Origin of the sequence: Micromonospora sp. WMMD967, assembly GCF_029626165.1 — a bacterium.
Lineage (GTDB): Bacteria > Actinomycetota > Actinomycetes > Mycobacteriales > Micromonosporaceae > Micromonospora > Micromonospora taraxaci.
Genome location: NZ_JARUBK010000001.1, coordinates 745,019 through 802,689, shown reverse-complemented (window position 1 = coordinate 802,689; position 57,671 = coordinate 745,019). Strand labels below are relative to the sequence as shown.

Below are 57,671 nucleotides of genomic sequence, written 5' to 3'. Positions count from 1 at the left end.
TAGCCGCCGGCCGGCGGCTCGTCGACGCCCCGAGGGTTGCCGAGTCGGTGGCCCACGCCGGGCAGGGTGAGCAGGATCAGTGCCGGCAGCAGGTAGGTCACCGCGTCCAGCAGGTAGATCACCTGGAAGGTGCCGAGCCTGCCGGTGTCGACGATCGCGCCGGAGGTCATGCCACCGATGCCGATGCCCAGGTTGAGCAGGGCGAAGTTCAGCCCGAAGACGCGTTGCCGCTCGTCGTCGCCGGTCAGCGACGCGAGGATGGTGTTCTGCCCGGACCAGATCGCCGAGCTGCCAACCGCGATCACCGTCATCACCGCGAACGCGGAGGCGCTCGAATCAACCAGGGCCAGCGAGCCGGTGCCCACCGCCTCGATCAGCAGGCACGGCAGCACCACCCGGCGGGCCCCGAACCGGTCGATCAGAGTCCCGCCCAGTGGCGACAGGGCCAGGGTGACCGCGCCGTACCAGCCGATCACCAGCCCGGCCCGGGTGTCGGTGAGGCCGCGTACGTCGGTGAGGTAGATGAAGAGGAACGGCAGGGTGAGGCCGCGCCCGATCGCCGACAACAGAGTGCCGACGAGGAGCCGGCGAGCTTCTGGGCGGCGAGGGAGGGCGCGACGCAACATGACCGACATTCTGTTCGCCGGGTGCGACATCGTGCGAACCGTTTACCCAGGCGGCGGCTGTCGGGGCGCTCTGCCATGCTGGCCCGGTGAGCGTGACCTGGCGACACCTGCCCGCATCCGCCCGCGAGATCGCCGGCGCCGCCACCGACGCGGTCGAGGCCGCCAGAAACCAGGACACCGAGGCGTACGAGGTGGCTTCCGGCCGGCTCGCCGTGGCCGAACGCTCAGGGCTGGTGCTCGGCGCTGTGGTGCGGCTGCTGCTGGAGGCGACCCATCCGGACGGGCTGGACGGTGACGACGTGCGGCAGGTGCTGGAGCGGTGCGTCCGGGCGGCGGCCCCCTGGCGACCGGACGTCGACCCGCACGTCGTGCTGGTCCTGCTGGCCGGGGCGCTCGGCGTGTACGACCCCGGCGAGGACGACTCGCCACCCGGCCCGGCGGCGCTCGCCCGGCACGCCCCACTGCTCGTGGCCGACCTGCTGGCGGTGACGGGCCGGCCGCTCGACGGCTACCTGAGCGCGGCGTTCACCGAGATCGAGCGCACCGAGCGGCACGACTGACACGATGCGGCCGAACGGGCGAGGGCCCCGACCGATCGGAGCTGATCACATCGTTCACCATCGCGGTACTCTCATGCCCGCATGATCGACTTGCACGGGGGTGCGTGATGGACAGACGAATAGTGACAGGGCTTGCGGTCGTACCGCTGCTCGCTGGTGTGGGCCTGGTGGGCCCGGCGGCGCCCGCGGTGGCGGCGGCTCCCGAGCCGGTCGCCCGAGCCGCGGCCAACTCGGCGAACGAGCTCTACGTGAGCGGCAAGGACTGCACGTCGGGCGCCGACGGCACCGAAGCGGCGCCGTACTGCACGATTTCGGCGGCGGCAGCGGTGGCGCAGCCCGGCCAGACGGTGTTGGTGCAGCCCGGAGACTATCCGGAGACGGTCACCTTTACTCGGTCTGGCACGGAGACCGCACCCATCACGTTCCGCGCCGTCGCCACCTGGTCTGGTCGGATCACCGTCGGCAACATCGGTGACACCGTTGTGGGCACCGTCTTCAGGTTCACTGGTGTGCATGACGTTGTTGTCGAGGGCTTCATCGTTGAGGACACCGACACGGTGGTGCCCGTTGTGGTCGACGCCTCGACGAGAGTCACCATCAACGACATCGCGGCGCGCGCCTATCGTGCTCCGGCAACCGTGCACGTCACCGGCAACTCCAGCGACGTCACCATCAGCCGGGCGTTCCTGACTCAATCGACGGCTCCCGCCATCCGGATCGATCCGGGTGTCCGCGGGACGATGGTCGTCAACAACCAGCTGCACTTCGGTGGTCTGCTGGCCACCGATGCTCCGGGCACGATCGTCACCAACAACACGGTGCTCACCAACTGCGTGCGGGGCATCGACGTGGTCGGCAACTCGACCGGGCTCTCGGTTCAGAACAACATCGTGCGCACGAGCCTGTTTCACGTCGCCTGCAAGACGCCGCAGGACGCGATCGCCATCGCGGTCGCCGCGCCGGCCACGGGAACCGTCAGCGACTACAACCTGATCGACCCGATCAGCGGCGGCCCCGTCTATCAGTGGGCGGGCACGGCCTACTCCGACCTGGCGTCGTTCCGGGCCGCGACCGGGCAGGGCGGCCATGACATCACCGCCGATCCGCTGGTCGCCGGGAGTACGAGCGGAGGACCCAAGACCTTCTTCCCTGCCGATCCGACCTCGCCGGCCGTGGACTCGGCGAACGCCCTGGCACCGGGTGTCACGCGCACCGACACGCTCGGTAACCCGCACAGCGACAACCCCGCCGTGGCGAACACCGGCACGGGCAATGGATTCCACGACCGGGGCGCGGTCGAGGCTCAGGGCTCTCCGGGGAAGGGACAGTACGACCTGCGGCAGAAGCCCGGTGACGATTCGTTCGCTGTGACGGCGACGGTGGCACCGCAGTTCGCCTGGCCGGTGGACGGAGAGGGTGGCACGATCTCCTACCGGTTCGACGGTAAGCGCTACCCGATTGTCACGTCGGCCCGCTCGGTGGACTCATCCTTCCGGGAGGCTGGCAAGGGCTGTGCCTACGTCTCGATCAGCTACACCGGGTTCCGGTGGGCCGAGACGACGGATGGAACCGTTTGCACCAGGGTCGGCACGCGGTACACGCCCACCGCCCCGACGCGGCTGTTGGACACCCGGTCGCGGATCGGCACCGCCACCACCGCCCCGGTGCCGGCCAACGGTGAAGTCACAGTGCCGATTCCGGCCGTCAGTGGTGTGTCGGCGGCCGACATCACCGCAGTGGTGCTGAACCTCACCGTCACCGCGCCCACCATGCCCGGCTTCATCAGCATTCGTGGATGGTCCGGCGAACTCGGCTCGTCGAGCGTCAACTTCGTCGCCAACGAGACGGTTCCGAACCTGGTGATGACGAGGGTGAACGGTGGAGTGGTCCGGCTGGTCAACCGCAGCGGCGGCACCGTCCACCTGCTCGCCGACCTGCAGGGCGTCTACAGCCGGCAGGGCTCCGGGTTCAAGACGCTCGACCCGACGCGGGTGCTGGACACCCGTACCGGCACCGGCGGCCCACTGGCCGCGAACGGTGAGCGACGTCTGGACCTCTCCGGAAAGCTGCCGGTGGACGCCACCGCCGCGATCCTCAACGTCACCGTCACCGCACCGACGACGGCTGGTGTCCTCAGCGTCTACCCGGAGGGTTCCCCGGCGCCGCTGGCGTCGAACCTGAACTTCGTGGCCCGACAGACCATCCCGAACCTGGTCGTGGTGCCGGTGGTGGCGGGCAAGGTGATGTTCCGCAACGTCAGTTCGGGGACCACCCACGTGGTTGCCGACCTGGCCGGCTACTTCGGCTCGGCCGCGTCGGGTGCGGACCAGACCTACGTGCCGTCGGAGGGCCGGGTTGCGGACTCCCGTGACGACTCCGGGTGGATCAGGACGTCGCACTCCGGCCCGTTCCCCGCATTCGCCGTCGGTGGTGCCCCGATCTCCATTGACTGGTGCGGAACGGGATGTCCACGGGTGACCGCCGGGGTGTTGAACCTGACCGTCACCGCGCCGGCGGCGGCGGGCGTGTTGACCGCGTACCCCAGCGGGGCGACGAGGCCGACCGCGTCGAACGTGAACTTCGTGGCCGGGGAGACCGCCTCCAACCTGGTCGTGTCGAAGTCCGACGGGTACGTGGATGTCTTCAACAACAGTTCCGGTACGGCTCACCTCATCGCTGACCAGTCCGGATACTTCATCGCCTCGGCCTACTGAGGCGCGGCGTACCGCAGCGGCCGGGCATCGGTTCGATCCGATTCCCGGCCGCTGCGTCGATCGACCCGGAAGTCCAGCCGATCGGCCAGCCCAGCGGCCCAGTCGGAGAGATCCGCATTTGTATTGATCACGGTATTCTCCGCGAGCTTGATTGATCGACTTCGGCACGGGGGCCAGGATGGACATCCGACGTTGGGCGCGGCTTGCGCTCGTACCACTGATTGGCGGCGCGGCCCTGGTGTGTCCCGCGGCGTCCGCCGCGGCAGCGCCAGCGGCCGCACCGCTCACGGCGGCCGCAACCGGCGATGAGCTGCACGTCAGCGAGCAATGGTGTCAGAGCAGCGGCGACGGCAGTGAGGAGCGGCCGTTCTGCACAATCTCCGAGGCGGCGGCGGTGGCCGGCCCGGGCCAGACGGTTCTGGTGCACCCGGGGGAATACCGGGAGAGCGTGCGGTTCACCCGTTCCGGCACCCAATCGGCGCCGATCATCTTCCGTGCGGTGAACGTCAACTGGCAGATGGCGCGGGTCGGCAACTTCGACACCACCTCGGTGACCGGGACAATCCTCGATCTCACCGGCGTACACGACGTGACGGTGGAGGGCTTGGTCGTGTTCGGGGCCAATCTCGCCGACGCCGTGACGGTGCGGAACTCCCAACGGGTACGTCTCGACAAGCTCACCATCCACAACGGCCTCGGTAGCGCCACCGGCGTGCGAATCAGCGGCCAGTCCGACGCGGTGACCCTCAGCCGGAGCGTCATCCGCGACGCCCAAGCCTCGTCCGTGTCGATCGAGCCCGGCGTGACCGGTACGACCGTCACCGCCAACCAGTTCGACAAATCCGGTCTCGTCGCGACGGACGCTGTCGGTCTGGCCATCACCGGCAACACGGTCTACGTCGACTGTCGGCGTGGCATCGACGTGGCCGGCAGTTCACCAGGCACCTCGATCCACAACAACATCGTCGTCACCGCCAGCCAGCGCAAGCGCTGCGCCACCCCGGCGCTCGCCCCCGGCATCCGGGTGTCCGCCGAGTCCGTCCCCGGGACCGGCACCGACTACAACCTGATTGACCCGCTCAGCGGCGGCGCGCTGTACAACTGGGCGGGCATCGACTACCCGGACCTCGCCTCCTTCGTGACGGCGACGGGGCACGCCACGCACGACCTCGCGGCCGACCCGAAGCTCGTGTGGACGAACGCACTGCACCGTGACTACCTCCTCACCCTGGGTGGGTCGCCGGCTCGGGACTCCGCGGACGCCACCGCCGCCGGTGTGCTGGACACCGACCTGCTCGCCGGCTCCTTCGCCGACGATCCGGGCGTGCCCAACACCGGCACCGGCAGCGGGTACCGCGACCGGGGAGCGGTAGAGGCGTTCTCGGCTGTCACCGAGGATCCGCTCCGTGTCGAACGCAAGGTGGGTGGCGGGCCGTTCGACATCGTCGCGCGGACCGGCTGGCATCAGACCTGGCCGGTCGAGCAGGTGCGGGCCAGGTACGCGTACCACCTCGACGGCGAGCACTTCTGGCGGGTGACCGACGCGGCGACGGCGGAGTTCACGCTGCGACGGGCCGGGGATGCCTGCGTCCAGGTGCAGATCAGCGTCTCCGACTTCCGGATGCCCGCTGGGGGCGGGGAGCGGGTCTGCACCCAGGTCGGCGCGCGTTACGTACCGATCCCCCCGACCCGGGTGCTGGACACCCGGGCACCGATCGGTGTGTCCACCGCCGGGCCGGTGGCGGGCTTCGGAACGATCGAACTGCCGATCGGCATCATCGGCGGCGTCCCGGCCGCGGACATCAGCGCTGTCGTGCTCAACGTGACGGTGACCCAGCCGACCTCCGCCGGCTACATCAGTGTCTCCCCGGGCGGCGAATCGAGTGGTGCGTCGAGCGTCAACTTCGTCGCCGGGGAGACGGTGCCGAACCAGGTCACCGTGCCGGTCCGCAACGGGTCGGTGATGTTGCGCAACGCCGGCTCGGGAACCGTCCACCTGGTCGCCGACCTCCAGGGCTTCTACGCCGCGACCGGTTCCGGCTTCGCGTCGGTGCCACCGACGCGGGTTCTGGACACGCGGGACAGCGGGGGAGCCCCGATCCCGGCCAAGGGCACCCGAACCCTCGACTTCTCCGGCCGGGTGCCCGCCTCCGCGACCGCGGTCGTCCTCTCCGTGACGGTCACCGCACCGACCACCAGCGGTGTGCTCACCGTCTACCCGTACGGCTCGGTGGCGCCGGCCGCGTCCAGCCTCAACTTCGTCGCCGGGCAGACCATCCCCAACCTGGTCACCGTTCAGCTGTCGAACGGCGAGATCAACATCTTCAACAACAGCTCCGGCACCACGCACGTGGTCGCGGACCTGGCCGGCTGGTTCAGTCCGCAGGCCACCCAGACCTTCGTACCGATGACACCGAAGCGGATCGTCGACTCCCGGTACAGCGTCGGGCTTCCCGGCCGTACCCCGGCTCCGCTCGCTGCCCGCGAGACCATCCGGTTCGCACCGTTGCGCAGCGAGGCGATCTGCAACCCGGCCTGCCCCGCCCCGACCGCCCTGCTGGGGAACGTGACAGTCACCGCGCCGACCACGCCGGGCGTGCTCACCGTGCACCCGGGCGGCGGGCAGCGCCCCACCGCCTCGAACGTCAACTTCGTCGCCGGCGAGACGGCGTCGAACGCCGCGGTGGTCGCGGTGGGCTCGGGCGTCGACCTCTTCCACAACAGCGGGGGTACGTCCCACGTCATCGTCGACCAGGCGGGCTACTTCATCGCCGCCGCGTCCTGACTCCAACGCACCAGTCTCACGGCCGTCCATCGTCTCGGCGATGGACGGCCGTGCCGTCCGGTCGACGTCACACCCATCGGCGGGACACTTCATCGCCGCCGCGCAGTGACCCGTCGAATACCAGAACGGCCGGCGTCCTTGCCGCACCCAGCGGTGTGGGCGGCCGCTCTCTTCCTGCCGGCGGGTGACGAGACAGCGGCACGGCGGACGTAAATATAGGCTGCGTTGAGAATTGCTCGACTTCCACGGGGGACAGTTGATGAGAAGACACAGTTCACTGCAGCTTGCGGTCGTACCGCTGCTGGCGGGTGTGGGCCTGGTCGGGCCCGCCGGGCCGGCGGTGGCGGCGCCCGCGCCAGCCGCGGCCTGGGCCGCGAGCGCCGGCACCGAGGTGTACGTCAGCCGGTCCAACTGCAAGCCGGCCGGCGACGGCAGCGAGGCCGCGCCCTACTGCACGATCGGCGCCGCTCTGGCGGTCGCCCAGCCGGGTCAGACGGTGCTCGTGCAGGCGGGGGACTACGCGGAGAATGTGACTGTCACGCGGTCCGGCACGGAGTCCGCGCCGATCGTCGTGCGTGCGGTCAACACGCCGTACGGCGCGGTCCGGGTCGGCCACTATTCGCTCAGTGGTACGCCGCTGACGATCTCCGGCGTGCATGACGTCGTCGTCGAGGGCTTCACGCTCACCGGCCGCGGCGACGCGGTGCCGGCTCTGATCAGCGGGGCCCAGCGGGTCACCGTGGACGGTATCGCCGCAGGCGCCGGCACCCTGCCCGCCGTCCGGGTGACGGGCTCGTCCAGTGCCGTCACGGTCAGTCGGGGCTGGTTCTCCGGTTCCGGCACCGGCGTGGCTCTCGAGGCGGGCGTCACCGGCGCGGTGGTCACCGCCAGCACCTTCTTCAAGACCCGGGTCGCCGTGACCGACGCGCCGGGAGCCCGGATCACCGGCAACACCGTGGTGACCGACTGCGCGACCGGGATCGTGCTGGCCGGTGCCTCGACCGGCGCGAGCATCCGGAACAACATCCTGCGTACCGGTTCCGGGCCCGTCCCGGCGCCGGGGGCCTGCGCCGACCCGACGACCGCTCCCGCGATCTCGGTCTCCACCGCCGCCACCACCGGCACGGCGGCCGACTACAACCTGGTCGACCCGGCCAGTGGCGGGGCTGTCTACCGGTGGGGCGACACCGATCACGCCGACCTGGCGTCGTTCCGGGCGGCCACCGGGCAGGGCGACCACGACATCCTGGCTCCAGTGCTGCTGGGCGAGCAGCAGGGCACCCGGCGCGGCTGGATCCCACTGACCGCCGCATCGCCGGCGGTCGACTCCGCCGACGCGACGGCACCCGGGGTCACCCGCACCGACCTGCTCGACAACGCGCACGCCGACGCGCCGACCGTGGCCAACACCGGTACGGGTAACGGGTATCACGACCGGGGCGCTGTCGAACTCCAGGGCCAGTCGACCCTGGACGGCATTGACGAGATCCGTCGCAAGCCCGGCGGCTCCTCGCTCGAGTTCGTGCACCCTCTGACAGTCACCCACTCGTGGACCACCGACGGCCCGGTGGGCAAGGTGATCCGCAAGCTCACCCCGGACCGCTTCTATCGAGTGGGGCCGATCGAACCGGCCGAGCGGCGGCTCTCCCGTGCCGGCACCGCATGCGTCCAGAGCCCCGTCGTCCGGTTCGACAACTTCCGGGAGGTACCGGAGATCGTCTTCGAGCCGAACTTCGGGTACTGCACGGGCCTCGGCGCGATGTTCACCCCGGTGGCGCCGACCCGTCTGCTGGACACCCGCTCCGCCGTCGGGATCAGCACCACAGTTCCCATCGCGGCCAACTCGGAGATCGTCCTGCCGGTCATGTCGATCAATGGTGTCTCGGCCTCGAACATCACGGCGGTGGTCCTCAATGTGACGGCCACCCAGCCGGCCACCGCCGGATACCTCAGCGTCTACCCCGACGGGACGACGACGCCCCAGGGGTCGAGCGTCAACTTCGTTCCCGGCGAGACCGTGCCGAACCAGGTCACGGTGCCCATGTCCAACGGCAACCTGCGCATCCGTAACAACGCCGGTGGAACGGTGCACGTCGTCGTCGACCTGCAGGGCTTCTACTCCGGTCTCGGTGACGGCTTCAAGCCGCTGGCGCCGACCCGCGTGCTGGACACTCGGGCCAACGGAGGCGCGCCGGTCCCCGCCAACAGCTACCGGGTGCTGGATCTCTCCGGGAGGGTGCCGTCGGGTGCCAAGGCCGTCGTGCTGAACGTGACGGCCACCCAGCCGACGGCGAACGGGGTTCTCACCGTGTACCCGGCCGGCTCGTCAGTGCCGACGGCGTCCAACCTGAACTTCGTCACCGGCCAGACCATCCCCAACCTGGTGACGGTGCCGGTGGTGAACGGCCGGCTCGTCATCCAGAACGTCAGCTCCGGCACCACCCACGTGCTCGCGGATCTGGCCGGTTGGTACGGCAGCGGCGCCACCGACGGCTTCGTCCCGTACGGCCCCCGACGGATCCTCGACACCCGGTCCGGGGCCGGCGGGAGCAGGCTGGCGTCGTTCTCGTCGCTCAACCTTCCGGTGCCCTACCTCGACCCGAACGGCAACGACACGGCGCCGAAGCCGACCGCGTTGGTCGCCAACCTGACGGTCACCGGGCCGACCGCAGCGGGTGTCCTCATCGCACAGCCCAGGGGTGAGGCGCCGTCCGCCGTCTCGAACGTCAACTTCGTGGCCGGGGAGACGGCATCTAACGCCGCGGTGGTGCGAGTGGGTGCCAACGGTTCCGTGACGTTGACCAACAACAGCGGTGGCAGCACGGATGTGGTCGTCGACCAGGCGGGCCACTTCATCGCCACCACCCCCTGACCCAACCGATCCGGAGCCGGCACCATGTGATGGTGCCGGCTCCGGCCGTTCCGGCGACGGTGACCGATCGACTGACGTGACCGGCTGGGCAATGCCGGTAATCTCCGGCCTGATCATGATCGACAGAAGACGGGGATGTCCATGGGTGGTCGCTGGTTCGCCGGGTTCCTAGTCGTACCCCTTGTCCTGGGTGCCGGAGGCCTGGCCGGGCCGGCGGCGCATGCCGCGGTGCCTGCTCGTGCCGCAGTGCCCGCTCGTGCCGCGGTGCCCGCTCGTGCCGTGGTGCCCGTGACCATCGAGCCGGCCGCCCGAGCCGTCCTGCCGACCGAGCTGTCCGTGGACCAGAACCGCTGCTCCGCCAGCGGCGGCAGCGGCAGCAGCAACGACCCGTTCTGCACGATCTCCGCGGCGGCGGCCGTGGTCCAACCGGGACAGACCGTCCTCGTCGAGCCGGGGCACTACGAGGAGGTGCTGACGATGACGCGTTCCGGTACGCCCGAGGCACCGATCACGTTCCGCGCCTCGGCGGCCCGGGGAGACGTACGCATCGGCAGGGTCCGATCCATGGCGGGGCCGACCACCGGCAGCGTCGTCATCGTGGCCGGCGTGCACGACGTGGCACTGCGGGACTTCGTGGTGGAGGGCGTGAGCGGAGCGCCGGCGGTGACGGTGGACGGCTCGACCCGGGTCACCATCGACGGCAACGGCATACGGGGTGCGACAGTGTCCGAGGGCGTGCGGATCACCGGTGGATCCCGCGACGTCACGGTCAGCCGTCAATGGTTCCTGATCGGCGGCGGGCCCGTGGTGGCCGTCGGGGCCGACACCGTCAACGCGGTCGTCGTCGGCAACCAGGGCTACAGCCGTGCCGGGATGGTCGTCACCGACGCCCCGGACACCGTGGTCACCGGCAACACCATCATCACCACCTGTGGAAAGGGGATCGACGTGGCCGGCGAATCGCCGGGCGCGAGCATCCGCAACAACATCATCGCGACGGCGGGCAGCGTCAGGCAGGCCTGCGCCGACCCGGCCGCCGCTGCCGCGATCACCGTGGCCGCCGGGTCGACCGCCCGCAGCGTCGTCGACCACAATCTGATCGATCCGGTCAGTGGCGGCCCGTTCTACGTGTGGGGCGGCACCGCCCACACCATCCGGGACAGCTTCGTCGCGGCCACCGGCCAGGGTGTCGACGACCTGACGACAAACCCGGGTATCGACATCGTCGACATCAACTACTGGCGGAGCTGGATCACGCTCCGGCCGGGATCTCCCGCCATCGACTCGGCGGACGGCACCGCCCCGGGTGCCCTGCCCAGTGACATCCTGGGCAACCCGTACAGCGACGACCCGGAGGCCGCTAACACCGGCACGGGCAGTGGCTATCGGGACCGCGGCGCCTGGGAACGCCAGGGGGTGTTGGACCCCGGTGCGATCGATATCCGGCGGGCGGCGGGTGGCGGTCCACTGGACACGGTGGCGACCATCACCCCGAGCCACAGTTGGCCGGTCGAGCGTGAAGAGGGCCGGTACGCGTTCCGATTCAGCGACCAGACCGGCCCGCGCATCAGCGACGTGCCGCGAGCCAGCTACACGTACCGCCGGGCGGGGGTGGCCTGCGTCGACTACTACGTCAGCCCGAACGGATTCCGCCGTGTGAACGGCGGCGTCGGGCGCACTGATCAGGCCTGCACGGTGACCGGCTCGTACTACACGGCGGTCGCGCCGACGCGGCTGCTGGACACCCGCGCCGCCCTCGGCATTCCGACCACGGTGCCGGTCGCCGCCGGCGGCCGGGTGACCCTCGACCTGCCCCAGGTGGGTGGCGTTCCGGCCGCCGACATCAGCTCGATCGTCCTGAACGTCACCGTCACCGGCCCCACCACCGCCGGGTTCGTGAAGGTCTATCCCGACGCCGGCACGCCCACCACCACGTCGAGCGTCAACTTCGTGGCCAAGGAGACCGTGCCGAATCTGGTCACCGTGCCGGTGCGCGACGGCCGGATCTACCTGGAGAACGCCAGCGGGGGCACGGTCCACCTGGTCGCCGATCTCCAGGGCTACTACAGCGCCCACGGCTCGGGCTTCGCGCCACTCGCACCGACGAGGGTGCTGGACACCCGATCGGCAGCTCCGGTCGCCCCGAACGCCGACCTGCACGTCGACCTCTCCGGCGTCCTCCCCGCCGACGCGACCGCTGCGATCCTCAACGTCACGGTCACCCAGCCGACGACCGCCGGGGTCCTCACCGTCTACCCGGACGGTACGCCGGTGCCGGTGGCGTCCAACCTGAACTTCGTGGCGGGACAGACGATCCCCAACCTGGTCACCGTGCGGGTCGTGGGCGGCAAGGTCGCGATCCGCAACGTCAGCTCCGGCACCACCCACGTCGTCGCCGACCTGGCCGGCTACTTCGGCTCCGCGGCCTCCGGGGCGACGCAGACCTACGTGCCGTACGGGCCGTTCCGGATCGCCGACAGCCGTACCGGCGACGGCCTGATCGATCGCCCCGCCGGCCCACTGGAGAAGCAGGCGGTGGCGAGCGTCGAGGCCTGGTACTACGCGGCGTTCGACGGCGGCGGATGCGGGTCGGACTGCCCCGCCCCCACCGCCGTTGTGACCAACCTGACCGTCACCGCTCCGACCACCGCCGGCGTTCTCACGGCCTTCCCCTCGTGGACGGCACCGCCCACCGCCTCGAACGTCAACTTCGTCGCCGGCGAGACGGCCTCGAACCTCGCGGTGATCAAGACCCGCGAGGTGAGGATCTCCCTGTACAACAACAGTTCCGGCAGCAGCCACGTGGTCGTCGACCAGGCGGGCTACTTCATTCCCGCCGCCTGAGCCCGTGCCGCCCCTCGCCGCGACGGGCGAGGGGCGCTCGCCCTCACGCCGTCCGCTCGGCCACTACCTCCAGGTACTCGGCCGGGATCCGCACCGTCCCGTCGGTGGCCCGGTTGTGCGTACGGGCCAGCTGCACCAGGTCGGCGTGCAGCTCGGCGCGTCGCTCCTCGGGCAGCGCCTCGAACGCCTTCAACGTCGGGCCGTAGTTGGCCCGGAAGAAGAGAGCGAACTCCTCCGGCGTGCCGAAGCGGAAGACGAACTCCCGGCTTACCGCCCGCAGGTCGCCCACGGACCCGCCGAGCAACTCGCGGACCCGGCCCTCGTCGCCCCACTGCACCGGCGGGCGCAGACCCGCCGGTGGCGGCACGTGCCGCCCCACAGTACGGAACAACTCGCCGATGAAACCCTGCGGCGTCCACGACGCCAGTGCCACCGTGCCGCCCGCCCGGCACACCCGGACCAACTCGGCCGCCGCCCGCTCCTGGTTCGGAGCGAACATCACGCCGACGACGGAGAGCACCGCGTCGAAGGCACCGTCGACGTACGCCAGACGTTCGGCGTCCCCGGTCACGAACGTGACCGGGAGGCGCTCCGCCTCGGCCCGCACCTGACCCCGAGCCAACAGTTCGGGTACGTAGTCGACGCCGGTCACGACGCATCCGCAGCGGGCGGCGGCGATGGCGGCGTTGCCGGTGCCGGTCGCCACGTCCAGCACCCGAGCGCCCGCCGACAGGTCGGCCGCGGTCACCAGCAACTCGGCGATCGGGTGGATGAGGGCGGCGACAGCGCCGTAGTCGCCGCTGGCCCAGGTCACCTGCTGGCGTGCCTTCACGGCGGTGAGGTCGAGTGCGGTGGTCATCGGTGGTCTCCCTTGGACGGCTCGTCGTGCCACCGACGCTAGGTGTGGCAGCACCTCCAGGGATCGGTAGAAACACCTATATCGGCGGCACAATGCCCGACCGGGACCTGCGGAAACGGTGCCTGTCGCGGCTCGCCGACGGGGTGTCCGTCTCTCGACTTGGAGCGTTGATCCGTCGATAGGCCGACTCGTCGAGCGCGGGTATGCCCGAGGGCTCAGCGAAAATGCTGAGAGGGCACATCCATGGATCGGATGTGCCCTCTTGCCTCTGGTCGGGGTGGCCGGATTCGAACCGACGACCTCTTCGTCCCGAACGAAGCGCGCTACCAAGCTGCGCCACACCCCGAGGCGTGCCGACAAATAGTAGCCCACCCGGTCCGATGGTCAAACTCGGTACCCCCGCCGCCCGGCGCACCCCGCCGCAATGTCCAAGATCCGCACACTATCGCCGATGTTGCTGCCTCAGAACGCGCCGAGGCAGCAACATCCCCGATGTTGCGCGGATCTTGAGCCGGGGCCCGCGAGCGCGGCCCGGGCCCCGCGAGCGCGGCCCGGGCCCGGCGTGGGTCAGCGGGGGATGAGGGTCAGGATGCTGGCCTCCGGAGGGCAGGCGAAGCGGACCGGGGCGGTGGGGTGGGTGCCCAGGCCGGCGGAGACGTGTAGCCAGGAGTCCGAGCCCGGCCACCGGTGCAGACCGCGCGCCATCGAGCGGGGCAGGCCGCAGTTGGTCACCAGCGCCCCGTAGCCCGGTACGCAGACCTGGCCGCCGTGGGTGTGCCCGGCCAGCAGCAGCCCGAAGCCGTCGGCGGCCATCTGGTCCAGCACCCGTGGTTCGGGGGAGTGCGTGACAGCGATGGACAGGTCGGCCGAGGACGACACCGTGCCGGCCACGGCCGGGTAGTCGTCCCGGTCGATGTGGGGGTCGTCCACGCCGACCAGGTCGAGCTGCCGACCGCCGGCCTTCAGCATGGTCCGGGCGTTGTTGAGGTCGACCCAACCGGCGCCGGTGAAGACCTGGCGGAGCTCCTCGTAGGGCAGCTCGACGCCCTCGGTGTACTCCCGGTCGGGCAGGAAGTAGGTGAACGGGTTCTTCAACACCGGGCCGGTGTAGTCGTTGGAGCCGAAGACGAACGCGCCGGGGAAGTCCAGCAGTGGCTGGAGGGCCCGCAGCACCCCGGGGACCGCCCCCGGGTGGGCCATGTTGTCGCCGGTCACCACCACCAGGTCGGGGTCCAGGGCAGCCAGCGACGCCACCCAGCGCTGCTTGCGCGCCTGGTCGGGCATCATGTGCAGGTCGGACAGGTGCAGCACACGCAGCGGTTCGGCGTCGGCCGGGAGCACCGGCACGTCGTACCGCCGCAGTGTGAACATGTTGCGCTCGATGAGCGACGCGTACGCGAGGGTGGCCGCGCCGACCGTGGCGGTTCCGGCGGCAAGCCGGAATAGTGTGCGCTTTCGCATGGCGTTCAGGGTAGTTTGACCGTCCATGAGCACGCTGAAGGACCGCCTCACCGCCGACATGCGTTCCGCGCTCAAGGCGCGCGACGAGCTGACCACCTCCACGCTGCGGATGGCCCTGGCCGCCGTCGGCAACGCCGAGGTCGCCGGCAAGGCCAAGCGCGACCTCACCGACGACGAGGTGCTCGCGGTGCTGACCAAGGAGGCCAAGAAGCGTCGGGAGGCCGCCACCGCGTTCGCCGACGCCGGCCGCGCCGAGCAGGCCGCGAAGGAGACCGCCGAGGGTGAGGTGCTGGACCGCTACCTGCCCAAGCAGCTCCCGGACAGCGAGCTCGCCGAGCTGGTGTCGGGGGCGCTCGCCGCGGGCGGCTTCACCGGCAAGACCCAGATGGGCCCGGCGATGAAGGCGGCCCAGGCCGCGGTGGCGGGCCGGGCCGAGGGTGGCCGGGTGGCCGCGGAGGTACGCCGACAGCTGGGTCTCTGACCCAGCGGATCCATCGCCGCCGCGGCACTGGGCCGGCAGACGGAACGGGCGGGCACCCGAGGTGGGTGCCCGCCCGTTCGTGTCTACTGGTCGGCTCAGCCGCCGGGACGACCGCCGGGTCGACCACCGGGCTGGTTGCCGGGCGGGTTACCCGGCGTGCCGTCGGTGTTGCCCGGCGTGCCGCCGCCGCTGCTGACCTGGATGGTGACCAGGCCGCCCTTGATCGTGCGACCGTCCGGGCTGGTGCCGGCGGCGTCGCCGGCCTTGCACGAGGAGGGGACCTTCGTGCTGGAGACGACCGGTTCGAAGCCGGCGCCCTTGAGTCGGGACTTCGCCTGATCCACCGAGATGCACTTCACGTCGGGGATGCTGCGCTGGTCACCCTCGGAGATCTTCTGGCCGGGCGGCTCGAAGTTGATTTTCGGCTTGCCCTTCATGGCGTCCCGCAGCGTCTCCCACACGGGCGGGTTGATGCCGTCCTTCTCCGCGTGCTTCATCTTGACGTTCGTCTGCGGCCAGTCCGGGTCGGCCATGATGCCGGCCACCGAGTACTGCTTGGTCATCGCGACCAGGGCGGCGGTCTTCTCCGAGTCGGTGGTGCCGGACTTGCCGGCCACCGGGTAACCGACGTCGCTGCGGACGTTGCCGGCGGTGGCACCCGCGCACTTCGAGGACGACGACTTGTCACCGACCGGGCACCGGGCGGCGTCCACCGCGGCGCGGGCCACGTCGGTGCTGAACCGCTTCTCGCATCGCGGGTTGGCGATGTCCAGCTTGTTGCCCTCCGGGTCGCGGATCTCCTGCACCGGGATCGGTTCGCAGTACTTGCCGTCCGCGGCCAGGGTGGCGTAGGCGTTGGCCAGGTCGAGCGGGGTGGTCTGCGAGACGCCCAGGGTGAACGCACCCCACTGGTGCGCCCCCTTCTCCAGGTCCAGGTCTTCCTGGGACCGGAAATTGATGCCCAGCCGCTTCGCGGCCTTGACCACGTTCTCCGCACCGACCTGCTGCTGCAGCGGCACGAAGTAGGTGTTGACCGAACGGCCGAACGCGCTCCACATGTTGTGCGGGCCGGCCATGCTCTCGGTCGAGTTGGTGGGGCAGTAGAAGCTGGTGCCCGGGCAGGCGGCCGGGCCAGGCCGGATGATGTATTCCGACTTGAACTGCTTCGGCGCGTTGATGTTGTAGCTGAGCGGGATGCCCTTCTCCAGCGCCGCGACGATGGTGAACATCTTGAACGTCGACCCGGCCTGGTAGCCGGTGATGCCGTCGCCGCCGGTGAGTAGCGGGTTCACCGTGGCCGGGTAGTTGCCCCGGATCTTCTTCTTGCTCTTCGCCGGATCGCTGGAGATCTTGTTCTTCGGGTTCTTCGGGTCGTCCAGCTTGAACTGCCGGTTCACCGCGAGCGCCCGGACCCGGCCGCTGCCGGGCTCGACCACCGCGACCATTGCGGCTTCCTTGCTGTTCTCGCTCTTGGCCTTGCGGACGGCCTTGTCCGCGGCCTTCTGCGCCTGGACGTCGATCGAGGTGACGACGGTGTAGCCGCCGCTCTTCAGGCGTCGCTCGCGGTCGTACGTGGTCGAGCCGAACGTCTCCTGCTGCATCCACCAGCGGTAGAAGAAGTCGCAGAAGAAGCCCCAGCTGTTGACGTTGGCGGAGACGCAGCCGTTGGGGGTGCGCTTGTCCTTCACCTCGAGCTTGACGGCCTTGGCCGCGTCGGCCTCCTGCTGGGTGATGGCCTTGATCTCGACCATGTTGTCGATGACGTAGTCGCGACGGTCCAGAGCGAGCGGGTAGCCGGCCTTGGTGGTCGGGTCGTTCGTCGTCGGTGCCTTGACCATGCCGGCCAGCAGCGCCGCTTCCTCGATCTTGAGCTTGCTCGGCGGCTTACCGAAGTAGACCTGGCTGGCGGCGAAGATGCCGTACGCGCCGTTGCCGAACGAGGCGAGGTTGAGGTAGCGGGTGAGGATCTCGTCCTTGGAGAACTCCTTGTCGACCTGGAGGGCCAGCCGCATCTCACGGAGCTTGCGGGCGCTGGTGTCCTCGGTCGCCGCGACCACGTCGGCGGGGTGGGTGGCCGAGTAGGCGATGGCCAGCCGGACGTACTGCATGGTCAGCGTCGAAGCGCCCTGCCGGCCGGAGCCTTCGCTCTGGTTGTTGACGAACGCGCGGGCGACACCGTTGATGTCGACGCCGTTGTGCTTGTAGAAGTCGTGATCCTCGGCCGCGATGATCGCCTTCCGCATGAACGGCGAGATGTCGTCGAACTTCACGTCGCGGCGGTTCTCGTCGTACATGGTCGCGAGCGGTGTCTTGCCGTCCGAGGCCAACAGGTAGCTGATCTGTGGCGCGCGGGCCACCGTCAGCTCCGTGGGCAGGGCGCCGAATGTCTCGGCGCCGGCCTTTGCGGCCAAGCCGGACATCGCCACTGCGGGGAAGGCCGCCGCAGCGACCACCACGCCGGCCAACAGGCCACACACGAGTAGCGATGCGGCGTTGGTCAGCACATTGTGGTCACGTTTCCGCATCCAGGTCACCTCGACAGGGTACGCGAGTAGGGAACGAGGGGCGCTGGGGCGTTCTTTCCCCATTTCCTGCGCGCGCTGCCCTCGTTGTGCTAAACGCACGACCCCCGGTGCTTGGTTGCGTGTGACCTGGCGTGAGTCTCCTCCGATTCAGGGAGGCGGCGCAGCGTTATCGCCGAGCTCGGCGGGGTAACCGGCGGTCGAAGGCCCGGGAAGCCGGGAGTGTCCGGAATGATGGATTTCGCCGACAACGTTGCGTAATCGGTCGACTACAGAGCATGATGGGGGCGGCGACAAAGCCACATGTCGTCCGCGCCGCCTTGGGGAAGGCAGGCCGGGCGATCGGGGGGAATTGCCGGCTGACGTGCATCGACGAGGTCGGTAGGTACTGCAAGGGGGGACGTGTACACATGGGCATGATCACTGACTGGCCGTCACTGGCGGCATGTCAGAACGGGGACCCGGACGCGTTGTTCGTACAGGGCGCCGAACAGAACGTGGCGAAGCGGATCTGCCGGAGCTGCCCAGTTCGGTACGAGTGCCTGGCCGACGCGCTGGACAACCGGATCGAGTTCGGTGTGTGGGGTGGCATGACCGAACGCGAACGGCGGGCGCTGCTGCGTCGTCACCCGCAGGTGACGAGCTGGCGCAAGATGTTCGAGGCCGCGATGAAGAAGAACAGCAAGGACAAGACCGGCAAGGACAAGATCCTGGTCAGCGCTACCACCTGACGCCGGTCACGGCCGGCTGATCGCCGCGCCGATCGTCCGCAGCCCGTCGACGTCGTGTACGTCGGCGGGCTGAGCCGTCACCGACACCGCCGGCACCTCCGGGAACGCCTCGGTGAAGCGCGCCGCGACCTGCTGCTCGCGTACCGCCTGACGGGCCAGAGCCGCGTGGGCCCGCAACACGTCGACGGTGGCCTCGTGCCCACCCAGCTCGGTCAGCCGCTCGGCGGCGACCCGGCTCTGCTCGGCGTCCAGCTCCGGCACCGCCGGTCGGTGCACCCGGTTGAGGACCAGACCGGCGAGCGGCATCCGCTCGTCGCGCAGACGGCCCGCGAAGTAGGCGGCCTCCCGGACCGCGTCCGGCTCCGGTGCCGCGACCAGCAGGAAGGCCGTCTCCCGTGCCTGGAGGATGCGGTACGTCTGCTCCGCTCGCTGCCGGAAACCGCCGAACATCGAATCCAGCGCGGCCACGAAGCCGGACAGGTCGGTGAGCAGTTGTGCGCCGAGGACCTTCTGCACCACCTTCGAGAACATCCCGAACGAGGCCGTGACCAGGCTGAACATGCTCCGTCCGCCGCTTCGCGCCGGGGCCAGCAACAGTCGCAGCATCCGGCCGTCGAGGAAACGGGAGAGCCGGGCCGGCGCGTCCAGGAAGTCCAGTGCCGAGCGCGACGGTGGCGTGTCCACCACGATGAGGTCCCACTCGCCGCGGGCGTGCAGCTGGCCCAGCTTCTCCATCGCCATGTACTCCTGCGTGCCGGCGAAGGTCGAGCTCATTGCCTGGTAGAACGGGTTCGCGAAGATCTCCGCGGCCTTCGTCGGATCGGTGTGCTGGAGCACCACGTCGTCGAAGGTGCGCTTCATGTCCAGCATCATGGCGTGCAACTCGCCGCCGCTGCTCTCGACGTCGATGCCCTTGACCTGGCGAGGGGTGTTGTCCAGCTCGGTCAGCCCCAGCGACTGGGCCAGGCGGCGCGCCGGGTCGATGGTGAGCACCACAGTGCGTCGGCCGTGCTGCTCGGCGGCTCGCAGGGCCAGCGCCGCGGCGGTGGTCGTCTTTCCCACCCCGCCGGCACCGCAGCACACGACGATCCGCACGCCTGGGTCGGCGAGGATCTGGTCGACGTCCAGCTGCGGCGCCGCGTCTTCGGAAGGCACCAATCGAGCGTATCGGGCCGCGTGGGTCAGCGCGCCCGTGCTGAGCTCAGGTGTGAGTCAATCGGCGCTGACGAGGGCCCGGGCCAGGGCCGTCAGACCCGCTCGGTCAACCCCGTCGGGCAGCAACGGCAGCTCCCGCATCGGCAGCCCCAGCTCCACCAGGTCGGCGCGGAGCGAATCCTCCAGTTCACGCCGGATGAGCTGGTCCCGGGCCTCGCCGTGCAAACCGGCCACCGTGTCCCGATCGGCCGGCAGCCCGGCGGCGACCAGACCGCGCCGCAGCTCCGCGGCGGTGACCGCCGGACCGGCCGGCAGTCGGGGCCGAGCGCCGTTGACGATCACCTGCCCGATGCCGAAGCCGAGCGAGGTCAGGTCCGCGATCGCGTCCACCGTCTCCTGGACCGGCATCTCCTCCAGCAACGTGACCACGTGCACCGCTGTCATCGGGGAGCGCAGCAGCGCCGAGACCCCCTCGCTCTGCGTCTTGATCGGGCCCACCTTCGCCAGCCGGGCGGTCTCCGCCGTCACGTTGAGGAAACGGCCGATCCGCCCGGTCGGCGGAGCGTCCAACACCACAGCGTCGTACGCGCGACGCTGTCCGGAGGTGCGGGTGGTCGCCTCCTTGACCTTGCCGGTGAGCAGTACGTCCCGCAGCCCCGGCGCGATGGTGGTGGCGAAGTCGATGGCACCGAGCTTGCGGAGAGCCCGGCCGGCCGCGCCCAGCTTGTAGAACATGTCGAGGTACTCGAGCAGCGCCTCCTCGGCGTCCACCGCCAGAGCGCGTACCTCACCGCCGTCCGGTGCGTCGGCGAGGTGCCGCTCCTCGTACGGCAGCGGGTCGATACCGAACAGCTGGGCGATGCCCTGCCGTCCCTCGACCTCGACCAGGAGGGTGCGTCGACCGCCGGCGGCGAGCGCGAGAGCGAGGGCCGCCGCGATGCTGGTCTTGCCGGTGCCGCCCTTGCCGGTCACCACGTGAAGGCGGGCGGACCATCCCGTACCGGCCGGGTCGGTCGGCCACTCAGCTGCAGACACCAGTCGAGCCTATCCAGGCCCGGTGGTCACGCGACCTCGCAGACCCACCAACCCGTCTTCTGCACCACAGTGAAGCGCAGGTCCTGGTCAGCCACCTTCTCGTCGGAGGTGGTCATGGTGACCCGGGTGGAGACCGTGGCGCGGTCACCGGTCTGGTTGTCCACCTTCGGGGTGGTCCACCGGAAGCGGGGGTTCTGGTGTGCGGAGGCGTACTTCTCCACCTCGGCGATCTTCGCGGCGATCTTCTCGTCGTCGCGGGAAGCGGCGCAGACCCGGCTGGCCGCCTTGGCGGCGTCGCGGTCCTTGTAGACCGCTGTGAGGAACTCGTCGACGGCGACCGCCGGCTCCTTGGCGCCCTCACCGGTCTCGGCGTTGCGCAGGGTCAGGAACGCCACCGCGCCGCCGCCCACGCAGAGCACCATGATCACGGCCAGTGCGATCACCGCGATCAGCAGTCCGCGCTTCTTCTTCGGCTCGGCCGCGCCCTGGTAGGGCGCGTAGGCCGGCGGGGGTGGGGGGATGTCCGCGGCGCCCGGCGGTGTCGGGGCGGCAGCCGACGCGGGACCGCCCGGCCCTTCCGGTTGGCCGGCGCCGGTGGCCTGGACCGGTGGCCCAGGGAGCGCGGGCTGGGCGGGGGACGCGGGGAGGGCGAGTCGCCCGGACGGTGCGGCGGGGGCGGGCTGGCCGGGGATGGCCGGAGGGCCCGACTGGCCGGCGGGTTCCGGGTGGGCCGAAGGGTGGGCGGATGGGCCGGCCTGGTCGCCGCTGGGCGGTTGGGTCATCGTCGTTCCCTCGGGGGTGCGACGCTCGCCGCCACCCAGGGCGCCGAGCGTGATCGAGCGGGCGGCCGGGCGCTGCGCGACCGTCCGACCGGAAGGGTAGCGGTCGATGAGCGGATCGGCGTCGCCCTGCCGTGCCGCGTGGGCGTCGGTCGGACGGGCGGGCATCCGGGCCCAGGACGACGTCAACGCCCTCGCGCTGACGATCTGTCGCATATGTGACTGTTGGTGACTGGTTGTGCGCGTCCTATTGGCGGGACTGGGGCTACCGACCTACCTTCGTCCCGGTGCGGGGGCCGGAACGGATGAATACGTCCGGGCCGGAAGCATGATCCGAGAGGTACGACCGGAGGCAGTGCATGCGCGACGCGGACAACATCCCTCGCACCCAGTTTCCGACCAACGACCGGCCCCGACGGCCCGGTTCCGTGGTCGAGGCCGGTGGGGGGCCCGTCAGCGGCCAGCCGGTCAACGAACGGTCGTACCGTCGGATGCCGGAGCAGGCGGAGGCGGCCCGGACGCCGAGCCGCCCCACCGAGCGGGTCCGCGACGACGACGAGGCGGGCTACGTCATCCACCTGCCGATCCGGGTGCCGAGCCTGGCGGCGGCGACGGTGCTCGCCGGTCGGGTCGCGGTGTCCCTGGGCTTCCTGCCCGAGCTGGACGCCGGCGAGACCACAGTGTCCAACGCCGACGACCAGAACAACCGGCACCGTGTCTTCTGCGACCTGCTGCTGCCCGACCGGTCCCGCTGCCCCCAGGGGTACGAGCACGAAGGGCTCTGTGGGGAGTTGCCGGCCACGCCGGAGCAGCGTCCCGCGTCCCGCCCGGCCGGCGGACCGTAGGCTGTCCCTCGAACAATTCCGCACCGAGAGGGAGCCCTTCAGCGATGCAGAAGTGGGAATACTCCACGGTCCCGCTGCTAGTCCACGCGACCAAGCAGATCCTCGACAACTGGGGCGAGGACGGGTGGGAGCTCGTCGCCGTGGTCCCCGGGCCCAACCCGGACCAGCTGGTCGCCTACCTGAAGCGGCCCAAGGCGTGAGCAACGGTCCGCACGCGAAGCTCGCCGAGCTGGGGTTCGAACTGCCCGAGGTCGTGCCACCGGTGGCCAGCTACGTGCCGGCCGTGCAGTCCGGCCAGCACGTGTACGTCTCCGGCCAGTTGCCGATCGCCGAGGGCAAACTGCTCGCGACCGGCAAGGTCGGCGCCGGGATCTCCGCCGAGCAGGCCAAGGATCTGGCCCAGCGCTGCGCGCTCAACGCGCTGGCCGCTGTCGACTCGCTGGTCGGCCTGGAGAACGTGGTCAAGGTGGTCAAGGTGACCGGTTTCGTGGCCTCCGCGCCCGGGTTCACCGGTCAGCCCGCGGTGATCAACGGTGCCTCCGACCTCTTCGGCACCGTCTTCGGCGAGGCCGGCCGCCACGCCCGTAGCGCCGTCGGTGTCGCCGAACTGCCCCTCGACGCCCCGGTGGAGATCGAATTGATCGTCGAGGTCGCCTGACGCGTCGGCGTCACCAGCGATCAGTCGGAAGGAAGGGCCCCTTTTGCGGCCCTTCCTTCCGGTTCGCTGAACAAGATCGTGGGGTGTGGCGGGCGGGGTCGTACGATCGCAGCCATGAGCGGGCACGTGACGGCGCCGGCGGCGGCGCTCGCCGACGAGCTGCCGACCTGGGTGACACTGCTGCGCGCACCGAACCCCGGGCCGATGACTCTCGACGGCACCAACACCTGGGTGCTGCGCGCCCCGTCGGCCGACCGGGCCGTCGTGGTCGATCCGGGGCCGGCGGACGAGGGGCACCTGAACCGCATCGCCGCGCACGGGCCCATCGGGCTGATCCTGATCACCCACGGCCACCCCGACCACACCGAGGGCGCCGCGCGACTGAGCGAACTGGTCGGCGGCGTGCACGTCCTCGCCGTCGACCCGGCGCACACCATCGGCGGCAAGCCACTCACCGAGCCGGGTGAACACCTCGGCGGCTTCGGCCTGGAGATCCGTCTGCTGAGCACGCCGGGGCACACCGCCGACTCGGTGTGCTTCCTGGTCGAGCACGGCGACGAGCAGGCGGTGCTCACCGGCGACACCATCCTCGGCCGGGGCACCACTGTCGTCGCCCACCCCGACGGGCACCTGGGCGACTACCTGGCCAGCCTGGAGCTGCTGTCCGCGTACCGGGGAATCCCGGCCCTGCCCGGGCACGGCCCGGCGCTGGCCGACTGCGCCGCCGCCGCCGACTTCTACCTCGCGCATCGCAGAGCCCGGCTCGACCAGGTCCGGGCCGCGGTCGCCGCCGGCGCTCGCACGCCCGCCGACGTGGTGGCCGCGGTCTACGCGGACGTGGACCGCTCGCTCTGGTGGGCGGCCGAGTGGTCGGTCCGCGCGCAGCTCGAATATCTGGGTGTCGACCCTGGGGAATCCGCACCCGGGGTCAGTGGGTTGGAGCACATGTGACCTGCCCCGTGTGTGGAACCGTCGCCGTTCCCGGTGCGCGGTTCTGCCACAACTGCGGTGCCGCGTTGCCGGCCGCCGCCACGTTGCCGGCGGCCGAGCGCCGGGTGGTCACCGTGCTCTTCGGTGACCTCTCCGAGTTCACCTCCTGGTCGGAGGACCTCGACCCGGAACGCGTCGGCGCGGTCACCGACCGGGTGCTCGCCGCGCTCGCCGGTGCGGTGAAGACGTTCGGCGGGCACGTCGACAAGCTGACCGGTGACGGGATCATGGCGGTCTTCGGCGCTCCCGTGGCGCACGAGGACGACGCCGAACGCGCCGTTCGAGCCGCCCTGTCCATGCAGCGGGCCGTCCGCCGGGTGCTCGACGACGAGCGAGGCGGCGGCGCGCCACTCGGGCTGCGCGTCGGCCTGAACACCGGCGACGTCATCGCGGGCATCCAGGCAGCCATCGAATATACGGTCATCGGCGACACGGTGAACACCGCCGCCCGGCTGGCCGACGCCGCCGCCGTCGGCGCGGTGTACGCCGGAGGGCGCACCGCCGCCGCGACCCGGCACGTGTCGTCCTGGCGGGCACTGCGCCCGCTGCGGCTCAAGGGAAAGCGGGAGCCGGTCGAGGCGTACGAGCTGCTGGGCCTCCTGGACGCGCCGGGCACCCGGTCGGGGCTCGGCGACGAGGCGCCGTACGTCGGACGGGAGACGGAGATCGGCCGGGTCGCCGGCCGACTCGCCGAGGTGATCGACCAGGGCGACCCGCGGGTGCTGCTGATGACCGCCGAGGCGGGTATCGGCAAGTCCCGGTTCGCCGCCGAGGTCGAGCGCCTCGCCGCCGGGTACGACGTGGGCGCCGGCCGCTACGCGGCGCACACCGGAGCCCGGGTGCTCTCGGTGCGGTGTGCCGCGTTCGGTGAGCGACGCCGGCTCGCGCCCCTGGCCGACCTGGTGCGTGCCGCCGTCGGCCTGCCCAGCGACGCGGCCACCGCGCTGACCCGACCGGCAGTCGAGGAGAGGCTGCGGCGGCTCGGGCAGCGGCTCGCCCGCTCCGGTGGTGAGACCGCGCCGATCGCCACCGAGCAACTGCTCGCCCTGCTCGGCTACGGCGAACTCCCCGCGCACGCCGGCACCGACACCGGTGAGTGGGGTGGGTCGGGCGTCCCGGCGGCGGACTCGGAGGCGGTGCCGAACGCGGTCGCCGACCTGCTCAGCGGCCTTGCCTCGGAAGCGCCGCTGGTGGTCGTGGTGGACGACCTGCACGACGCCACCGCCGAGACGATCAGCGCGCTCGGGCTGACCCTGTCCAGGCTCACCGGCCCGGTGCTGGTGCTGCTGCTCGGCCGGCCGGAGCTGGTGCGTACCGCCGGGGCGTTGACCCGGGTCGCGGACGCCGAGGTGCACTCCCTGCCACCGCTGCGCGGCGCCGACGCGGCACGGCTGCTCACGAGCTACCTCGGGGGCGGCAGGTTGCCGCAGGCCGACACGGACCGGCTGCTCGCCACCGCGCAGGGCAACCCGTTCTACCTGGCCGAGCTGGTCACCCTGTTGATCGAGCGGGGAGCGCTCACCACGGAGTCCGCGCGGGGTGTCCGCCTACCGGGGGAGCGGCCCGGCGACCGCGACCAGAGCCCGGCGGCCGGATGGCGGTTGGTGCCCGGCTCGCTGGGCAGCCGTTTGCTCTCCCGGGACCTCGCCGCCGTACTCGCCGCCCGGATCGACGCCCTGCCGCCGGACGCCCGTTCGGTGCTGCGGGACGCCGCGGTGATCGGTGACACGGTGCCGAACGGGGCGTTGGAGGCGATGCGCGAGCAGCGCGCCGGCCGCGACGGACGGCCGTCCGCCGTGGTCGCCGTGGAACTCGACCGGGCCGTCGAGGAGCTGCTGCAACGGCGGATGCTGCACCGGTCCCGGACCGGCTACTCGTTCGCGACCCCGCTGATGCGGGAAGCCGCGTACGCCGGGGTGAGCAAGGCGGAGCTGGCCGAGCGGCACGCCGCACTGGCCCGCTGGGCGGCGCCGGCGGAGGAGTCCGCCCCCGCCGCGCCGGGCGGGTTCACCGACGAGGCCCGGGACGACTTCGTGGCGACGCACGTCGAACGGGCCGCGACGCTCGCCGACGCGGTGAAGCTGCGCCCGGACGCGCCGGCCCGCGCGGTGGTGCCGTTGGGCGTCGCCGCGCTCGGCCGGGCCGCCCGCCGGTCGCTGTCCGTCGGTGAGCCGGTGCTGGCCGTCGAGTACGCCGAGCGCGCCACCGAACTCGCCCGTGACGGGGTGCCGGCGGCCGATCGGGTGGTGCACGCCCGGGCCCTGCTCCAGGTCGGCCGGGTCGTCGACGCGTTGGCGTACGCGGAGAAGATCGCCGCGAACGCGGGCGACGAGGCCACCCGGGTCGGTGCGCTGCTGCTCGCGGGGCAGGCCCAGGAGACCCTCGGTGATCAGGGCCGGGCGATGACCGCCTGGCAGGAGGCGTTGCAGGTGGCCACCGCGGCCGGCCTGCCCGTGCACCGTGCCACCGCGATGCGCCGGATCGGGATGGCCGACTTCGTGGCCGGCCGGCTGAGCCAGGCGAGCAGCCGGTTGGCCGCCGCGTACCAGGTCAGCCTCGGTGCCCAGGACCGGCGCGGGCAGGCGTGGTCGTTGCAGAACCTGGCCTGGGTCACCACCACCCGGGGTGACTTCGCCGGCACCGACGCGGTGCTCGGCCGGGCCGCCCGGCTGTTCGCCGAGCTGAAGGACCCGTACGGGCGGGCCTGGCTGCGCGGCACCACGGCGTTCGCCCGACTGCTCGCCGGGCGGCTGCGCGAGGCGTGTCGGATGGCGCAGGTCTTCCTGCCCTTCGGGGAGCGGGTCGGCGAGGCGTGGGCGGTGGGCACGCTGCGCGCGGTGGCCGCGTTCGCCACCGCCGAGCTGGGTGACCTGGCCGAGGCGGACCGGGAGGCCCGGCGGGCGTACCGGGATTTCGCCGCCGCCTCCGACGACTGGGGGCGCGGGTTCGCGCTGGTGGTCCGCGCTGTGGTGGCACGAGGGCTGGGCGAGTCGGAGCACGCGGCGGACCTGCTCGGCGACGCCCTCGCGTACGCCGAGCGCACCTCGCACCCGCTGCTGACCGGGATGGCCGGCACGCTGCGCGGGTTCGTGGCGTTGGACCTCGGCGACTGCGAGACCGCCGAGCAGATGGCCCGTTCGGTGCTGACCACTGTGGAGCCGCACAACCCGCAGGCGCCGGCGCAGGTGGCACCTCGGGTGCTGCTGGCGACGGCGCGTCTGGCCGCCGGCGACTCGGCGACAGCGGTCGGGCTGCTCGCCCCGGTGGCGACGGCCGCCGCGAACGCGCCCTCGCTGCTGTTCTCCCGCCGTCAGACGATGGCTCAGTACGCGTCGGCGCTGCTCGCCCACGGTCAGCGGGAGCAGGCGTTGGACTGGGCTCGGCGGGCGGTCACCGCGCCGGCCGAGGACGTGCGCAGTCAGGTGATCGCGGCCAGTGTGCTGGCCGAGGCGCTGGCTGCCTGCGGCCAGCCGGCGGAGGCGCTGTCCTGCGCGGACGAGGCGGTCCGCCTGGCGTACGCGACCGAGCAGCGCAGTGAGCGCGCCGCAGCCGACGCCCTGCGCGCCCGCCTGAGCACCTGACCGCGGTGATCAAGAGGTTCGCGTCAGGAAACTGTCGTGCGGTGACCGAAACCTCTTGATCAACATGAAGGGTCGGGGTTGGGTTTCTACCGGTTTTGGGGATGTGGTGGTCGGGGGTAGCGGCTAGCGTGTCACCACCGTGTGCTGGTCCACAGTGGTGACCATCGCCGTGCCTGGGGAGGCCCTTCATGAAGCTGCCGCGTTCCATCGCGGGCTGGACCATCGCGGTCTTCGGCGTGTTGGCGCTGGTGATGGGCACGGTCGGGCTGCTCTGGCCGGAGGCGCAGCTGCGCATGCTCGGGTTCGAGGTGCCGGAGACGCGGGCCGTCGGTGACCACACCGGCACGTTCCTGTTGGCGTCGTCGATGGCGGCGTTCAACATGGGGGTCTACTACCTGCTGGCCACCGTCACCGAGTGGCGGGCGTTCTACCGGTTCACAGTGGTTTTCCGGTTGGTCACGTTCACCGTCTTCACCATCGCCGTGCTGGCCGACATCGCCCCCGACCGGTTCTTCGGGGTGGCGGCCTGGGAGGGGCTGGGAGCCGTGGCCACCGCCGTCGGCCTGCGCCTGGACGCTCGCCGGGGTGACCTCAGCACGGCCGACGGTGCCACGGCGACCGCGGCCGCCGAGGAGGGTGCCGGTCCCGCCGGAGCCGCTTCGGCGGACGCGGTGCGCTGAGCCATCGGTCGGGTTGGGTATTTTCGAGCGGTGACGGACACCCCGAGCGGCGGCTTGCCGGTTCCGATCGTGCCCGGCCTGACCGATTTGCGGGTTTTTGCCCGGGGTGGATACGCGACCGTCTACCAGGCCACCCAGATCTCGGTGGGCCGCGAGGTCGCCGTCAAGGTGGAGAACCGGACGCTGGACAGCGAGCGGGATCAGGCCCGCTTCCTGCGCGAGGCGCGGGCTGCCGGCCGGATGTCGTCACACCCGCACGTGGTCGACCTCTTCGACGTCGGGGTCACCGTCGACCAGCACCCCTACCTGATCATGGAGCTCTGCGACGGCTCGTACGCCGAACGGATGCGCACCTCGCCGCTGGGCCCCGTGGAGGCCCGTGACCTCGGCATGAAGATCGCCGACGCGCTGGCCCACTCCCACGCCGCCGGGGTGCTGCACCGCGACGTCAAACCGGCCAACATCCTCCACTCACACTTCAACTCGGCAGTGCTCGCGGACTTCGGGCTGGCCGTGCTCGCCGAGCACCGCGACGCCTCGGTCACGCTGGAGGTGCTCACCCCGGCGTACGCGCCACCGGAGATGTTCAGCCACAGCCCGCCGTCACCGGCCGTCGACGTGTACGCGCTCTGCGCCACCCTCTACGCGGTGATGCACGGCCGACCGCCCCGCTGGCAGTCCGAGCGCAATCCCAGCCTGGTCACAGTGCTGGAGATGTTCAACCAGCCGCTGCCCCCGTTGCCCGGGGTGCCGGACGAGCTGATCGATGTCCTGCGCCTCGGCATGGCCAACGACCCCGCCGAGCGTCCCTCCGCCCTGGAGTTGCACGACCTCCTCGCCAACCTGCCCCTCGGGCCGCCGTCGGCACCCGTCAGCGGTCCCCCGGTCAGCGGTGGCGCCACCATCTCCGGCGCCTACCCGGTCAGCCGGCCCATTCCCCGTCCGGCCATCGAGGACACCCAGCAGGCGGTGCCCAGCGGTCGGCGCTGGCGGCGCTGGTTCCTCGGCGGCGCGGGTGTGCTCGCTCTCGCCGCCTCCGCCACCGCCGGGGCCTGGGTCGCCGACCGGGCGGCGGTGCCCACCCCGAACCCGTCGGTCACCCAGGTCGCCGCACCGGCGACCGGCCCGCTGCCCGGCTGCGCCACCGGCTCCGGTGCGCCGACCGCCCTGCCCGAGGGCGCCCGCTGCCTGCCTGAGCTGGAGTGCTTCGGCCCGGTGCGGATCCGGGGCGACCGCGCGGAGGCGGCCCGGCTGCCCTGCGCCGGCCGGCACACCTGGGAGACGTACGCCGAAGGCATCCTGCCGGTGTCGCTGGTCGGTGCCGCCTACGACGAGGTGATCGCCGCCGCCCCAGTGCGACAGGTGTGCAGCGCCACCACGTTCCGGTTGACGACCGGGATCGCCGAGCCGAGCGGCTGGCACCTGGAGGTGCTACCGCCGGTCGACGGCAGCATCGACCGGGCGTACCGGTGTCTGGCCGGGCGGGGCGTGGACGCGCTCGCCGCGCCCACCCTCACCGGCCGCCGCTGAGCCCGTTCGTTCCGCGTCGCCGGTCACGCACCGCACGCAACGCGTCCCGACTGTCGAGGGCGTCGAGGGTGTCGGCGTCGATCCCGTACGGCATCAACTCGGGCGGCCCGACGGCCGCCGAGCGGTCCACCGGTTCCGGTGCGTCGCCCTGCCGGGCGGCCGAGACGGCGACCCCGGCGACCATGGTCAGCAGGACGCAGAGAAGTGCCAGGGCCACGCCGAGAAGATCCTGTCGACGCCAGATGACCAGCATAGCCAGCGGCACGAGGGCTCCCAGCGCCGCGAGCACCGCCACCGTCCGCGCATCGGGTCTGGGCAATCGGCTCACCCGTCCAGCATGTCGTGACGAGCCCGGCTGTCAACCGCAGAGCCGACCGGCGCGCCGATGGATGTCGATCGGCTGGGCGGTCCGACATGACCGCTCGGCGTCCACACTCAGTGGACGAGAGCCGCTACTCTCGGTGTCCCGCAGGCTCTTCCGGCAGCGAGGTCGCCCATGAACCCAGGCAGGTCGCAGTCCCGGCTCCGCTCGGTCGCGTCGACGCTGGCCGTCGCCCTCACCCTCGCACTGGCCGCCGCCGCTGGCTGCGACAGTCGGCAGGAACCCGACCTGCAGTCGGTGCAGGAGAAGATGCGCGAGACGCACATCTACGGCCAGTCGAAGCTGCGGATCGGTGTCGCCACGAACGAGCCGTTGATGGGCGAGTTGCGGAACGGCAAGCACGCCGGTTTCGACGTCGAGATCGCCAAGTACATCGCCGCCTCCCTCGGCTACGAGGGGGACCAGCGTCTGGAGTTCGTGCCGGTGGCCACCGAGGAGCGGATCCCCGCGCTCCAGGGCGGCACTGTGGACCTCGTGGTCTCCAGCTTCTCGATCACCGAGGAGCGCAAGAAGGTGGTGAGCTTCGCCGGGCCGTACTTCGTCACCACCCAGGAGGTGATGGTGCCGACCCGGTTGAAGGGCAAGATCAGCACCATCGAGGACCTCCGCAACCCGGACTACAAGATCTGCACCAGCGGCGGCTCCACCACCGAGGCCGAGCTGGGCAGTCACCAGGTCAAGGCGTTGGTCGTGAAGACCGTCGGTGACTGCGTCAACGGCATCCGTGCCGGCCGCTACGACGCGGTCAGCTCCGACGAGACGATCCTCGCCGGCTTCCTGGCCCGGCACCCGAAGGAGTTCGAGATCGTCGACCTGCCCTTCGGCACCAGCGAGTTGTTGGGCATCGGCGTGCCGATCGGCGACCCGGCACTCCGCGATCTGGTCGCGTTCTTCCTGCAGAAGAGCTACCAGCAGGGCCGCGACGAGCAGGCGAGCCCATGGCAGACCGCGTACAACCAGACCCTCGGTCCGTGGCTGACGGCAGAGAAGCGCCAGCCGCAACCGCTGGAGGTGCCGAAGCTCGTCGACTTCGACGACAAGGCGCCCGCGAAGTGAGCGCGGCGACCACCGCCGCCGACAGCGACGGCCCGGTCCCGCCGCCCCGCCGATCCGAGCCGGGTGACGACGCCACAGCCCCGACCCCCGACGGTACGCTGCCCGTGGCCGGCGGGATGGACACCATCGACTGGCCGGTCGGAGTTCCGGTCGCCGAGCCCGCCCAGCCGGTCGTCGCCGAGGTCGAGCCCGGGCGGGTCCGCTGGGATCCGGCCGAGCGGCGCGCCCGAGCCAGCCAGTCGTTCTGGACCGCCGTGGTGGGCGTACCCGCGATCTTCTCGGTGCTCCGCCTCGGCGTGGAAGCCGGCGGGGAACTCCAGACCACGCTGCTGCTGGTCGCCAACGTCGGGCCGGTCAACCTGCTCGCCGGCTTCCTGACCACGGCTGCCCGGCTGCTCTCGACCGGAATGGTCGCCGTCTTCGCGCTCGGCGCGGTGTTGGCGGTCAGCGCGGACCAGTTGCCGCCGGGCACCCGTCGCCGTCCGCTCTTCGCCCGGTGGGCCGACATCACCCCGGCCTGGGTGGTCCTGGCCAGTTTCCTGCTCGCCCTGATCACCTGGCCGCTGCTCTACCTTCCGTTGCTGTTGCCGGCCTTCGTGGCCGCGTTCCAACTCCGCCCCGCCCGTCTGCACGAGCGGCTGCTGCCACGGCTGCTGATCATCGTCGTGCTGCTCGCCGGGTACGGCTGGCTGATGCTGCCCACGCTGCGCGAGGCGGTGAAGCAGGGCGATGAGGGGCTGGTGCTGGCGCTCCTCGTGGTGCCTCCGCTGCTCGCCCTGTTCATCGCCGGGCCGCTGCCGGGCCTGGTGATCCGGCCGCTGGCGTCGGTGACCGAGGTGGCGGTGCTGGTCACGCTGGTCTGGGCCGCGGTGCCGGTGATCAGCACCCCGGTGTTGCCGCTCACCGTCACCACCGTGGGGCCGGAGAGCGGACCGACCGAGGACGTACGCGGGCACGTGGTCACCACCGACGACGTCAACATGGTGATCCTTCAGGAGCGGGGCGGGGTCCGGTACGTCCCGGTCGACCTGGTCCGCGCGCAGGTGCTCTGCCCGAGCGAGGAGGAGCTGCCCCGGCACCAGTTGCGCATCCACGACTTCCACGTCGAGGACTCCCTGTTGGAGGGGATGGGCCGACGGGTCCGCCCGGTCCACCGGATCGACGCCGCCTGCCGCACCCCTCTCTGATCGCACTGATGTCGACGGCTCAGTAGGACTTCTCCTGACCCAGGACGTGCTGGGCGACGAAGTTGAGGATCATCTCCCGGCTGACCGGGGCGATCCGACCGGCCCGCACCGCGCCGAGCAACGTGGCCACCCCGTACTCGGTGGTCATTCCGGCCCCGCCGAGCACCTGGACGGCGGTGTCCACGGCGAGCGCGGCGGCCTCCCCGGCCGCGTACTTGGCCATGTTTCCGGAGACCCCGGCCTCCAGGTCCCGGCCGGCGTCGTAGAGGGTGGCCGCCTTCTGGATCATGAGGCGGGCCAGTTCCACCTGCACGGCCGCGTGGGCCAGCGGGTGCGAGACGCCCTGGTGGGAACCGATGCTCCGGCCACTCCAGACCTTGCGGGTGGCGGTGTACTCGCTGGCCCGTTCGATGGCGTACCGCCCGGTGCCCGCACCCATCGCGGCCACTGTGATCCGCTCCGGGTTGAGCCCGGCGAACAGCGCCGGCAACCCGGCGTCCAGCGACTCACCGAGCAACGCGTCGGCGGGCACCCGCACGTCGTCCAGGTAGAGCAGGAACTGGTTCTCCGGGGAGACGATCTCCATGTCCAGCTTGGACCTGGTCAACCCGGCCGCGTCGGTCGGCACCAGGAACAGTGCGGGCTTGAGCCGCTGCGGAGCCGTGTCCCCTGATCCGGCTGGGCCGTCATCGACGGCGACACGGGCCACCACCAGAACATGCCCGGCCTCGTCGACACCGGAGATGTAGCACTTACGACCGTTGAGCACCCAACCGTCACCGTCGCGGCGGGCCACGGTGCCGAGCCGGTGGAAGTTGGAACCCGCCTCCGGCTCGGTGATCGCGAACACGATCTTCTGAGAGCCGTCCGCGAGACCGGGCAGGTGCCGTTTGCGCTGCTCCTCGGTGCCGTGCCGGGCCAGCACCGTCGCCGCGATCGCGGGGGAGACCACCAGCAGCAGCAACGGGCAGCCGGCCGCCGCCAACTCCTCGCAGACGATCGCCAGCTCGGTGATGCCGCCGCCCCCGCCGCCGTACTCGGTGGGGATGTTGACCCCCAGGTAGCCGAGCCGGCCGGCCTCCGCCCAGAGTTCGGTGGTGTGTTCGCCGGCCTTCGCCTTCTCGACGAAGTAGCCGTGGCCGTAGCGACGGCCGAGCGCCCGCACGGCGTCGCGCAGCTGATCCTGCTCGGGGGTGAGGTCGAAGGTCATCGGGGGTCCTCCTCGGTAGTGACCACAGCCAGCACGTCGCCCGTCCGGACCTGACCGCCGGCCGGCACCGGCAGCTCGGCGACCACCCCGTCGGCCGGGGCGAGCACGGGATGTTCCAGCTTCATCGCTTCCAGCGTGAGCAGTGGTTCGCCGGCCGCGACCCGCTGGCCGACCTGGACGTGCACCCGGCTCACCGCGCCGGGCAGCGGCGCGAGCAGCGACCCGGCGGCCACCTCCGCGGTCGGCAACGGGAGGCGCGGCAGCTCGGTCAGGCTCGCCGCCCCGTCCGGGCCGTCCACGAAGACCGTCGACAGCACCCGGTGTACGCGGAACGCGCGCCGGACCCCGTCGACGTCGAGCACCACCCGGTCCGCTGTCGCCTCGACCAGCTCGACGGCGGGCTGCTCGGCGCGGCCTTCGGTGACGCCGGCGTGGTCGGCGGCGCGGCGCTCGTCGGTGTCGTGCTCGGCGGACCACTCGGCGAGGCCGCCCGTGCGGTCCAGCCGGTAGCGGACCTCGATCTCGCCGTCCGGGCCGCTGAACCGGGTGACCTGCGGGACCGCCGGCACGTTGCGCCAGCCCGACGGAAGCCCCGAGAGCACGGGAGCGGTCGCCCGTCGGTGCGCGGCAGCCGCCAGCGCGGCGGCGAGGGCGGTGACCGGGACCTGTTCGGCGGGGAGCAGCGGGGCGAAGACCTCGGGGTGCCGGTCCAGGAAACCGGTGTCGATCTCGGCCGCCGCGAACTCCGGGCTGCGGAGCACCCGGACCAGCAGATCGCGGTTGGTCGCCACCCCGTGCAACTCGGCCCGCGCCAGCGCTCCCGCCAGCGCGCGGACCGCCTCGGACCGGGTCGGCGCCACGGCGATCACCTTGGCGAGCAGCGAGTCGTAGTGCACACCCACCTCGGAGCCCGCCACCACGCCGGAGTCCAACCGCAGGCCGGCCCGCTGGAGCCAGCCGAACTCGCGGTCCACCCCCGGCACGTCGAAGCGGTGCATCGTGCCGGTGGCCGGCCGCCAGCCCTGCGCCGGATCCTCGGCGCACAGCCGCACCTCGACCGCGTAACCCCGCGCGGCGGGGTGCTGGCTGTGCTCGGGCAACGGGTCACCCTCGGCCACCAGCAGTTGCAGCCGGACGAGATCCAGCTCGACCGGAGTGGTCAGCTCGGTGACCGGGTGCTCGACCTGGAGGCGGGTGTTCATCTCCAGGAAGAAGAACTCCCCGGTCGGTGCCAGCAGGAACTCCACAGTCCCGGCGCTCACGTAATCCACCGCGCGCCCGGCCGCCACCGCCGCCGCGTGCAGGCGTTCCCGCAGCTCCGCCCCGACGACCCCGGGCGCCTCCTCGATGATCTTCTGGTGCCGGCGCTGGATCGAGCACTCCCGGACACCGAGCGCGGCGACCGTACCGTGGGTGTCGCCGAAGATCTGCACCTCGACGTGCCGGCCACGTTCGACGTACCGCTCGATGAAGACGGTGCCGTCACCGAACGCCGCAGCCGCCTCGCGGCGCGCGGACGCCACGGCCTCGGGCAGCTCCTCGGCGCTCCGGACGATCCGCATGCCCCGCCCGCCGCCACCGGCGGACGCCTTCACCAGCACCGGGAAGTCGGTGACCTCGTCGGGGTCGGTCCAGCTCGGCAGCATCGGCACGCCCGCGTCGGCGAGCATCGCCTTCGCCGCCAGCTTGTCGCCCATCGCGGCGATCACCTTGGCGGGTGGGCCGACCCAGGTCAGCCCGGCGTCGGTCACCGCAGCCGCGAAGTCGGCGTTCTCGGCGAGGAACCCGTAACCGGGGTGGACCGCGTCCGCACCGGTGCGCCGGGCCGCGTCCAGGATCAGGTCGATCCGCAGGTACGTCTCGGACGGAGTGTTCCCGGGCAACCGGACCGCCTGGTCGGCCTCCCGCACGAACGGCGCCGACGAGTCGGCGTCCGAGTGCACGGCCACCGTCTCCACGCCCAGCGCCCGGCAGGTCGCGAAGACCCGACGCGCGATCTCACCCCGGTTGGCAACGAGCAAACGTTCGATCATCGGTTGACCCCTCACATCCGGAAGATGCCGTAGCCGTCGGCACCCTTGACGGGTCCGCTGTGGATCGCCGAGAGGCAGAGGCCGAGGACGGTCCGGGTGTCCCGCGGGTCGATCACCCCGTCGTCGTAGAGCCGGCCGGACAGGAACAACGCGCCGGACTGTGACTCGATCTGCTGCTCGACCATCATCCGCATCGCCGCGTCGGACTCCTCGTCGTAGTCGCGCCCCCGCGCGGCAGCCGCCTGGCGGGCCACGATGGAGAGCACGCCGGCGAGCTGGGCCGGACCCATCACCGCCGACTTCGCGTTCGGCCAGGTGAACAGGAACCTCGGCTCGTACGCGCGGCCACACATGCCGTAGTTGCCAGCCCCGTACGAGGCCCCCAGGTTCACCGTCAGGTGCGGCACCGTCGAGTTGGACACCGCATTGATCATCAGTGCGCCGTGCTTGATGATGCCGCGCTGCTCGTACTCGGTGCCGACCATGTAGCCGGTGGTGTTCTGCAGGAAGATGAGCGGAGTGTCGGCGGCGTTCGCGAGCTGGATGAACTGGGCCGCCTTCTGCGCCTCCTCGCTGAACAGCACCCCACGGGCATTCGCGAGTACGCCCACCGGGTAACCGTGCAGCTCGCCCCAGCCGGTGACCAGGGCACCCCCGTACGCCGGCTTGAACTCGTCGAACTCACTGCCGTCGAGGACCCGGGCCAGCACCTCACGCGGATCGAACGGCACCTTCAGATCGGCGCTGGTGATGCCGAGCAGTTCCTCCGGGTCGTACTTCGGTGGCTGCGGCACCGCCGAACGCGGCGGAGGGCCCTGCTTGCGCCAGTTCAGCCGGCGTACGCACTGGCGGGCCAGCCGGATCCCGTCCCGCTCGTCCTCGGCCAGATAGTCGGCCAGCCCGGACGTGCCGGCGTGCATCTCCGCACCACCCAACGACTCGTCGTCGGTGACCTCGCCGGTCGCCATCTTCACCAGCGGCGGCCCGGCCAGGTAGACCTGCGACCGGTCCCGAATCATGATCACGTGGTCGGACATCCCCGGCACGTACGCGCCACCGGCCGTCGCGTTGCCGAAGACCACGCTGACCGTGGGGATACCCGCCGCCGAGAGCCGGGTCAGGTCGCGGAACACCCGGCCACCCGGAATGAAGATCTCCGCCTGGGTGGGCAGGTCCGCCCCGGCCGACTCCACCAGGTTGACCATCGGCAGCCGGTTGGCCAGCGCGATCTCGCCGGCCCGCCGGGTCTTGGCGAGCGACCACGGGTTGACCGCGCCACCGCGTACCGTCGGGTCGTTCGCGACGATCAGGCACTCCACGCCCTCGACCACCCCGATCCCGGTCACCACGCTGGCCCCGACCGGGAAGTCCGTCCCGAACGCGGCGACCGGCGACAACTCCAGGAACGGGCTGTCCGCGTCCACCAGCAGCTCGATGCGCTCCCGAGGCAGCAACTTGCCGCGCCCGTGGTGCCGGGACACGTACTTCTCGCCGCCGCCCGCCCGAGCCTGGCCCAGAGCGGCATCAAGCTCGGCCAGCCGCTCCAGCAGGGCCGCCCGGTTCGCCGCGTACCCGGGTGCCGTGGGGTCGATCGCGCTGTCCAGAGTGCTCACGGTGCCTCCTTCGTTCGCGACTGCGGGGCTCGCAAGATCGGCTTACTCCTCGCGCTCACGGTGCCTCCTTCGTTCGCGACTGCGGGGCTCGCAAGATCGGCTCACTCCTCGCGCTCACAGCCCTATGCCCTTCGCGATGATCTCGTTCATGATCTCGGTGGTGCCGCCGCCGATGCCGAGGATCCGCGCGTCGCGGTAGTGGCGCTCCACCTCCGCGTCGCGCAGGTAGCCGAAGCCGCCGTGCAGTTGCAGCGCCTGGTCGACGACGTGGTCGCAGGCGGCCACCGCCACGTTCTTCGCCATCGCCACCTCGGTCACCACCGGCTCGCCGGCCGCGACCCGGCTGGCCACCTCGTGCACGTACGACCGGGCCGCCTCGGCCCGCGTGTGCATCTCCGCCAGCCGGTGCCGGATCAACTGCCGGCTGGCCAGCGGACGCCCGAAGGTCTCCCGGTCCCGGCACCAGCGCACTGCCAGCTCGACGCAGCGCTGCGCTGTCGCGTACGCCTGGGTGGCCAGCGACAGCCGCTCCGCGGCGAAGTTCTGCATGATCGCCAGGAAGCCGGTGTCCTCCGCGCCGATCCGATTCGTCAACGGCACCCGCACGTCGACGAAGGACAGCTCGGCGGTGTCCGAGCAGTGCCAGCCCAGCTTCTCCAACCGGCGGCCCACAGTGAACCCGGGCAGCCCCTTGTCGATGACCAACAGGGTCAGCTCGCCGCTACCCGGGAAGTCGGTGCAGACGGCGGTGGTCACGAAGTCGGCCCGGTGCCCGCTGGTGATGTACGTCTTCGACCCGTTCACCACGTAGTGGTCGCCGTCCCGGCGGGCCGTGGTGCGGATGCCGGCCACGTCGGAACCGCCGTCCGGCTCGGTGATCGCCAACGCGCCGATCATCGTGCCGGCCAGGGTGGGTCGGACGTACCGCTCGATCAGGCCGTCCTCGCCCGGGGACGCGGTGCCGCCGAGCCGGCCGCCCAGCGAACCCCCGGTGTGGGCGCCGGCCGCCGCGACCATGTGCGGCAACGCGATGCCATGCGTGAACAGGGCCGCCACCAGCCCGGACGAGCCACCCGAGCGGATCAGCTCCTCGGTCACGATGATCGAGTCGAGGAGGTCACCGCCGCTGCCGCCGACCGACTCGGGGAAGCCGATGCCGAGCAGACCGATCTTCGCGGCGGTGGCGTGCAGCGCCCGGGGCACCTCACCGGCCCGCTCCCAGTCGTCCAGGTGCGGCAGCACCTCGCGGGTCACGAAGGCCCGGGTCAGCTCCCGCAGTTGTCGCCGCTCCGGCGTGTCCACGATGCTCATCGGGTCACCCCGGTCGCTGCGGGCCCGGTTGTGTCGGTCGGCCCGGTCGGCACGGCGGCCGGCAGGTCGACGATCCGGGCCCGCAGCAGCTCACCGAGCGCCTTGGCCTGGGGATCGAACCGGGTGGACGCGGCCACCCCCTGCCCGAGCAGGCCCTCGACGACGAAGTTGACCGCACGCAGGTTCGGCAGCTCGTAGCGCTTCACCGACAGTGGCGCGGTCTCCGGCAGCAGCTCCGCCAGCCGCGCCACCGTCAACCAGCCGCGCAGCCACCCGTACGCGGCGTCGTTGCGCGCCCAGACGCCCAGGTTGGCATCCCCACCCTTGTCCCCGGAGCGCGCGCCGACCAGTTCGCCGAGCGCGCCACGGCGGGTCGGGCCGTCGGCCCTCGCATCCCCGCCCGCTGTCGTCTCGTCCTCCGTCGTGGGTGCTGTACGGAGCGGCGGGGCGATCGACACCCGCTCACCGCCGGGCAGCACGGCGACGTGAGCCACCGCGTCCTGCGGCACCTCGTCGGCGGTGAAGACACCGTACGGTGTCGCGTCGCCGGGCAGCGTGGTGAGCGTGCAGCCCGGGTACGAGGCCAGCGCCAGCTCCACCGCGGCGGCCGAGAACGCCCGTCCGGCCCGTGCCTTGTCGCCGTGCCGCAGGTGTACGTGCAGCAGCGCGCTGGCCGCCTCGGTGTCGGCGGCGTCCGGGTGGTCGGTCCGGGCCAGCGTGAACTCCAACCCGTCCGTGCCGACCGCCTCCTCGACCTGCCGGCGCACCAGCGCCGCCTTCGCCTCGACGTCGAGTCCGCAGAGGACGAACGTCATCGAGTTGCGGAAGCCACCGAGGTTGTTGACGCCCACCTTCAGCGTGGCCGGCGGCGGGGTGCCCCGGACGCCGGAGACCCGGACCCGGTCAGGTCCGTCCGGGCTCAGCGCCACCGTGTCCAGTCGGGTGACGACGTCCGGTCCCAGGTACGCCGGCCCCCCGATCTCGTAGAGCAGTTGTGCGGTGACGGTCTCCACGGTGACCGCGCCACCGGTGCCCTGATGCTTGGTGAGCACCGTCGAGCCGTCGGCGTACACCTCGGCGATCGGGAAACCTGGCCGGTGCCCCCCATCGGGCAGTTCGGTGAAGAAGCTGAAGTTCCCGCCGGTGACCTGCGCGCCGCATTCGATGAGGTGGCCCGCGACCGTAGCCCCGGCCAGCTGGTCGAGGTCGTCGCGACTCCACCCGTACCGGGCGATGGCCGGGCCGACCACCAGCGACGCGTCGGTGACCCGGCCGGTGACCACCACGTCCGCTCCGCCGTCGAGGCATGCGGCGATCCCGAACGCGCCCAGATAGGCGTTGGCGCTCAATGCGTCCGGTCGTTGGATCGTGTCGCCCTCGACGTACCCCACCTTCGCGGCCAGGCCCAGCCGGGTCGCGAGGGCGTCGATGGCGGCGGCCAGGCCGGATGGGTTCAACCCGCCGGCGTTGGTGACGATCCGCACCCCACGGTCCAGGGCGGTGCCGAGGCAGGTCTCCAGTTGACGCAGGAACGTCTTCGCGTAGCCCAGGTCGGGGTCGCGCAGCCGGTCCCGGGCGAGGATCAGCATGGTCAACTCGGCCAGGTAGTCACCGGTCAGCACGTCCAGCTCACCGCCGTCGAGCATCTCCCGCCAGGCGGTGAACCGGTCCCCGTAGAAGCCGGAGGCGTTGCCGATGCGGATCACGCTCGTACCCCGTCTCCGCCGGCCGGCTCACGGCCGACGCCTGGCGGCCCGGCGAACGCCTGCGCCACGTCGAGCCATTCGTGGGCGACCGGGCCGGTGGCGACCAGGGCGAGGTCGGCGCGGTGGCGGCGCTGGGTGACCAGCAGGCAGAAGTCCCGAGCCGGACCGCTCACCCGGTCGGCGGCGTCCGCCGGCCCCCAACTCCACGTGTCGTCGCCGGGCCCGACCAGCTCGACCCGGACCGGCGTCGTCGGTGCCGCCCGGCCGTGGGCGGCGAAACCATGCCCGAGGGTACGCACACCGAGGTGCGCGACGTGCCGCAGCCGCTCGCTGTCGGGGCGGACCACGCCGAGGGTTTCCGCCACGTCCTCTCCGTGTGCCCAGGTCTCCATGATCCGGGCGGTGGCCATCGAGGTGGCCGACATCCGGGTGCCGTACCAGGGCAGCTTCTCGCCGGCCGGGACGGCACCTAGTGCGTCGGCCATCGCGGACCGGCCGGTCCGCCAGCGGTGGAGCAGTTCCTGCGGCGGGGCGAGGAACTCCTCGGCGCCCGCGTCGACCATCCGGGTCGGGTCCGGTGCGCTGATCACCGTCGCGTAGAACGCCTCGGCATCGGTGGCGGCCAGCAGCGCCACGTGGTCGGTCCAGGCGAGGTGCGCGATCTGGTGCCCGATGCTCCAGCCGGGCGCCGGGGTGGGCCGGGCCCAGTCGGCTGCCGGTAGCGGGGCCACCAGCGCGTCCAGCTGAGCGGACTCGGCGGCCAGATCCGCGAGCAGGTCGGTCAGGTCGACCATGGTGCCTCCGGTCGGTGGTGGCCGGTGCGGCCGGCGGTCAGGGCGTGAGCAGGGTGGCGAGCTGGCGCTTCCAGGTGGCCAACAGGGCGGTACGACGGGCGGAGTCGTCGTTGAGCAGGTTGGCCACCCCGAGCCCGCGGAGCAGGTCGAGGGTGGCCTGCACCGCTTCGCGGACGCCAGGTCGACGCTCGTCGACGCCGAGCAGGGCAACAGTGAGTCGATGCATCTCCCGGCCGACCGTCGCCTCGAGCGGCACCAGGGCGTCCCGGAGTTCCCGGTCGGTGCGGGCGGCGACCCAGAGTTCGAGAGCTGCCACGAACAGCGGCCCGGTGAACGCCACGCCGAGCAGGTCGATCACCCGGTCGAGGCGCTGCGGCCCGGCCGGCAACGCCTCGGCCTCGGTGCGCAACTCGGCGGCCCGCCGCTCGGCGAGGTGGGCCACGGCGGCCGTCACCAGCGCCGCCTTCGTCGGGTAGTGGTGCAGCTGGGCCCCCCGCGAGACACCGGCCCGGGCGGCGACGACAGTGGTCGTGGTGCCGGACCAGCCGTGCTCGATCAGGCAGTCGACGGTCGCCTCCAGCAGGCGGGCCTGGGTGGCGCGGCTGCGTTCCTGTTGGGGGACTCGCGTCGGTGTGGGAGGCACGCGAACAGCCTGGTGCCAACGAAACAAACAGTCAAGACTGACTTTTTCTGAGATCCCGCGCCTCCCTGGTGGGGTCTACCTGGTGATGACCGCTCCTGTCGAGCTGCCCCACTTGCGGGGCAAAGTCGGCGCCGCGCACCGGCCGACGCACCTGGCCAGAGTTCTGCTGGTCGCGCCGCCCATCGGCCGCTCCTGCAGTTCGGCCGCCAAGCGGGACGCCGGTCCGCTGTCGGTCGGGACGCCGGTCCGCTCAAGCGGGACGCCGGTCCGCGCTCAAGCGGGACGCCGGTCCGCGCTCAAGCGGGACGCCGGTCCGCGGTCAAGCGGGACGCCGGTCCGCTGTCGGTCGGGACGGACCGCCCCAGTTGTGGGGCAGCTCTACAGGGACGTGAGCATGGAAGCCGCTCCCGAGCCCTGGCCATGCTTGCTGACCTGGCGGGCCCACCCTGTCAGCGGCCGTCCCGAGGGCCGAAGACGGCCAGTGCGTCGGCGTCGCTGTGCTGCGAGCGCAGGTACTCGTCGGCCCAGGCCGCCGCGTCGGGGAAGGTCGACTCAGCGGCCACCCGGGCGCACGCCGCATCCACGTCGAAGGCGGTGCGGCGCAGCTGGACGCCCGGCCCGAGCAGTGCCCACCACGCGCCCGCGCCCCCGTACGGCATGCCGATGCTGCCGGGGTTGACCACCAGGCGTCGGTCCACCAGTCGGGTGAAGGGCATGTGCGTGTGGCCGCAGACCACAGTCGTGACCTCGGCCGGGAGGTCGGCGAACACTTCAGCCCAGCGCGGCATCCGGGAGTCGACGAGCACCACCTCCTCGTCGTCCCTAGGGGTGGCGTGACAGAACAGCGTCGGCCCGAGGCCGTCGATGTCGTACGTCGCGGTGGCCGGCAGGGCCGCGAGACGGGCCACCTGGTCGTCGCGGAGCTGCCCGGCGGCCCAGTTCGACACCTCGATCGACGCGGCCTTCCCGGCTCGTGCCTCGACCAGCTCACGTTCGCAGTTGCCGCCCACCCAGCAGACGCGGTCACCCAGGCCGGCGAGCACGTCCAGCACCTCGACCGGCTGCGGGCCGGCAGCGATGTCGCCGGTCAGCACGATCAGGTCGGCGGCGGCGACGTCCGGTTCGGCCAGCACGGCCTCCAACGCGGGAAGGACGCCATGGATGTCGGAGAGCACGGCAACTCTGTTCACCATGGCCCCACCCTCACCGCTCCGGCCGCGCCGAACCAGTCTTTCTGCGCCCGGCAGACGAAACGTCCCCGCCCGCCGTCGACGACGGGAGGCGGGGACCTGACGTACAGCTCAGACGCGGGCGCGGCGGGCCAGGCGCTCCGGGTCCAGGATGATGATGCTCTTGCCGTCCAGCCGAAGCCATCCGCGCGAGGCGAAGTCGGCCAGCGCCTTGTTGACCGTCTCCCGGGAGGCGCCGACGAGCTGGGCGATCTCCTCCTGGGTGAGGTCGTGGGTCACCCGCAGGACGCCGCCGTCGCGGGTGCCGAACCGCCCAGCCATCTGGAGCAGGTTCTTGGCGACCCGGCCCGGCACGTCCGTGAAGATCAGGTCGGCGAGCGAGTCGTTCGTCCGACGCAGCCTGCGGGCGAGCACCCGGAGCAACTGCTCGGCGATCTCCGGGCGGTTGTTCAACCACGGTCGCAGCGCCTGCTTGCGCAGTCGCACCAACCGCGTGTCGGTCACCGCGGTAGCGGTCGCCGTACGCGGACCAGGGTCGAAGAGCGACAGCTCACCCACCATGTCCGACGGCCCCATCACCGCGATCAGGTTCTGCCGGCCGTCCGCTGCGCGGCGACCAACCTTGATCTTCCCGGACAGCAGGATATAGAGGCTGTCGCCGGGCTCGCCCTCATTGAAGACGATCTCGCCCTTGCGGACCTCGATCGTCTCCATCTCCTTGGCAAGCGCCTCGGCAGCTTCCGGGTCGACACCCTGGAAGATCCCGCTGCGGGCCAGTACCTCGTCCATCGCGCACCTCCGGTTACGCGGGCCGTCCGTCGGCCGGGGTCGCCGTCCGCTGATCCCCTCGCGCGCCGCCAAGTCTAGGCGCACATGAGCATGAATCAGAGGTCGCCCCTGGAATCTTGATCGGTGGGCGTAACCTGCCCGACGTGCTGAGCGAGCCGACTCTGACCAGCCGTGCCGAGGACGGGCGGGACATTCCACTGCTCTACTGGCGCGCGACCGCGCCCCTGCGGACCGTCAGCAGCGGCCCGCTGGGCGGTGGCATCGGGGTCCGGCGGTGGGTGCTGAACGCGACCGTGCCCATGTCGTACGACAGTGGTGACCCCGCCGCGCACCTGGCGGCGCTCGCCGGCGACCTGGCCCTCGACGGGCCCGGGGTCGGCCTGCTGACCGGGGTGCACGTCGGCGAGGTGGTGGCCCGGACCGACACCGGGGTGCGGGTCTGGGCGACGGTCGGGCTCGGCACACCGGTGCTCGCGGCCGCGCCGACGCCGGCCGGGCTCGTCCAGCGGGTCGGCACTGTCAACATCGTGGTGTACGTGCCGGCCCGGCTCGCCGACTCGGCCCTCGTCAACGCGGTGGCCACGGCGACCGAGGCGAAGACCCAGGCGATCAGCGAGCTGGGGCTGGCCGGGACCGGCACCCCGACCGACGCGGTGACCGTGCTGTGCCCGGTGGACGGGCCGGAGGCCGCGTATGGGGGACCGCGCTCCAGTTGGGGTGCCCCGCTGGCTCGTGCGGTGCACGCGGCGGTGCTCGCCGGGGGCTCCCAGCCGGTCGTGCCCTGGTCAGAGCAGCTCAACGACTGAAGGTTCGACCGATCGGCTGTCGTCGGCGCGTTTACGGCCCGGTAGGGTCGCGGGCGATGTATGCTCCCGCCCCCCTCGCCTCCCGCCCGCGTCGCCGTGTCGCCCTGGGCGTCGCCGCGATGCTGGCCGCCCTGCTCGTCGCCGGCTGCTCCGATGCGGGTGGTACGGCTCCCGTCTGGCAGCCCGGTGCCGGCGGTGGTGGCACTGGCGCGCCGGTGACCACTGCCGACCCGGACGCCACCGGGCCCGCAGCCTCCGGTGGCGGCGGCGCGGTCTCGCTCTCCGCCACCGGCGACATCATCATGGGCAACGCGCCGAGCCGGCTGCCCGCCGGCGGCGGGAAGGGCTTCTTCACCTCGGTCACCGAGGCGCTGAAGGCCGACCTGGTGATGGGCAACCTGGAAGAGCCGTTGACGGTGGACACCGGCACCGGCAAGTGCGGGGCCAACTCCACCCGCTGCTTCCAGTTCCGCGCTCCGCCCGAGTACGCGGCACACCTGCGCGACGCCGGATTCGACGTGCTCAACCAGGCCAACAACCACGGGTACGACTACGGGCCGAAGGGCTACGAGAACACCCAGAAGGCGTTGGAGAAGTACGACCTGAAGCACACCGGTGCTCCGGACCAGATCACGGTGGTCGACGTCAAGGGCGTGAAGGTGGCGATCGCCGGCTTCTCGTCGTACGTCTGGTCGAACAGTCTCGTCGACATCGCGAAGGCGAAGACGGTGGTCGCCAAGGCCGCCACCATGGCCGACCTGGTCGTGGTGCAGGTGCACATGGGCGGTGAGGGAGCGGAGAAGACCCGGGTGAAGCCGGGCACCGAGATGTTCCTGGGCGAAAACCGGGGCGACCCGGTCAAGTTCTCGCACGCCATGATCGACGCCGGTGCCGACCTGATCGTCGGACACGGGCCGCACGTGCTGCGCGGAATGGAGTTCTACAAGGGGCGCCTGATCGCGTACAGCCTGGGCAACTTCGCCGGCGGCGGCAACTCCCTGAACAACGACGGGCGCCTCGGCTGGGGCGGCGTGCTGAAGGTGTCGCTGAAGCCGGACGGCAGCTGGGCCGGCGGCTCGTTCACCTCGACGTACATGAACGACGCCGGCAAGCCGACGATGGACCCGAACAAGCGGGGCCTCGGTCTGGTCACCGAGTTGAGCAGGAGCGACTTCCCGAAGGCCGGTGCCCGGCTCGACGGGCAGGGCAAGATCTCGCCCCCGACCGCTGGTTGACCCGTCGGGAACGTCCGGGGTGCGACGTAGGCTGACCGTCGTGACCAGTAGTCCTCCCGCCGCCAGCGAGACCGACCTCGGGCGCACCCGCCGCGCCCGCAAGATCGGCCGGGTGCTGACCGAGACGCACCCCGACGCCCATTGTGAGCTGGACCACTCCAACGCCCTGGAGTTGGCCGTCGCCACCATCCTCTCCGCGCAGTGCACGGACAAGAAGGTCAACGAGGTCACCCCCAAGCTCTTCGCCCGCTACCCGAGCGCCGCGGCTTACGCCGGGGCCGACCGGGGCGAGATGGAGGAGCTGATCCGGCCGACCGGCTTCTACCGCAACAAGACCGACTCGCTGCTCAAGCTCGGGCAGGCCCTCGTCGAGCGGTACGACGGGCAGGTCCCCGGCCGTCTCGTCGACCTGGTGACACTGCCCGGCATCGGCCGCAAGACCGCCAACGTGATCCTCGGCAACGCCTTCGACGTCCCGGGCATCACCGTCGACACGCACTTCCAACGGCTGGTCCACAGGTGGCGGCTGACCACCGAGACCGACCCGGTGAAGATCGAACACGCGGTCGGCGCGCTCTACCCCAAGCGCGACTGGACCATGCTGTCGCACCGGATCATCTTCCACGGGCGCCGGGTCTGCCACGCCCGAAAGCCGGCCTGCGGGGCGTGCACGCTCGCGAAGCTCTGCCCCTCGTACGGCACCGGGCCGACCGAGCCGGCAGCCGCCGCGAAGCTGCTCAAGGGCCCCCGGGCACGTGACCTCGCGGTGGCCGCCGGAGTCGACCCGGACCTGGTGCCCGCCCAGGCGGTCGCCGCGGAGGTGCCGTGAACCGCCGCCTCGCCCTGCTCGTCCTGCCGCTGCTCCTGACCGTAGCCGGCTGCACCGCGGACAAGGCCGGCGACGAGCCGGCTCCCCGACCGGCCGCCGCCGAGCGGCCGTCGCCGTTCCGGGACTGCGCCACGCTGGGCACGGCCCCCGCGGCATCCGGCTCCGACACGTCGACCCCTGGCTCCGGCACGGCGGCACCCGGCACGGCGGCACCCGGTACGTCCGGCTCCGGCACGTCCGGCTCCGGCACGGCGGCACCCGCCGCCGGGGCGCGGGCGCTGCCCGAGCTGACGTTGTCCTGCTTCACCGGCGGGGCGCCGGTCGCGCTCCGGTCCGTCGCCGGGCCGGCGGTGATCAACGTTTGGGCGTCCTGGTGCCCGCCGTGCCGCAAGGAGTTGCCCGCCTTCCAACGACTGAGCGAGCGGGCCGCCGGTCAGCTCCAGGTGGTCGGGGTCAACAGCCGGGACAGCCGCAGTGGCGCCCAGTCCATCGGTGAGGACTTCGGCGTCCGGTTTCCGGTCCTTGTCGACCAGGGTGAGGCGCTGCAACGCGAGCTGCAACGCAACGCCATCCCCCTGACCCTCTTCGTCGACGCCGACGGTCGGATCCGGCACATCGACGCCACTGGCGCGCTCGACGACGCCCAACTCGCCAAGCTGGTCAGCCAGCACCTCGGCCTGACGGTGCCCGCGTGACCCGTCGACCACCGGAATGGATCGACCCGCTGCTGACCCGGCTGGGCACCGCCCGCGCCGAGGACTTCACCCGGCTGACCACCCCGGCCGAAGGTGGCCGGGAGAGCGCTGTGCTGGTGCTGCTCGGTGAGCAGCCCGACACCGGGCCCGACGTGCTGGTCCTGCAACGGGCCGCCACCCTGCGTACCCACGCCGGTCAGCCGGCCTTCCCGGGAGGCGCGGCCGACCCCGAGGACGCCGACGTACGCGCCACCGCGCTGCGCGAGGCGAACGAGGAGGTCGGCCTCGACCCGGCCAGCGTGACGGTGCTCGCCGAGCTGCCGAAACTGTGGATCCCGGTCAGCGACTTCGTGGTCACGCCGGTGCTGGCCTGGTGGCACGACCCGCACCCGGTGTACCCGTGCGAGCCGGCCGAGGTGGCCCACGTCGCCCGCCTGCCGGTCAGCGAGCTGGTCGACCCGGCCAACCGGATGCGGGTCCGCCACCCGAGCGGCTGGATCGGGCCGGCGTTCTCGGCACGCGGGATGCTCGTCTGGGGCTTCACCGCCGGGGTGCTGGCCACCCTGTTGGAGATGGGCGGCTGGGCGAGACCGTGGCCGCGGGACCGGGTGGTCGACCTACCGCCCAGCGGGGCGACCCCGGCGCCGTCGGCGGGCACCGACGAGGCTGACGAGACAGCCGTACGCTGACCGCACGGTCACCTTCGGCAAGCGATGGTCATCTGGCGGGCGCACTGCCCGTACGCTTGACCCGTGTCCGTCGTGGATCTCGTCCTGCTGCTGCTCATGCTCGTGTTCGCGATCAGCGGATACCGCCAGGGTTTCGTCATCGGCATCACCTCGCTGTCCGGCTTCTTCCTCGGTCTGCTGCTGGGTCTCCAACTCGGGCCGCTGTTCGCCAGACAGTTCGTGGACGCCGGCACCCGTGTGCTGATCTCGCTCGTGGCGATCTTCGGGCTGGCCGTGGTCGGGCAGGCGCTCGCCGGCTGGCTCGGCTCGCACCTGCGTAAGACGATCACCAGCGACGTGGGCAAACGGGTCGACGACGTGGGTGGCGCGCTGGTGTCGCTGCTCGCGGTGCTGCTGCTCGCCTGGCTGGTGGCGGTGCCGCTCGGCTCGTCCTCGGTGCCCTGGCTCGCCGCGTCGGTGCGGAACAGCGCGTTGATCTCGGTGGTCAACCAGGTAGTGCCGGAACAGGCACACAGGTTGTCCACAGCGCTGGAGGACACCGTCGACACCGACGGGTTCCCGGACGTCTTCGGTGATCTCGCGCCCACCCGGGCCCGGCAGGTCGACCCGCCCGACCCGGCGCTGGCCGGCTCGCAGGTGGTGGTCAACGGTCAGCGGTCGGTCGTGAAGGTGCTCGGTTCCGCGCCCGGCTGCTCGCGTCGTATCGAGGGCTCCGGCTTCGTGTACGCCGACGACCGGGTGATGACGAACGCGCACGTCGTGGCCGGCACCCGCTCGGTCGCCGTGGAGTTGGGCGGTGAGCGGTACGACGGCAAGGTGGTGGTCTACGACCCGGACCGGGACCTGGCGGTGCTGCTGGTGCCCGGTCTGCCCGGCCCGTCCATGCGGTTCGCCGCCGGCAACGCCGGAAGTGGCTCGGACGCGATCGTGTTGGGCTTCCCGCTGGACGGCCCCTACAACGCGCAGTCGGCGCGGATCCGCGACGTCGACAAGATCAAGGGGCCGGACATCTACTCCTCCGGTGACGTCACTCGGGAGATCTACACCATCCGGGCGCTGGTCCGCAGTGGCAACTCCGGTGGTCCGCTGCTGTCCGCCAACGGCCTCGTGCTCGGCGTGATCTTCGCGGCTGCGGCCGACGACCCGAACACCGGATTCGCGGTGACCGCTGCCGAGGCTCGCCCGGTGGCGTTGGCCGGTGCCGAACGTAACCGGCAGGTGGCGACCGGCGAGTGCACCTGAGCGCCGCGCGGATCAACTCCCGGCCGGCACCACCGGTCGACGCCCGGACGGCAGCGTCGCCCGACCCCACCGCAGCCCTCGGTCCAGCACCGCCCGAGCCATGATCGCTACGCAGGTGCCGCCGTTGAGGAAGGACGCCACCACGTCGCTGGGATGGTGCATCCCCCGGTACATCCGGGTCAGCGCAACCCCCAGCGGCACCATCAGCAGCAGCGTCCACCAGGCGACCTTCGCCCCGGTGCTACGCGTCCGCAGGGCCATCAACACGGCGATGCCGACGTAGAGCGCCACCGCCGCCGAGGTGTGCCCGGACGGGAAGCTCGACGTGGGCGGTGAGACGTCCATGTGCTCCACCGCCGGCCGCTGTCGGTCGATCGCCAGCGTGGTCAGCAGGAACACGAGGGCCTGGGCCGTCACCGCCGCACACAGGAACAGCGGCTCCCGCCAGCGCTTCAGCCAGAGCCGCAGCGCCAACGCCACCAGCACGGTGACCACGACGATCATCTGGGTGCTGGCCAGCGTGCTGAACACCAGTGAGACGTCGTTCCAGCCGCCGGTACGGTCGGCGGCCAGCTCCCGGTTCACCGCGTCCTCGACGGTGAACGGCCAGGTCCGGGCGAACACCCGGGTGACCAGCACCCCGAGCAGCACCATCAGACCGAACAGGAGGGACACCGGCAGCAGCACCCGCCGGGCGATCAGGACCACGGTGTCGGACATGGGTCGGCCAGTACCCGCCCGAGGTCGTCGGCACGCCTCAGGCCGCTCCGGGCTGCCGTTCGACCTCGGGGGCGACGCCGTCGCGGGTGGGCCGGACCGGCCGGAGACCCTTGTGCGCCCGCCAACTGGTGAACGCGGCGGTGGTCGCCGCCACCACCGCCACGCCGAGCAGCCAGCCGCCCAGCACGTCGCTCGTGAAGTGCACACCGAGCGCCACCCTGCTCAGCCCGGTGACCACGGTGAGCAGCACCGCCGCGACCCAGAGCGCGACCCGCGTCGCCCCGCGCCCGGCGTACGGCAGGAGCACCAGCAGCAGCACCCCGGCGGCCAGTGTCGCGTTCAGCGCGTGCCCCGAGGGGAAGGAGTAGCCGGCGGCCCGTGCCACCGGGTCCAGCAACTCCGGCCGGTCGCGGCCGACGAGCAGTTTGAGCAGCGGACCGACCAGGCCACCGACGACCATTGTGGTGGCCGCCCAGAGAGCCAGCCGGCGGGCCCCCCGACGCAGCAACCAGACCACCAGGAGCAGGGCGACGGCACGCAGCGGCATCGGCGCGAACACCTCGGTCCAGATCCGCATCAGCGTGACCCACCCCCTGTGGTCCTGCGCGTAGCCGTGCAGGGCGTCGGTGACCGTGGTGTCCAGCCGGTGCAGCGGAGCCCACGCGCCGAGCACCAGCAGCGTGAGCAGGGCGAAGGGCACCAGCACCAGGAACGCCGCCGCCGAGGCGAGGGTCAGCCGCAGCCCCAGTGAATGGTCCGGGTCGAGTCGGCGGTGCCGCCAGGACGACTGCTCGGCGGAGGCGATGGTGGGCGGCTGCTGCGTACTCATTCGTCGGTTTTACCCGACCGGATGGCCGGTCAGACCTCCCGGTCGTACGCGGTCAGCGGGCTCGGTGCCGGAACCGGCGGATCATCAGCGCGGCGCTGCCGAGCAGGGCGACGACGAGTACGAGACCGATCCACAGCTGCTCCGGAGCGGACGGGTCCTGGCCTCCGGCAGCCCGGGCCGTCCACCGGGTCTGCTGGTGGGGTGCGGTGAGCCCGAGCGGGTCGCTGCCGGCGCCGGCCACGGGTTCGTCGTCGGCAGAGCCGGGCGCCGGGCCGAAACCAGTCACACCCGGCGACGTCTGGTCGTCGAGCGGGTTGACGGTCACCGGCGGCACGTCGGCGGTCAGCGCGGCCACCGGATCGACCACCCCGTACCCGAAGCGGTCGTCCCGCCCGGTCGGACCGATGTCCCGGGCGGTGGCCAGCAACCGGTTGACCACCTCACCGGCGGGCATCTGCGGAAAGCGGGACCGGACCAGCGCGGCGGTAGCCGTCACGAGTGGCGCGGCGAAGCTCGTGCCCTGCACCCGCCAGTACCCGTCGGGGGACTTCGCGCCGACCAGCCCGCTGGCGGGGGCGGTGAGCACCGTCGCCCGCCCGGTGATCGACCCGGACCACAGGTTGTCGCTGCCGCGTTCGAGGCCGGCGACCGCGACCACACCCGGCTCACGGGCCGGGTACCAGACCTTGGTGCTGGTGGACGTCGCCAGGTTGCCGGTGCAGGCGATCACGACCACGTCCCGGACGAACGCGTAGTCCAGAGCCGCGGCCAGGGCCGGGCTGTCGCCGCTGCCACCCAGGGACAGGTTGATCACGCGGGCGCCGTTGTCGACGGCCCAGCGAACCCCTTGGGCGACGATCAACGCGTCGTCGTAGCGGTTCTGCTCGTCGAGCACCCGGACCGGCAGGATCCGGGCGTCCGGTGCGAGGCCGACGACGCCCCGTTTGTCGTCCTTGCGCCCGGCGATCAGACCGGCGACCGTGGTGCCGTGCCCCACCGGATCCGGGCCTGCCCCGCCCCCGGGGCCGACCAGATCCTTGCCCGGCAGCACCTGGCCGACCAGGTCGGGATGGTTGCCGTCCACTCCGGAGTCAACCACCGCGACGGTCACGCCTCGACCGGTCGAGCTGCGCCAGGCCGTTTCGGCGCGCAACTCGTCGAGCTGCCACTGTTCGTCGCGAACCTGGTCGGTACGGGCGACCGCGTCACCAGGGGCGAGGGCCATCGACGCGCCGGCGAGCTGTCCGCCGTTGGTGGGCGTGGCGACGGGCACGGCCGCCGCGGTCGGGCCCACGACAGCGAGCGCCGCGGCGACACCGAGCAGCGCCCGGCTGGCCGCTCGGCGGGCCGATGACGGACCGCTGTGCCGAACCCCAGTCACATCCCCAGCCATTCATCCCGACGGAACCATGACGATCGGAGATTACCGGTTTCCTCACCTGTAACGGGAAGAACCGGCGAGTCAGGTCACGGTGGCGGAAGTTGTGCCAGCTGGACGAGGCGTACGCCCTCCCGCCGGGTGACCAGTCGACCACGCCCCGGCGGCAGCGGGCCGGGGCGTACCGGCCCGACGAGCGCGCCCTCGTCCGGGCTGCCCGCCATCACCAGACCGGCGGTGGACAACTCCCGCAGTCGCTGCACGATCGGCTCGTACTGGGCGCGGCCGGCGCCACCCGACCGGCGGGCCAGCACCAGGTGCAGCCCGACGTCGCGGGCGTGCGGCAGGTGCTCCTCCAACGCCCGCAGAGGGTTCGCGGGCCCGGCCGCCACCAGGTCGTAGTCATCCACCAGCACGAACAGCTCCGGGCCGGACCACCAGGAGCGGTCCCGCAGTTGCTGCGGGGTGACCTCCGGCCCGGGGGCCCGCCGCTCCAGGTAACCGGCAGCCGACTCGATCAGGTCGGCGGTGTGTGCCGCGGCGGTGCCGTACCCGATCAGGTGCGGCGTCTCGATCGCGCCGAGCAGGCTGCGCCGGTAGTCGACAAGGATCACCCGGGCCTGCTCGGGCGTGAACCGCGTGATGATCGACGTGGCCAGGGCCCGCAGGAACGACGACTTGCCGCACTCCGAGTCCCCGAAGACCACAAAATGCGGCTCGGTGGCGAAGTCGAGCAACACCGGGCGCAGGTCCGCCTCCGCGATCCCGATCGGCAACCGCAGGCCCGTCGTCGCGGCGAGGTCCAGATCGGCGTACGGCAGCACTGGCGGGAGCAGCCGCACCCGGGGCGCCGGAGGACCCGCCCACCCGTCGGCGGCCCGCTTCACCAGATCCGCGGTGTCCCCGGCGGCGGCACCGAGCTGCGGTACCGCGGTCAGGAAGTGCAGGCCCTCCGCCGTCACCCCCCGGCCGGCGCGCTCCGGCACGTTCGCGGCCGCACGCCTCGCCACCAGCGAGTCGGACGGGTCGCCGAGGCGTAACTCCAGCCGTGAGCCGAACAGGTCCCGGATCGCCGGACGGAAGTCCAACCAGCGCAGCGCGGTGGCGACCACGTGCACCCCGTACGACAGGCCCCGGGTGGCCAGGTCGGTGACCAGCGGCTCCAGGTCGTCGTACTCGCCTCGAACGGTGCTCCAACCGTCGACCAGCAGGAACACGTCACCGAACGGATCGATGCCCGGGTGGTTGGTCGTCCCCGCCGCGGCTCGGCGCTGCCGGTACACGGCCATCGACTCCACACCCAACTCCGCGAATCGGCGCTCCCGATCCGCCAGCAGGGTGGTCATCTCGCCGACGGTGCGCCGTACGGCGGTCGGGTCGGCCCGACCGGCGACCCCGCCCACGTGCGGAAGGTCGCGTAGCGCGGCCAACCCGCCACCGCCGAAGTCCAGGCAGTAGACCTGCACCTCGGCCGGCGTGTGGGTGAGCGCCAACGCGCAGATCAGCGTGCGCAGCGCCGTCGACTTGCCGCTCTGCGGCGCGCCGACCACCGCCACGTGCCCGGCCGCGCCGTCCAGTGCCAGCCACAGCAGGTCCCGACGCTGCTCCAACGGCTTGTCCACCACTGCCAGGGGCACGCCGAGCGCGCCGTGCAGCTCCGGGTTGCCCACGGTCAGGCCGCGTACCGGGTCCACCTCCACCGGGCCGAGCAGCTCGTCCAGTGTCGGCGGTTGACCGAGCGGGGGGAGCCACACCTGGTGCGCCGGCGGGCCCTGCCCGACGAGCCGGTCCACCAGGAGGTCGAGCAGGGTCTCCCGGCCCTCTTCCTCGGCTGCGACGGGCGCGACCGGGGCCGCCGGCTCGGGTACGGGTACGGCGTGCGTGGTGAAGGTGATCAGCCGGGCGCCACCCTCGGCGGTGGCGCCGGCCGTGACCGTCCGCCGACGGACGGCACCGGAGACGTACGCGGCCTTGAACCGGGCCAACGGGTCGGTGCCGGCGCGCAGATAACCGTGACCCGGCGAGCGGGGCAACTCGTGGGCGTCCGGCACCCCGAGCACGGTGCGGGACTCCAGCGCGGAGAAGGTCCGCAGCCCGATCCGGTACGAAAGATGGGTGTCCAGCCCGCGAAGCCGTCCCTCCTCGAGGCGCTGACTGGCGAGCAGCAGGTGCACACCGAGTGAGCGGCCCAGCCGGCCGATCTGCACGAACAGGTCGATGAAGTCGGGCTTGGCGGAGAGCAGTTCGGAGAACTCGTCGCAGATCAGCAGCAGCGACGGCAGCGGGGCCAGCGGGCTGCCGGCTGCCCGGGCCCGCTCGTAGTCGCGCACGCTGGCGAAGTTGCCGGCGCGGCGGAGCAGCTCCTGCCGGCGGACCAGCTCGCCGTTGATCGCGTCGACCATCCGGTCGACAAGGGGCAGCGCATCGGCCAGGTTGGTGATCACGGCCGCCGTGTGCGGCAACCTGTCGAACGAGGCGAAGGTGGCGCCGCCCTTGAAGTCGACCAGCACGAAGTTGAGCTGCTCGGAGCTGTGCGTGGCGGCCAGCCCCAGCACCAGCGTGCGGAGCAGTTCCGACTTACCGGAGCCGGTCGCCCCGATGAGAAGGCCGTGGGGGCCCATTCCGTCCTGGGCGGACTCCTTGAGGTCCAGTTCGATGGCACCGCCGTCGGTGCCCACCCCGATCGGCACCCGCAGCCGCTCGCGTGCCGAGCGCGGCAGCCAGCCCTGCTCGGCCGTGTAGCTCTCCGGGTCGCCGAGGCCGAGCAGCTCGGGTAGGCCCAGGTCGGCCTGGAGCGGGGAGTCGGGCCCTCGGGCCGCGCCCGCGAGCCGGAGTGGGGCCAACCGTCGGGCGACCGCCTCGGCGTCGGCGAGGTCGAGCTGGTCGGCGGTGCCGACGTCGGCATGCCCGTCGGTGGACCGCGAGTGCAGTCGTCGGCCGTGCAACTCCAGCAGCAGCGCGTACCGGTCGAGCAGCCGAGGCGGGGGAGTGTCCAGGTCCAGCACGGTGACCGCGTCGATGCCGCCGTCACCGGTCAGATCACTGGCGCCGGTCAACTCGCCACCGTCGAGGACGACCACCACGTGCGGGCCGTCGGTGGCCGGGCCGGCCGGGCTGAACCGGGAGCGGCTGGCCAGCACGTCCGTCAGCAGCCCTTCGAGCTCGGCGGCGGAGCTGGTCACCAGTCGCAGCGGGCCGAGCGCGTCGGTGCGGCTGGGGTGGTGTGCGTGCGGAAGCCACTTCACCCACTCCCAGCAGGCGCGGCGTTCCGGTCCGGCGCAGACCGCGACGAGCAGCTCGTCGGGAGCGTGGAAGACCGCCAGCTGGGTCAGCACGGCCCGGACCAACGCCTGCGCCACCGGGTCGCCGGTGGGTGGGCCGCCGGTCGCGGGGGCGCCACCCGCGGCGCGGCCGGCGGATCGGATGTGCACCCGGGCGAAACTGCGCAGCGACAGGGCCACCGGCAGGTCCGGCACCACCGAGTACGCGTCCAGGAAGCGGCGCAGCGCGCCGGCGGTCATCGGTTCCAGCTCCTCCAGTGGCCGGGTCACCGGTGCGACGAGTGGCGTGGCCAGGGTCTGCGGTCCGACGGCGACGCGGACCACGGCGAAATCCGGGTCGCCCGGTCGCCGCTCCCAGACGCGGTGGCTGTCGACCGTCGACCAGAGCCGGCCCGGGTCGGGGTGCCGGTAGAAGAGCCCCGCGCGCTGCTGGCCGGCGGTCCGGCGAACCCGCCGCCGCAGCGTCGCCAGGTGTCGCAGGTACTCCCGCCGGGCGGCCATCATCTCGGACTTCTTCGGGGTGCCGGAGGCGCTGCCCCAGGAGGTCACCAACATCGCCAGCGAGGAGAGCCCGAACATCCCGCCCACCACGTACGAGTAGGCGCCGCCGCCCCGACCGAACATCATCGCCATCGCGACAGTGCCGCCGAGCATCGGCAGCAGCATGAGCATCTGCTGCCATCGCCCGCCGGTCACCACCGGAATCTCCGGCGGCGCCTCCACCGGCAGTTCGCCGGCGGGGATTTCCGGCGCTGGTCGGCGCGGAGGACGCTTGATGACGACGGTGGACACTCGGCCTCCTGACAGCGCTGGGTAACCCGAGCCGGACTCATGGTAGGTAAAGTCCTGTCGTCCGCGCAGCCTCCGATCCCCGTCGATATGGAGACCAGTCGATGACTACCGGGCTGGCCCGCGTCACCATCAGCGCGCCGCAACGACGGCTGGACGTCGCCCTGCCGGAGCAGGTGCCGCTGGCCGAACTGCTGCCCGACGTGCTCCGACATGCCGGCGTCGGGCTGGCCGACGACGGCGAGCAGCACGGCGGTTGGGTCCTGCGGCGCACCGACGGCGGGGTGCTCGCGACAGCCCAGGCGCTGTTGCCGCAGGGGGTTCGCGACGGCGAGGTGCTGCACCTGGTGCCGGCCCGCGCGCACTGGCCCGAGCTGGAGTACGACGACGTGGTCGAGGCGATCGCCGACGGTGCACGCCGCCGAGGTGGTGCCTGGTCGCCCATCGCCACCCGCGTCGCCAGCCTGGCCGGTGCCGCCGTCCCGCTCACCGTCGGGTTGCTGGCCCTCTTCGTCAGCGGCCCGACACACCGGACCGGCTGGTTGGCGGCCGCCGCGGTGGCGCTGGTGCTCACCGTGGCCGGCGCGGTGGCCTCCCGCGCCAACGGCGACGGAACGACCGGGGCGACGTTGGGCGGCTACGCGTTGCCGTACGCGTTCACGTCCGGCGCTCTCGCGGTCGGGTCCGGCGATCCGGTCGCGCCGTTCGGCCCGGCCCGCTGGGTGGGCGCCCCCGAACTGCTGGCCGGCTCGGTGGCACTGCTGCTGGTGGCGCTGATCGGCCTGCTGGGGGTGGCCAGTCGGCTACGGGTCTTCGTCGCCGGTGTCACGGTCGGCCTGACCGGTGCCGGTGCCGCGCTCGGTGGGCTGCTGCTGACCCCGGCCGGCACGGCGGCGGTGCTGCTCAGCGCGCTGGTCTTCGCCGTCGGCGTGATCCCGCTGCTGGCCATCCGGCTGGGCAAGCTGCCCCTGCCGCCCATCACCCTGCCGACCTCGGCCGCCGTGGACGAGCCCCAGCGGGCCCGCGATCTCCCGGACCGCAGCCGGGTGCATGCCGCGGTGATCCGTACCGAGGAGATGCTCACCGGCATGTTGATCGGGCACGCCGTGCTGGCGGTGGCCGCAGCGGTCGTACTCGGGGTCGTCGGTGGAACGGCCGGCCGGGTTCTCGTGGCGGTCACCTCGGCCGTGTTGCTGCTGCGCTCGCGACTGTTCGTGGCGCTGCGACACCGGGTTCCGACGGTGCTGGCCGGGCTGGCCGGCTACGCGGCGCTCGGCATCGTACTGGTCGGCCGGTTCGACGAGCCGGCGCGGCTCGCGCTGGTCCTGGGTGCGGCGGTGCTGGCCCTGGTGACCATCGCCGCCGGCACCGGGTACGCCCGCCGGCCGGTCACCCCGTACGTCGGACGCGCTGCCGACCTCACCGACACGGCGCTGGTGGTCGCCGTGGTGCCGATCGCCTGCGCGGTGCTCGACCTGTATGACAGGGCCCGGGGGCTGCTCGGTTGAGCGGCCACCGGGCCCGGTGCGTCATCGTGTGTCAGTGAAGGGTCTCGC

Annotated in this window: 44 protein-coding genes, 1 tRNA gene and 1 pseudogene (2 of these 46 running past the window's edge); 23 read left to right on the top strand and 23 right to left on the bottom strand. The window is 71.8% G+C overall.

Translation table 11 applies throughout. From position 1 onward, the window contains the following. Nucleotides 1-626, bottom strand: partial view of an MFS transporter gene (locus O7631_RS03800; RefSeq protein ID WP_278143033.1) — the start only. 652 nt of this gene lie to the left of the window's left edge; the window shows 626 of its 1,278 coding nt (coding positions 1-626); its start codon is at nt 624-626; its stop codon lies beyond the left edge, outside the window. A gap of 86 nt (nt 627-712) precedes the next feature. Between O7631_RS03800 and O7631_RS03795 the strand changes: the two genes are divergently transcribed. The 5 genes from O7631_RS03795 to O7631_RS03775 all read left to right on the top strand — a co-directional run bounded on the left by O7631_RS03795 (nt 713) and on the right by O7631_RS03775 (nt 12,401). After that, on the top strand, nt 713-1,186 hold the full coding sequence (locus O7631_RS03795) for a hypothetical protein (protein ID WP_278143032.1): 474 nt from the start codon (nt 713-715) through the stop codon (nt 1,184-1,186). 107 nt (nt 1,187-1,293) lie between these two features. Then, nucleotides 1,294-3,900, top strand: coding sequence for a right-handed parallel beta-helix repeat-containing protein (locus O7631_RS03790; RefSeq protein WP_278143031.1), 2,607 nt, complete (start codon nt 1,294-1,296; stop codon nt 3,898-3,900). A gap of 178 nt (nt 3,901-4,078) precedes the next feature. Next, on the top strand, nt 4,079-6,685 hold the full coding sequence (locus tag O7631_RS03785) for a right-handed parallel beta-helix repeat-containing protein (protein ID WP_278143030.1): 2,607 nt from the start codon (nt 4,079-4,081) through the stop codon (nt 6,683-6,685). 259 nt (nt 6,686-6,944) lie between these two features. Next, the gene (locus O7631_RS03780; protein WP_278143029.1) at nt 6,945-9,557 is read left to right on the top strand and encodes a NosD domain-containing protein; all 2,613 of its coding nucleotides are present in this window, start codon (nt 6,945-6,947) and stop codon (nt 9,555-9,557) included. A gap of 288 nt (nt 9,558-9,845) precedes the next feature. Continuing rightward, entirely contained in the window at nt 9,846-12,401 is a 2,556-nt protein-coding gene (locus O7631_RS03775; protein ID WP_278143028.1) for a right-handed parallel beta-helix repeat-containing protein, read from the top strand. Nucleotides 12,402-12,444: 43 nt separating this feature from the next. Here O7631_RS03775 and O7631_RS03770 read toward each other — a convergent pair whose 3' ends face one another. The 3 genes from O7631_RS03770 to O7631_RS03760 form a co-directional block, all read right to left on the bottom strand. Further along, the gene (locus O7631_RS03770; RefSeq protein WP_278143027.1) at nt 12,445-13,260 is read right to left on the bottom strand and encodes a class I SAM-dependent methyltransferase; all 816 of its coding nucleotides are present in this window, start codon (nt 13,258-13,260) and stop codon (nt 12,445-12,447) included. 269 nt (nt 13,261-13,529) lie between these two features. Beyond that, nucleotides 13,530-13,606, bottom strand: a tRNA-Pro gene (locus tag O7631_RS03765). 221 nt (nt 13,607-13,827) lie between these two features. After that, nucleotides 13,828-14,721 carry a metallophosphoesterase gene (locus O7631_RS03760; RefSeq protein WP_278143026.1) on the bottom strand — a complete coding sequence of 298 codons (894 nt, stop codon included), beginning with the start codon at nt 14,719-14,721 and terminating at the stop codon, nt 13,828-13,830. A gap of 25 nt (nt 14,722-14,746) precedes the next feature. On the opposite strand from O7631_RS03760, the gene O7631_RS03755 reads away from it, so the two are divergent. Further along, nucleotides 14,747-15,202 (top strand): GatB/YqeY domain-containing protein, encoded by a 456-nt coding sequence (locus tag O7631_RS03755; RefSeq protein WP_278143025.1) that lies wholly within the window; start codon nt 14,747-14,749, stop codon nt 15,200-15,202. Between the two features lie 95 nt (nt 15,203-15,297). Here the strand turns inward: O7631_RS03755 and O7631_RS03750 are convergent, their stop codons facing one another. Beyond that, entirely contained in the window at nt 15,298-17,727 is a 2,430-nt protein-coding gene (locus O7631_RS03750; protein WP_278143024.1) for a transglycosylase domain-containing protein, read from the bottom strand. A gap of 407 nt (nt 17,728-18,134) precedes the next feature. Between O7631_RS03750 and O7631_RS03745 the strand changes: the two genes are divergently transcribed. Further along, nucleotides 18,135-18,455: a WhiB family transcriptional regulator gene (locus tag O7631_RS03745; protein ID WP_269681991.1), complete on the top strand. Its 321-nt coding sequence runs from the start codon at nt 18,135-18,137 to the stop codon at nt 18,453-18,455. Between the two features lie 6 nt (nt 18,456-18,461). Here O7631_RS03745 and O7631_RS03740 read toward each other — a convergent pair whose 3' ends face one another. The 3 genes and pseudogenes from O7631_RS03740 to O7631_RS03730 all read right to left on the bottom strand — a co-directional run. After that, entirely contained in the window at nt 18,462-19,613 is a 1,152-nt protein-coding gene (locus O7631_RS03740; RefSeq protein WP_278143023.1) for an ArsA-related P-loop ATPase, read from the bottom strand. A gap of 54 nt (nt 19,614-19,667) precedes the next feature. Next, complete coding sequence (locus O7631_RS03735) at nt 19,668-20,645, bottom strand: ArsA-related P-loop ATPase (protein ID WP_269681993.1); 978 nt, start codon at nt 20,643-20,645, stop codon at nt 19,668-19,670. 26 nt (nt 20,646-20,671) lie between these two features. After that, nucleotides 20,672-21,124: pseudogene (locus O7631_RS03730) on the bottom strand (hypothetical protein); the annotation flags it as partial. A 659-nt stretch (nt 21,125-21,783) separates the two neighbouring features. Between O7631_RS03730 and O7631_RS03725 the strand changes: the two are divergent. The 7 genes from O7631_RS03725 to O7631_RS03695 all read left to right on the top strand — a co-directional run bounded on the left by O7631_RS03725 (nt 21,784) and on the right by O7631_RS03695 (nt 29,708). Beyond that, a complete protein-coding gene (locus O7631_RS03725) occupies nt 21,784-22,269 on the top strand; it encodes a hypothetical protein (protein WP_278143022.1) in 486 nt (161 codons plus the stop codon). 44 nt (nt 22,270-22,313) lie between these two features. After that, the gene (locus tag O7631_RS03720) at nt 22,314-22,469 is read left to right on the top strand and encodes a DUF4177 domain-containing protein (protein WP_007466198.1); all 156 of its coding nucleotides are present in this window, start codon (nt 22,314-22,316) and stop codon (nt 22,467-22,469) included. After that, on the top strand, nt 22,466-22,927 hold the full coding sequence (locus O7631_RS03715) for a RidA family protein (RefSeq protein ID WP_088950573.1): 462 nt from the start codon (nt 22,466-22,468) through the stop codon (nt 22,925-22,927). Before O7631_RS03720 ends, O7631_RS03715 begins: the two co-directional genes overlap by 4 nt. 114 nt (nt 22,928-23,041) lie before the next feature. Next, the gene (locus tag O7631_RS03710) at nt 23,042-23,878 is read left to right on the top strand and encodes an MBL fold metallo-hydrolase (protein WP_278143021.1); all 837 of its coding nucleotides are present in this window, start codon (nt 23,042-23,044) and stop codon (nt 23,876-23,878) included. Further along, nucleotides 23,875-27,498: an adenylate/guanylate cyclase domain-containing protein gene (locus tag O7631_RS03705; protein WP_278143020.1), complete on the top strand. Its 3,624-nt coding sequence runs from the start codon at nt 23,875-23,877 to the stop codon at nt 27,496-27,498. Before O7631_RS03710 ends, O7631_RS03705 begins: the two co-directional genes overlap by 4 nt. Nucleotides 27,499-27,686: 188 nt before the next feature. Next, nucleotides 27,687-28,178, top strand: a complete 492-nt coding sequence (locus O7631_RS03700) for a hypothetical protein (protein WP_278143019.1) — start codon at nt 27,687-27,689, stop codon at nt 28,176-28,178. Between the two features lie 30 nt (nt 28,179-28,208). Beyond that, the gene (locus O7631_RS03695) at nt 28,209-29,708 is read left to right on the top strand and encodes a serine/threonine-protein kinase (protein ID WP_278143018.1); all 1,500 of its coding nucleotides are present in this window, start codon (nt 28,209-28,211) and stop codon (nt 29,706-29,708) included. On the opposite strand, the gene O7631_RS03690 is transcribed toward O7631_RS03695, so the two are convergent. Next, on the bottom strand, nt 29,692-30,036 hold the full coding sequence (locus tag O7631_RS03690) for a hypothetical protein (RefSeq protein ID WP_278143017.1): 345 nt from the start codon (nt 30,034-30,036) through the stop codon (nt 29,692-29,694). The two genes, O7631_RS03695 and O7631_RS03690, sit on opposite strands and share 17 nt — an antisense overlap. Before the next feature lie 168 nt (nt 30,037-30,204). Here O7631_RS03690 and O7631_RS03685 point away from each other — a divergent pair, with 168 nt between their 5' ends. Beyond that, nucleotides 30,205-31,146 carry a transporter substrate-binding domain-containing protein gene (locus O7631_RS03685; protein WP_278143016.1) on the top strand — a complete coding sequence of 314 codons (942 nt, stop codon included), beginning with the start codon at nt 30,205-30,207 and terminating at the stop codon, nt 31,144-31,146. After that, on the top strand, nt 31,143-32,333 hold the full coding sequence (locus tag O7631_RS03680) for a hypothetical protein (RefSeq protein WP_278143015.1): 1,191 nt from the start codon (nt 31,143-31,145) through the stop codon (nt 32,331-32,333). Before O7631_RS03685 ends, O7631_RS03680 begins: the two co-directional genes overlap by 4 nt. A gap of 19 nt (nt 32,334-32,352) precedes the next feature. Here O7631_RS03680 and O7631_RS03675 read toward each other — a convergent pair whose 3' ends face one another. The 9 genes from O7631_RS03675 to O7631_RS03635 all read right to left on the bottom strand — a co-directional run bounded on the left by O7631_RS03675 (nt 32,353) and on the right by O7631_RS03635 (nt 43,622). Continuing rightward, the gene (locus O7631_RS03675) at nt 32,353-33,543 is read right to left on the bottom strand and encodes an acyl-CoA dehydrogenase (RefSeq protein ID WP_278143014.1); all 1,191 of its coding nucleotides are present in this window, start codon (nt 33,541-33,543) and stop codon (nt 32,353-32,355) included. After that, nucleotides 33,540-35,576 (bottom strand): biotin carboxylase N-terminal domain-containing protein, encoded by a 2,037-nt coding sequence (locus O7631_RS03670; protein ID WP_278143013.1) that lies wholly within the window; start codon nt 35,574-35,576, stop codon nt 33,540-33,542. The genes O7631_RS03675 and O7631_RS03670 overlap by 4 nt, the downstream gene beginning before the upstream one ends. Nucleotides 35,577-35,587: 11 nt before the next feature. Further along, entirely contained in the window at nt 35,588-37,189 is a 1,602-nt protein-coding gene (locus O7631_RS03665; protein ID WP_278143012.1) for a carboxyl transferase domain-containing protein, read from the bottom strand. Between the two features lie 114 nt (nt 37,190-37,303). Next, nucleotides 37,304-38,500 (bottom strand): acyl-CoA dehydrogenase family protein, encoded by a 1,197-nt coding sequence (locus tag O7631_RS03660; RefSeq protein WP_278143011.1) that lies wholly within the window; start codon nt 38,498-38,500, stop codon nt 37,304-37,306. After that, nucleotides 38,497-40,206, bottom strand: coding sequence for an acyclic terpene utilization AtuA family protein (locus O7631_RS03655; protein WP_278143010.1), 1,710 nt, complete (start codon nt 40,204-40,206; stop codon nt 38,497-38,499). Before O7631_RS03655 ends, O7631_RS03660 begins: the two co-directional genes overlap by 4 nt. Further along, nucleotides 40,203-41,000 carry a TIGR03084 family metal-binding protein gene (locus O7631_RS03650; protein ID WP_278143009.1) on the bottom strand — a complete coding sequence of 266 codons (798 nt, stop codon included), beginning with the start codon at nt 40,998-41,000 and terminating at the stop codon, nt 40,203-40,205. Before O7631_RS03650 ends, O7631_RS03655 begins: the two co-directional genes overlap by 4 nt. Nucleotides 41,001-41,037: 37 nt before the next feature. Then, nucleotides 41,038-41,643: a TetR/AcrR family transcriptional regulator gene (locus tag O7631_RS03645; RefSeq protein WP_278143008.1), complete on the bottom strand. Its 606-nt coding sequence runs from the start codon at nt 41,641-41,643 to the stop codon at nt 41,038-41,040. Between the two features lie 449 nt (nt 41,644-42,092). Next, on the bottom strand, nt 42,093-42,836 hold the full coding sequence (locus tag O7631_RS03640) for a metallophosphoesterase family protein (protein ID WP_278143007.1): 744 nt from the start codon (nt 42,834-42,836) through the stop codon (nt 42,093-42,095). A 108-nt stretch (nt 42,837-42,944) separates the two neighbouring features. Then, complete coding sequence (locus O7631_RS03635) at nt 42,945-43,622, bottom strand: Crp/Fnr family transcriptional regulator (protein ID WP_007466162.1); 678 nt, start codon at nt 43,620-43,622, stop codon at nt 42,945-42,947. A gap of 143 nt (nt 43,623-43,765) precedes the next feature. Between O7631_RS03635 and O7631_RS03630 the strand changes: the two genes are divergently transcribed. From O7631_RS03630 to O7631_RS03605, 6 genes are all read left to right on the top strand, one after another. Continuing rightward, nucleotides 43,766-44,428, top strand: coding sequence for an adenosylcobinamide amidohydrolase (locus O7631_RS03630; protein ID WP_278143006.1), 663 nt, complete (start codon nt 43,766-43,768; stop codon nt 44,426-44,428). Nucleotides 44,429-44,484: 56 nt separating this feature from the next. Beyond that, the gene (locus tag O7631_RS03625) at nt 44,485-45,663 is read left to right on the top strand and encodes a CapA family protein (RefSeq protein WP_278143005.1); all 1,179 of its coding nucleotides are present in this window, start codon (nt 44,485-44,487) and stop codon (nt 45,661-45,663) included. A gap of 40 nt (nt 45,664-45,703) precedes the next feature. Next, complete coding sequence (gene nth / locus O7631_RS03620; RefSeq protein ID WP_332367467.1) at nt 45,704-46,492, top strand: endonuclease III; 789 nt, start codon at nt 45,704-45,706, stop codon at nt 46,490-46,492. Then, a complete protein-coding gene (locus O7631_RS03615; protein WP_278143004.1) occupies nt 46,489-47,187 on the top strand; it encodes a TlpA disulfide reductase family protein in 699 nt (232 codons plus the stop codon). Before nth ends, O7631_RS03615 begins: the two co-directional genes overlap by 4 nt. Then, the gene (locus O7631_RS03610; protein WP_278143003.1) at nt 47,184-47,876 is read left to right on the top strand and encodes a CoA pyrophosphatase; all 693 of its coding nucleotides are present in this window, start codon (nt 47,184-47,186) and stop codon (nt 47,874-47,876) included. The genes O7631_RS03615 and O7631_RS03610 overlap by 4 nt, the downstream gene beginning before the upstream one ends. Before the next feature lie 63 nt (nt 47,877-47,939). Beyond that, nucleotides 47,940-49,118 carry a MarP family serine protease gene (locus O7631_RS03605; protein WP_269682016.1) on the top strand — a complete coding sequence of 393 codons (1,179 nt, stop codon included), beginning with the start codon at nt 47,940-47,942 and terminating at the stop codon, nt 49,116-49,118. 12 nt (nt 49,119-49,130) lie between these two features. On the opposite strand, the gene O7631_RS03600 is transcribed toward O7631_RS03605, so the two are convergent. From O7631_RS03600 to eccCa, 4 genes are all read right to left on the bottom strand, one after another. Beyond that, nucleotides 49,131-49,838 (bottom strand): phosphatase PAP2 family protein, encoded by a 708-nt coding sequence (locus O7631_RS03600; protein ID WP_278143002.1) that lies wholly within the window; start codon nt 49,836-49,838, stop codon nt 49,131-49,133. Between the two features lie 37 nt (nt 49,839-49,875). Further along, entirely contained in the window at nt 49,876-50,667 is a 792-nt protein-coding gene (locus tag O7631_RS03595) for a phosphatase PAP2 family protein (RefSeq protein WP_278143001.1), read from the bottom strand. A 52-nt stretch (nt 50,668-50,719) separates the two neighbouring features. Next, nucleotides 50,720-52,060: a type VII secretion-associated serine protease mycosin gene (mycP, locus tag O7631_RS03590; RefSeq protein ID WP_278143000.1), complete on the bottom strand. Its 1,341-nt coding sequence runs from the start codon at nt 52,058-52,060 to the stop codon at nt 50,720-50,722. A 74-nt stretch (nt 52,061-52,134) separates the two neighbouring features. Further along, a complete protein-coding gene (eccCa, locus tag O7631_RS03585) occupies nt 52,135-56,118 on the bottom strand; it encodes a type VII secretion protein EccCa (protein WP_278142999.1) in 3,984 nt (1,327 codons plus the stop codon). Nucleotides 56,119-56,219: 101 nt separating this feature from the next. On the opposite strand from eccCa, the gene eccD reads away from it, so the two are divergent. Continuing rightward, a complete protein-coding gene (gene eccD, locus O7631_RS03580) occupies nt 56,220-57,623 on the top strand; it encodes a type VII secretion integral membrane protein EccD (protein WP_278142998.1) in 1,404 nt (467 codons plus the stop codon). A 31-nt stretch (nt 57,624-57,654) separates the two neighbouring features. Here the strand turns inward: eccD and O7631_RS03575 are convergent, their stop codons facing one another. Then, nucleotides 57,655-57,671 carry the end of an inorganic diphosphatase gene (locus tag O7631_RS03575; protein WP_269682022.1) on the bottom strand. The gene runs 490 nt beyond the window's last position, so the window shows 17 of its 507 coding nt (coding positions 491-507); the start codon falls outside the window, past its right edge — the gene reads right to left on this strand; the stop codon is at nt 57,655-57,657.

Excerpts from the sequence above, each read along its gene's own strand:
- O7631_RS03710 (WP_278143021.1), top strand. The coding sequence starts at position 23,042 with ATGAGCGGGCACGTGACGGCGCCGGCGGCGGCGCTCGCCGACGAGCTG.
- O7631_RS03785 (WP_278143030.1), top strand. The coding sequence starts at position 4,079 with ATGGACATCCGACGTTGGGCGCGGCTTGCGCTCGTACCACTGATTGGC.
- O7631_RS03750 (WP_278143024.1), bottom strand. The coding sequence starts at position 17,727 with ATGCGGAAACGTGACCACAATGTGCTGACCAACGCCGCATCGCTACTC.
- O7631_RS03770 (WP_278143027.1), bottom strand. The coding sequence starts at position 13,260 with ATGACCACCGCACTCGACCTCACCGCCGTGAAGGCACGCCAGCAGGTG.
- eccD (WP_278142998.1), top strand. The coding sequence starts at position 56,220 with ATGACTACCGGGCTGGCCCGCGTCACCATCAGCGCGCCGCAACGACGG.
- O7631_RS03725 (WP_278143022.1), top strand. The coding sequence starts at position 21,784 with ATGCGCGACGCGGACAACATCCCTCGCACCCAGTTTCCGACCAACGAC.
- O7631_RS03675 (WP_278143014.1), bottom strand. The coding sequence starts at position 33,543 with ATGACCTTCGACCTCACCCCCGAGCAGGATCAGCTGCGCGACGCCGTG.
- O7631_RS03640 (WP_278143007.1), bottom strand. The coding sequence starts at position 42,836 with ATGGTGAACAGAGTTGCCGTGCTCTCCGACATCCATGGCGTCCTTCCC.
- O7631_RS03790 (WP_278143031.1), top strand. The coding sequence starts at position 1,294 with ATGGACAGACGAATAGTGACAGGGCTTGCGGTCGTACCGCTGCTCGCT.
- O7631_RS03600 (WP_278143002.1), bottom strand. The coding sequence starts at position 49,838 with ATGTCCGACACCGTGGTCCTGATCGCCCGGCGGGTGCTGCTGCCGGTG.
- O7631_RS03760 (WP_278143026.1), bottom strand. The coding sequence starts at position 14,721 with ATGCGAAAGCGCACACTATTCCGGCTTGCCGCCGGAACCGCCACGGTC.
- O7631_RS03745 (WP_269681991.1), top strand. The coding sequence starts at position 18,135 with ATGGGCATGATCACTGACTGGCCGTCACTGGCGGCATGTCAGAACGGG.
- mycP (WP_278143000.1), bottom strand. The coding sequence starts at position 52,060 with ATGGCTGGGGATGTGACTGGGGTTCGGCACAGCGGTCCGTCATCGGCC.
- O7631_RS03700 (WP_278143019.1), top strand. The coding sequence starts at position 27,687 with ATGAAGCTGCCGCGTTCCATCGCGGGCTGGACCATCGCGGTCTTCGGC.
- O7631_RS03755 (WP_278143025.1), top strand. The coding sequence starts at position 14,747 with ATGAGCACGCTGAAGGACCGCCTCACCGCCGACATGCGTTCCGCGCTC.
- O7631_RS03685 (WP_278143016.1), top strand. The coding sequence starts at position 30,205 with ATGAACCCAGGCAGGTCGCAGTCCCGGCTCCGCTCGGTCGCGTCGACG.
- O7631_RS03635 (WP_007466162.1), bottom strand. The coding sequence starts at position 43,622 with ATGGACGAGGTACTGGCCCGCAGCGGGATCTTCCAGGGTGTCGACCCG.
- O7631_RS03720 (WP_007466198.1), top strand. The coding sequence starts at position 22,314 with ATGCAGAAGTGGGAATACTCCACGGTCCCGCTGCTAGTCCACGCGACC.
- O7631_RS03670 (WP_278143013.1), bottom strand. The coding sequence starts at position 35,576 with ATGATCGAACGTTTGCTCGTTGCCAACCGGGGTGAGATCGCGCGTCGG.
- O7631_RS03780 (WP_278143029.1), top strand. The coding sequence starts at position 6,945 with ATGAGAAGACACAGTTCACTGCAGCTTGCGGTCGTACCGCTGCTGGCG.
- O7631_RS03595 (WP_278143001.1), bottom strand. The coding sequence starts at position 50,667 with ATGAGTACGCAGCAGCCGCCCACCATCGCCTCCGCCGAGCAGTCGTCC.
- O7631_RS03650 (WP_278143009.1), bottom strand. The coding sequence starts at position 41,000 with ATGGTCGACCTGACCGACCTGCTCGCGGATCTGGCCGCCGAGTCCGCT.
- O7631_RS03660 (WP_278143011.1), bottom strand. The coding sequence starts at position 38,500 with ATGAGCATCGTGGACACGCCGGAGCGGCGACAACTGCGGGAGCTGACC.
- O7631_RS03625 (WP_278143005.1), top strand. The coding sequence starts at position 44,485 with ATGTATGCTCCCGCCCCCCTCGCCTCCCGCCCGCGTCGCCGTGTCGCC.